The sequence below is a fragment of the Mycobacterium sp. NGS51 genome (assembly GCF_059812525.1).
Map to the genome: position 1 here is coordinate 279242 of NZ_JCALCV010000004.1, position 53590 is coordinate 332831.

The window sequence follows — 53590 nt, forward strand, 5'->3', positions numbered from 1 at the left end:
CCGGACGCACCGCGCGCTGGACGGCTGCAGCGATTTTTGCGGTGCGCGACGGGAAACTCTGCGAGTTCATCAAGGACTGGAACAAGCTGTCGATGTGGGAGCAGCTCGGCTGGCCGGTCAGTGAGTGCCTGACACAGCAGCAATAATCTCAAGCTCAGTTTGCGGCGTATGCCGTGGCAGAGACGATCGAGGACTTCGATGTCGACGGCGTGAACCGTCAACACGACGATGGGGAATTATCCGCCAGTACAGGTGGTTTCGCAGATGTGCTCGCCTTCAGGTTCGGACTCATCCTGCTCTCAACTCAGGTAGCAGGACAGCGAAACACTCTGCGTACAGTAGAACAGCGATAGCGACCAGTCACGGTGCAACGGCGATCTTGATGCAGCCAGAGCCCAGGCAGCCCAAGCGAAGTCAGCTCACAACGGCGACTCGTATAGAGCCAGGCTGACGAAGGCGAAGACAATACAACAGAGCGCGCTCAACGACCCGAGAGTCGCGCCGACAAATATGAGCCATCGGGTGGCGCGGCGTCGGCCTCGCTTGAACATCGCGAGACGCTCTTCCCGCATTACTTCAGTCGCGACGAGTGCGAAATTGACATTCACCAAGTCGTCAGACGCTAGAGACCTACCCGCGGCTATTTCCTGAAGGCGTGCTGCCGGGATTCCCACACCGACGACAGCGAAGCGCCGACTCATGCGCCGGGCCCGTCTGTCGCTGAGTACCTGATCTCGGGCATGCCGACGATGCGGCGGAGGCGGTCCCCATTCGTCGACAAATGGATGCGATGTGGCTGTCATGGCGTCGACCTTCACCATCGCACGTGCTGACCGGGCCAGCCAGAAGCCGCAACGCCCATCACTAAAGTGCCTACACCAACGAGCGCTCGACGGTGTCGGGACGCTGCGGCCATTATTTTCACCTGCTCTGTGCCGATGCCGTCTGTCGTATCACACGTCGGAGTGCTCCGGCGAGCTTGATGTGGTGTCGACACAAGCGCATTACCCGGGACGTGGATGGGCAAACATGCAATATCGGCGGTGCCTAGCCCTCCGCCGCACGCAGGCCAGACTTCTACTGGCGGCGGTCCGAAGCCGGTTTGGTGGGCTCACCGTCGGGTACCTGTTGCCTATGGCTTTCGCAGAGTACCAAAACGAGATTTACACGCAGGGACGAAAGGGCGAAAATCCCTCTTTGCCAATCACTTTCGCTGACTTGGAGGCGAAAGCCTCCGCTGCGCTGCCGCAGTCGGTATGGGGTTATGTAGTAGGCGGCGCCGGCGACGAGCACACCCAGCGCGCCAACTGTCGCGCCTTCGAACGCTGGGGTCTGATGCCGCGAATGCTGGTCGCCCCCACCGAACGTGATCTTTCGGTGGAGGTATTCGGGGTGAAGTTTCCCGCTCCGGCGTTCATGGCACCGATCGGCGTCATCGGCGTATGCGCCCAAGACGGCCATGGCGATCTGGCCTGCGCCCGTGCGGCGGCGCGCACCGGTATCCCGTTCATGGCCGGAACACTCTCGGCCGACCCACTTGAAGACGTAGCGGCTCAGCTAGGTGACACCGCCGGGTTTTTCCAGCTTTACACGCCACCAAGCCGCGAGATGGCCGCCAGCCTGGTGCATCGCGCCGAGGCAGTCGGCTATAAGGGCATCGTCGTCACCCTCGATACGTGGGTGACCGGCTGGCGGCCCCGTGACCTGAGCGCCGGCAATTACCCACAAGTGCCCAGTCGTTGTCTTGCCAACTACACCAGCGACCCCGTCTTCCTCGACAGCCTGCAACCCGGCGAAGATCCAACAGAGGCCGCGGTGCAGAAGCTTCCCATCTTCGGCGGGCCGTTCCGATGGGACGACCTGGACTGGCTACGTGCGGAGACCGATCTACCAGTAATCCCCAAGGGGATCTGCCACCCCGACGATGCGCGGCGAGCCAAAGACGCCGGCGTCGACGGCATCTACTGCTCGAACCACGGGGGCCGACAGGCCAACAGCGGTGTACCCGCCCTCGACTGCTTGCCAGGAGTCCTCGAAGCGGCTGACGGGTTACCCGTGCTGTTTGACTCGGGAGTCCGCAGCGGACCCGACATCATCAAGGCGCTCGCGATGGGGGCCGCCGCAGTCGGGATCGGCAGGCCCTACGCCTACGGTCTGGCTCTTGGCGGTGACGATGGCATCGTGCACGTGCTGCGCTCGCTGCTGGCCGAAGCCGACCTGCTGATGGCCGTCGATGGCTACCCGTCCCGCGAGGATCTCACGCCCGAGGCGTTGCGGCAGGTCAAGTGAGACCACTGGTATTACCAGTGGTCTCACGGGCGTAGGCTTAGTCCTCCTTTGCGGCCCGCGTCAACGCTCTTTGCAGCGTCGAGTGGATGGGCAGGAGCCAGCGCAGACCGCAGGCGGCTGCGGTCCGCGCGATTATCGGCTTTTGGCTGACCAATCGGAGTGTCACGCCGCGGCGTCTGCATCGTTCTGCCTCGCGTGCCAGAACCGCGAACGCGCAGCACCCCATGAAGTCGAGCTCGCGAACGTCGACCACGACGGGTCCCGGTGCGGCGGCGGTTGCCGCCATCTCGGCGAGCAGGTAGCGCCAGTCGCCTTCGTTGCTGGCATCTACTTCGCCACTGACGGCGATGATTACCGCCGTACCGACGTGGCGCGTGGCGGCCCGCAGCGCGCGCGGCGTGTCAGCGGGCTGTGTATTCGAAACAGCTTGAGAGCGACAAACTTTGATCGTCGCAGAGCTCATAAATGCACTCCGAATCGTGCGCCGTAATCGGCGCATCGGCGGATGCCGGCCCTACGCTTCTGAAGACAGGATGATTACCCATTAGTAGCCCTCGGCGGGTCGATCTGTCCAGCGTTTGATGGGAATTTCCTGCGAACAGCCGGTTCAAGCAGCGTTACCCGGGGGACGGTGGCCGCTGTCTTCAGCGAATCGGTCGGCCGCCGGTAACGGCCACCCGCGCACCGGAAATGTAGCTGGCGTCGTCGGAGGCCAGCAGCACATCGATCGATGCCGGCTTGGCGGGCTGGCCGGCGCGCCCCCGCGGCAATTCTCGCCGAACGCCTTCACCTTCTCCGCGGGCATGGTCGACGGGATGAGCGGTGTCCAAACGGGCCGGGAGCCACGCTGTTGACACGAATTCCCCTTTGTCGCCCAGCATTTGCGCCAGGCTAGCCGAGAAGTTGGCGATCGCTGCTTTGCTCGCCGCATACGGAGCCAAGGTGGGATTGGGTGTGCCGGAGTTGACCGACGAGCTACCGTCTCCGAAACTCATCAGGTGCTCCTGGAAGCATCGAATCGGCGAGTGGCGCAGCCGTTATCGCGTGGGTGGACCCGCGGCGGGGACATCGGGGTCGTCGTCGGGCGGAGGCTCCGGATCGCGCCATTCCTCAGCGCGGCTGGACCGGTTGCCCTGCAGGGTTCCGCGTAGCTCATGCTTCAGTTGATCGTCGTCACGAGGGCTGTGCTTGGCGCTTTCCCGTCCCATCAGTGCGGCTCCTTCAGCGGATCGTGGCCGATCAGTCGATGTCGTCAATTGTCTTGGCCCGGATAGGTCGTGATCAATCGCCGGGCTACCCGGCCCAACCAGCGGCTAACCATTGATTTGATGCGTTTACGGCGACGTAAATGATCGCTGTCACGCAACATCATTCGTTCGGACCACGTTTGGGTCGCTAGTGGATGGGTATGGGGGATTGGGTGCGGTGACCTGCTCGAGACCGGGGTATCACCGCTCGAACGGAAGGCTCGAACGACACGAATGAGAGGAGATAGCGTGAAGTTCACCGCCACTACTGTGAAAACGGGAATTGGAGCCGCTGCAATCGCGGCCGCCAGTGTTTTCGGCGCGCCGATGGCCTCTGCTGCTCCGCCGAGCATCCAGGGTTTCGGCACCAGCCAACAGCTCGTCGACGGTCCGTTGGTCACCGACTACACGGTGAGTAACTTGCAGCCCAGCGACATGGTGATCCCGGGGTACACCCCGAAGGGTCACTTGTACCAGGCGGATCTGACTGCGAAGTCGGACAGTGGGACTGTCACGCCGTTGGTTTCGGACTTCAACGCCCGGGCCGCCAACGGTGAAACTTACCGGGTGGTTGACACGTCCCCGGTGCCGAACGGCATTAGCCCGGCGCCGATCGTTCAGGGTCAACAGTCCAGCGGGAAGGTCTACTTCGACGTGACCGGTGCGCCGCCCAACGGCGTGGTCTACAACGACGGCGTGCAGGATGTCTTGGTCTGGACGAGCAACGCCTAAAGCTGCCATACCAGGCAACTTGCCCTCCCCGCGTCATTCAATGACGCGGGGAGGCGTCGTTCGGCAGACATTTTCGCCGCGGCCCGGATCGGGTACCCGAAGCGGTATGAGTGCAACCGATCGCAGACCGGGCAATGTGCGTCAGCAGGCCCGCCGGCAGGCCGAAGAAGCGCGCACGGCGATGGACGACCGGCGTGAAGGACAACAGGGCGGACTGAGCGGCTGGGTGGCCGGCCGGGCCGGCAGTTGGGACCTCAGCGGCCAGGACGAGGCGACGCTGCAGCGGCAGAAGTTCTTCTGGAACGTGTTGGTCGACTATTGGTTTCGAATGGAAATCGACGGCTGGGAAAACGTCCCGGAGACACCCGTGTTACTGGTGGGCATCCACTCTGGTGCCCCATTCGTGTGGGATGCCTGGACCGTCGGTTTGCAGTGGTGGCGGCGATTCGGTCCGGAGCGGACTTTGCATGGAACCGCCCACGATGCGTTGATGGCGATTCCGGGTTTCGGCCGGTACTTCCGTTCGATGGGTGTGCTGCCGGCCGCGCCGGACGCCATTGCGACGGCGCTGGCCGAAGGACGTGATGTCGCGCTCTGGCCCGGCGGCGAAGTGGACTCGTTGCGGCCGTGGAGTGAGCGGGACCGCGCCAACCTCGCCGGGCGAAAAGGCTTCGTCAAGATGGCGATTCGCGCCGGCGTGCCGATTGTGCCGATCGCCACGGTGGGGGGTGCCGACGCGATGCCGGTCCTGATCCGCGGCGACAAGCTGTCGCGGGTCTTGCGGTTGGACCGGCTGTTGCGGCTCAAGGTGTTCCCGGTGGCCGTCTCGTTGCCGTGGGGCATCGCGCCGGCCGCGCTGCCGCAGTTCCCACTTCCCGCCAAGATCCGGACGCGATTCATGCCCGCAGTCGAGCTTGACCAGGACGCTGAACGCGCTGACGACGACGAGTATGTGGACCGCAAATACCACGAAGTGCAGAACAGCATCCAGCGCGGTATGGATGCGCTGGCCCGCAAGCGCGCGCTGCCGCTATTCGGTTGATCCGTAGGCCTCACTCAAACGGCAGGCCCGGTCCTTGCGGACCGGGCCTGCCTATTGGATCAAGCTATTCCTGGTGAGACTCCTGGCGCTTTTCCGCCGTCTCAGCGCTGCCGCGAGCCGCGTCGGCTTCGGCTTCCCGCTTGGCCGCGTCGCGTTGAGCTTCGGCCTTGTCCTGCTGGGCCGCGCCCTCGCGGGCCATGTCGTCCTGGCCGAGAATGTTGCCCGCGGCTTCTTTGGCCTTGCCCTTCACGCCCTCGACAACACCACGAACGCCCTCTTCCGGCCCGCTGTTCTTGTCGTCCGCCATGGATTCCTCCTACTTGGCTAGTGTCACTGAGTTTTTGCTCAGTACCGGCCGATGTCTCGACCGGTTTCGGCGCGGCGCACAGACTCGTTGGTCTCTTGCTTTCCCCGCCGCGTCTCGCGGATTCCCGGGTCGGCGGGTACTCAAACCTTCACAGCCTCCTTGCCCGGCCGCCGGCCTGTTTCGCCGACTGACGGCCGGGTATGTGGGAGCGATGATGAGATCGCTGTGGCTGGCCGAGCGAAGCCGCCTCACTGCGCGAACAAGCCTGGGACCGCTGTCTGCCGACGTCGTGGTGATTGGCGCCGGCATCACCGGCCTGGTCACTGCGGTGCTGCTGGCCAGGGCAGGCAAGGACGTAGTGGTGCTGGAGGCGCGCAGCGCCGGCGCAGTGACGACTGGCAACACCACCGGGAAGGTCAGCCTGCTGCAGGCCACAATGTTGTCGCAGATCGTCGCCCGCCACGGGGCCGACCTGGCGCGTGATTACGTGCGCGGCAACCAGGAGGGCCAGGATTGGTTGCTGCGGTATTGCGAGGTCAACGGTGTTCCGGTGCAGCGTGAGGACGCCTACACCTATGCGCAATCGTCGGGAGAGGTGGCGTCGGCGCGCGCGGAGTTGGCTGCGTGCCGGCTGGCAGGCCTCGACGTCGACTGGGATGACGACGCCGATGTTCCGTTTCCTTATCACGGCGGGGTGCGGCTCGCCGACCAGGCGCAGTTCGATCCAATGCCATTGCTGGACAGTCTGATCGGCGAGTTGACCGCGCGGGGTGGCCGGCTCGTCGAGGGCGCGCGGGTGCATCGCCTCGCACACCGCGGCGGCCGTGTGCGGCTGGGCGTGCGTACCTCTGACGGTGAGGTCGACATCGACGCTGGGCAGTGTGTGCTCGCCACCGGTATGCCCATTCTGGATCGCGGCGGATTCTTCGCCAGACTGAAACCCAGTAGGTCGTACTGCATTGCCTTCGACGTTCCCGGCACCATCACCCGACCGATGTTCATCTCCGCGGGTTCGCCGACCAGGTCGATCCGATACGCGCCGGTCGCCGGCGGTGAGCGACTCATCGTCGGTGGTGCCAGCCACGTCGTCGGCCGCAAGAGCCCTACCGCCGAGCTGGACGAACTGTCGTCATGGGCGCGCAACTACTATCCCGATGCCGAAGTGACTCATCGGTGGTCGGCCCAGGATTACACGCCCGCGGACCACCTGCCCTATGTTGGTCCCATCCTGCCTGGAGACGAAAAAGTTTTTGTCGCAACGGGTTTCAATAAGTGGGGGCTGGCTGCCGGCGCGGCGGCGGCGCTTGCCCTCAGCGCGCGGATCCTCGATGGGCGGATGGATTGGGCGCGTGCCTTCGCAGCGTGGAGCCCGCATGAGCTCGCCGGCGTCCCCACCGCTGTGCAGGCCAATCTCGAGGTCGCTTTCCACATGGCCAAAGGGTGGGTGGCGCCGATGACCCGGCTGGGGCGCGCCACTCCGGCCGACGGCGGAGTGGTCAGCGGTCCACCCTGGAATTTGGAAGCGCGGTGCACGGTAGACGGTGTGCAGCACCGTGTTTCGCCGGTATGTCCGCATTTGGGCGGAATTGTGAATTGGAACGACGCCGACAAGTCGTGGGAGTGTCCGCTGCACGGATCGCGCTTCGCGCCGGACGGCACGTTGCTGGAAGGACCGGCCACCCGAGGGCTGACAGCGTCGTCGTAGCTCCCAGGCGGGCACTGACCTTCTGGTGCGCGGGTGCGCGAGGATCTCCGGGAGAAATCTCGCAGTGGCTGCACGGCCGGCGAGCCTCGACATTAAGCTTTCACCTCGGACATGCGGGGGTGGGCATGAGGCAGGATGGAAAGTGCCGTGTCCGGGCGCACCGGGATGGCGCTCTTACGCGAGGAGTCTGATGACAGAACCGGAGCCGACGAGCACCAGGGGCGTAGAGGCGTTTTTGCCGGACAATGGCTACTCGGCCGCTCAACCGGATAATCGGCCTAAGTATTCGCGGGTGTTACTCAAGCTCGGCGGCGAAATGTTCGGCGGCGGGCAGGTCGGTTTGGATCCCGATGTGGTGGCCCAGGTAGCCCGCCAGATCGCCGAAGTGGTTCGCAGTGGCGTGCAGGTCGCGGTCGTGATCGGCGGTGGAAACTTCTTTCGCGGCGCACAACTTCAACAACGCGGCATGGAGCGCAGCCGCTCGGACTATATGGGCATGCTCGGCACTGTCATGAATAGCCTTGCGCTGCAAGATTTCTTGGAGAAGGAAGGCATCGCGACCCGAGTTCAGACCGCGATCACGATGGGGCAGGTGGCGGAGCCGTACATTCCGCTGCGTGCGCGGCGGCACTTGGAGAAGGGCCGGGTGGTGATCTTCGGTGCCGGCATGGGGTTGCCATATTTCTCCACCGACACCACCGCGGCGCAGCGGGCGCTGGAGATCGGTGCCGAGGTGGTGCTGATGGCCAAGGCCGTCGACGGCGTGTTCGCCGACGACCCGCGGACCAACCCCGAAGCCGAACTGCTCACCGCGATCAGCCACCGTGAAGTGATCGACCGCGGGCTGCGGGTGGCCGATGCCACCGCGTTCAGCCTGTGTATGGACAATGGCATGCCGATCTTGGTGTTCAACCTGCTGACCGACGGCAATATCGCTCGCGCGGTCGCGGGTGAGAAGATCGGGACGCTGGTCACCACCTAAGGAGCGGCGAAACAATGATTGACGAGGCGCTCTTCGACGCCGAAGAGAAGATGGAAAAAGCCGTCTCGGTGGCGCGAGACGATCTGTCGACCATCCGGACCGGGCGGGCCAATCCGGGCATGTTCTCCCGGATCGTCATCGACTATTACGGCACCAATACCCCGATCACCCAGCTGGCCAGCATCAACGTCCCCGAAGCACGCCTCGTCGTCATCAAGCCGTACGAAAACAATCAGCTGCATGCCATCGAGACCGCGATCCGCAACTCCGACCTCGGGGTGAACCCCACCAACGATGGCAACGTCATCCGGGTGGCGGTGCCGCAGTTGACCGAGGAACGCCGCCGCGAGCTGGTCAAGCAGGCCAAGCACAAAGGTGAGGAAGGCCGCGTTTCCGTACGCAACATCCGCCGCAAGGCCATGGAGGAACTGCACCGCATCCGCAAAGACGGGGAGGCCGGCGAGGACGAGGTCGGCCGGGCCGAGAAGGACCTGGACAAGACCACCCACCAGTACGTCACTCAGATCGACGAGCTGGTCAAACATAAAGAAGGCGAGCTGCTGGAGGTCTAGCGGCCGCTCAGCAACGATGTCCGTGGCAGGCACTGATACCGGTACAGGCACCCCGGCCGAGGAATCGCTGCCGGAGCCGCCGCCGAAGAGGTCGCGGGCCGGCCGCAACCTGCCGGTGGCGATCCTGGTGGGCGCGGTCCTGGGCGGGGCCGTCATCGCCACCTTGTTGTACGCGCGCTACGCGTTCGTCGGGATACTCGCCGCCGGTGTGCTGCTCGGCACCCTCGAAGTGGTGCGGCGGCTCAGGGCCGCCGGCTACGTGATACCGGTCATCCCGCTCGTGCTCGGCGGTCAGGCCACCGTGTGGCTGACCTGGCCGTACGGTGCGCGCGGCGCCCTGGCCGGCTTCGGTGGCACCGTCGTGATCTGCATGATCTGGCGGCTGCTGAGCCGCCAGGGTCGGCGGGCAGCGCAAGGTTCCGATGCCGCGCCGGCGAATTACCTGCGCGACGTCTCGGCGACGGTTTTCCTGGCCGCCTGGGTCCCGCTGTTCGCCTCGTTTGCTGCGCTGCTGGTCTACCACCATGACGGACCCGCGAAGGCGTTCTCGCTGGCCGTCGGTGTGGTGTCCTCCGATGTCGGCGGTTACGCCGCGGGCGTGCTGTTCGGCAAGCACCCGATGGTCCCGGCGATCAGCCCCAAGAAATCCTGGGAGGGACTGACCGGCTCCCTGGTGCTGGGGACCACCGCGACCGCGCTCACCGTGGTCTATCTGGTCGGCAAACCGCCGTGGATCGGCGTGCTGCTGGGTTTGACCGTAGTGATCACCGCGACCCTCGGTGATCTGGTGGAATCACAGGTCAAGCGGGATCTGGGGATCAAGGACATGGGCAGTCTGCTGCCCGGCCACGGCGGGGTGCTGGACCGATTCGACGGATTCCTGCCGTCGGCGGTGGCAGCCTGGGTCGTGCTGACGCTGGTGCCCTGATACTGGACTCATCATGGTGCAACGACTGGTGTTCGAGGCATCGCGGCGCGCTGGGTTGACCAGCCGCGCGCCACTGCACTGGGCCGACCTCGACGAGGCGGGCCGCTCCGCCGCCGTCGCGGAGCTGGGTCTGCCGGCTTTTCGCGCCAAGCAGCTGGCGCACCAGTATTTCGGCCGGCTGATCGCCGACCCGCGGCAGATGAGCGACCTGCCGGCTGCGGCCCGCGACCCGGTCGCCGAGGCGCTGTTTCCCACGCTGCTGACCCCGGCCCGCGACATCGCCTGTGACGACGGCCAGACACGCAAGACGCTGTGGCGCGCCATCGACGGCACCACGTTTGAATCGGTGCTGATGCGCTACCCGCAGCGCAACACCGTGTGCATCTCGTCACAGGCCGGCTGCGGCATGGCATGTCCGTTCTGTGCGACCGGGCAGGGCGGGCTGACCAGGAACCTGTCGACCGCAGAGATCCTCGAGCAGGTGCGGGCCGCGGCCGTCGCACTGCGCGACGACTGGGGTGACCGGTTGTCCAACGTCGTGTTCATGGGCATGGGCGAACCGCTGGCCAACTACGCGCGGGTGGTGGCCGCGGTGCGTGGCATCACCTCCGGCTTCGGGATCTCGGCCCGCTCGGTGACGGTGTCGACGGTCGGTCTGGCCCCCGCCATCCGCAAGCTGGCCGACGAGCGGCTCGGGGTGACGCTGGCGCTGTCGCTGCACGCCCCCGACGACGAGCTGCGCGACACGCTGGTGCCGGTCAACAACCGGTGGAAGGTCGGCGAGGCGCTGGATGCCGCCCGCTACTACGCCGACGTGACGGGTCGACGGGTCTCGATCGAATACGCGCTGATCCGCGACGTTAACGATCAGCCTTGGCGGGCCGACCTATTGGGAAAGCTGCTGCACCGCGCGCTTGGACCGCTGGCACATGTGAATGTCATCCCGCTGAACCCGACGCCGGGTAGCGAGTGGGACGCCAGCCCCAAGCCGGCCCAACGCGAGTTCGTCCGGCGAATCCGTGCCAGGGGCGTCTCCTGCACCGTCCGCGACACCCGCGGCAGGGAGATCGCGGCCGCCTGCGGTCAGTTGGCGGCCGACCGCTAAGCGTCGGCGCTACCGGAGCCAGCCGCGCCGGCGACCCCACCAGTCGCGCACGATGACGAACAGCACCAGAGCCGCGAAGCTGATCAGAAACCAGTCTTCGATATGGCCGACGTGATTGCCCCGCAGCATCAGTAGCAGGAAGCCGACGATGCACAATCCGACGATGTGCCAGGTGCGGTTGTTGATCTTGCTCCAGCCCCAGGCTGCCGACGGCACATCGGCGGTGTACACCCCGGCGTCGCGCTGCTCCACCTCAGTACTGACCACGACGCCACCTCCGGTTGGGATTGCCAGTGCCCAGACATTCTGGCACACCCGAGTTGCCCGTTCTCGGCTATGCGGGTGGCATCAGCACGGTGTCAATCATGTACACCGTCGCGTTGGCGGTGCCGATACCACCGCAGGTGACGGCGGCGTCGTTGACCTTGAGGTCGTCGCTGGTACCGGTGACAGTCAGCGTCGCATTGTTGTCCAGCGTCTGATGTACGCCGTCGGCCTGCGCCGGTGTCAGCTGACCATTGACCAAGTGATAGGTCAGGATGCCGTTCAAAAACGCTGCGTCGGTCTTGAGCCGGTCCATGGTGGCAGCGTCGAGTTTCTCGAAGGCCTTGTCGGTCGGCGCGAACAAGGTGTACTCGCCCTTGTTCAGGGTGTCCACCAGGTTCACCTGTGGGTTGAGTTTGCCGGAGAAAGCTTGCGTCAGCGTGGTGAGCTGCGGGTTGTTCGAGGCGGCCACGGCGACGGTGTCTTTGGCCATCCCGGAAACCGAGCCGGGCCCGGTGGGCACCTGCTGCTCGTACTCTGCGCAGCCGGGACCGACCGGATTGCCTGCCGGGGCCGGACTTCCGGTCGTCGTGGGCGCCGATGTGGTGATGAGCACCGTCGTGGTCACGGTCGCCGGTGCGGACTGGTCCGGCTGGTGGACTTCGGTTGTGGTGCAGCCCGACAACCCCACCACTGCGATCGCCGCGAAGCCGGCCGCGGCAAGTGCTTTGTGCTGCATAGCGTCCATGGCTGCCATCTCCCGTTTGTGTGGCCATTAGATGTCGTCGCCCTTCCCGCTTTGAGCTCGGATTAAACGGTGTTCGCGTCTGCACGTGGAAACTCGGGCACCGCGCGGCACAATAAGTGGGTGACGAGCCGCCGCAAGATTCTGGTGCTGGGCAGTACCGGGTCCATCGGTACCCAGGCGCTGGACGTCATCGCGGCCAATCCGGATCGCTTCGAATTGGTCGGGCTGGCCGCCGGGGGCGCCAATCCGGATCTGCTTGGCCGGCAGCGCGCCGAGACCGGGGTCACCAACATCGCCGTCGCCGACGAGCGCGCGGCGCACGCCCTCGGTGAGGTCAGCTATTTCGGACCCGATGCGGCCACTCGGTTGGTCGAGGACACCGAGGCCGACGTCGTGCTCAACGCACTGGTAGGCGCGCTGGGATTACGGCCCACGCTGGCGGCGCTGGCCTGCGGTGCCCGCCTGGCCCTGGCCAACAAGGAGTCGCTGATCGCCGGCGGTCCGCTGGTGCTGCAGGCAGCGCAGCCGGGTCAGATTGTGCCCGTCGACTCCGAGCACTCCGCGCTGGCCCAGTGCCTGCGCGGCGGCACCCCAGATGAGGTCGCCAACCTGGTGCTCACCGCCTCCGGCGGGCCGTTCCGGGGCTGGTCGGCCGCCGACCTCGAGCACGTCACCCCCGAACAGGCCGGCGCCCATCCCACCTGGTCGATGGGGCCGATGAACACGCTGAATTCGGCGTCGCTGGTGAACAAGGGCCTGGAGCTGATCGAAACCCACCTGTTGTTCGGGGTGCCTTACGACCGCATCGAGGTGGTCGTGCACCCGCAGTCGATCGTGCATTCGATGGTCACCTTCAGCGATGGCTCGACGATCGCGCAGGCCAGCCCGCCGGATATGAAGCTGCCGATCGCGTTGGCGTTGAACTGGCCGGAGCGGGTGCCCGGCGCGGCCGCGGCCTGCGACTTCTCCACCGCGTCGAGCTGGGACTTCGAGCCGCTGGACAACCAGGTATTTCCCGCCGTTGAGCTCGCCCGGCAGGCCGGCCAAGCCGGTGGCTGCATGACGGCGGTCTACAACGCCGCCAATGAAGAAGCGGCGGGCGGCTTCCTGGCCGGCCGGATCGGTTTCCCGGCGATCGTGCGCACAATCGCCGACGTGTTGCACGCCGCAGGCCAATGGGCCGCATTACCCGCTACCGTGGATGACGTACTCGACGCGCAGCGCTGGGCCCGTGAGGAGGCCCGACGCGGGATTGAGCGAACCGCACAGGAGGTCATAGGCACCCGATGATGTTCGTTGTCGGCATCGTGCTGTTCGCGCTCGCCATCCTGATCTCGGTGGCGCTGCATGAGTGCGGGCATATGTGGGTCGCGCGCGGCACCGGCATGAAGGTGCGCCGCTATTTCGTCGGCTTCGGTACAACGCTGTGGTCGACGCGGCGCGGCGAGACCGAATACGGGATCAAGGCCGTCCCCGCAGGCGGATTCTGCGACATCGCCGGCATGACCTCGGTCGAAGAACTGCTGCCCGACGAGCACGACCGCGCCATGTACAAGCAGAAGACCTGGAAACGCACCGCGGTGTTGTTGGCCGGCCCAGGGATGAACTTCCTGATCGGCCTGGTGTTGATCTATGGGATCGCCGTCGCCTGGGGACTGCCGAACCTGCATCCCGACGATCGCGCGACTGTCGGTGAAACCGCCTGCGTCGCACCGGAACTCACTAAAGGCGAGCTGAGCAAGTGCAACGGTCCCGGGCCGGCGGCGATGGCCGGAATCAAGTCCGGCGACGTGATCACCACGGTGGGCGCCACCGACGTCCACAGCTTCGGCGAGCTGGTCGATGCGGTGCAGAAACTCACCGGTCCCACGCCATTCGTCATCGAGCGCGACGGCGCCAAGTTCACCGTCATGGTCGACGTCACCCGAACGCAGCGGTTCGCCAAGCCCGGCGACCAGCAGCCGAGCCCAGTGGGCGCCATCGGCATCAGCGCAGCCCAGTTCGGGCCGACGCACTACAACGCGCTGACGGCCATCCCCGGCACCGTCACCTTCACCGGCGATTTGGCTGTCGAGTTGGGTAAGTCGCTGGCGAAGATCCCGACCAAAGTCGGCGCGTTGGTGCACTCGATCGGCGGCGGTGAGCGGGACCCCGAGACGCCGATCAGTGTGGTCGGGGCGTCGATCATCGGCGGCGACACCGTCGACCATGGGTTGTGGGTGGCGTTCTGGTTCTTCCTGGCGCAGTTCAACTTCGTGCTCGGTGCCATCAACCTCGTGCCGCTGTTGCCGTTCGACGGTGGGCACGTCGCGATAGCGGTGTATGAAAAGCTGCGCAACCTGGTGCGGTCGGCCCGCGGGAAGGTCGCCGCCGCACCGGTCAATTATCTCAAGCTCATGCCCGCCACCTATGTCATCTTGGTGGTGGTGGTCGGCTACATGCTGCTGACCGTGACCGCCGACCTGGTCAACCCGATCAGGTTGTTCCAGTAGGAGATTCACCGATGGCCACCGGCCAAAACATTGGACTGGGCATGCCGGCACCGCCGGCGCCCACGTTGGCGCCGCGGCGCAAGACCCGTCAGCTCAAGGTGGGCGACGTCGGCATCGGCAGCGATCATCCGATCGCCGTGCAGTCGATGACCACGACGAAAACCCACGACGTCAACGCCACGTTGCAGCAGATCGCCGAGCTGACCACCAGCGGCTGCGACATCGTGCGGGTGGCCTGCCCGCGCCAGGAGGATGCCGACGCGCTTGCCGAAATCGCCCAGCACAGCCAGATCCCGGTAATCGCCGACATCCACTTCCAGCCCAAGTACATCTTCGCCGCGATCGACGCCGGTTGCGCGGCGGTGCGGGTCAATCCGGGCAACATCAAGGAATTCGACGGCCGGGTCGCCGAGGTCGCCAAGGCCGCCGGTAAGGCCGGAATACCCATCCGCATCGGCGTCAACGCGGGCTCGCTGGACAAGCGGTTCATGGACAAGTACGGCAAAGCCACCCCGGAGGCGCTGGTGGAATCGGCGTTGTGGGAGGCGTCGCTGTTCGAAGAACACGGCTTCGGCGACATCAAGATCAGCGTCAAGCACAACGACCCGGTCGTGATGGTGCGGGCCTACGAACAGCTGGCCGCCCAGTGCGACTACCCGTTGCACCTCGGGGTCACCGAGGCCGGCCCGGCGTTCCAGGGCACCATCAAATCCGCCGTCGCATTCGGCGCGCTGCTCTCACAGGGCATCGGTGACACCATTCGGGTGTCGCTGTCGGCGCCACCGGTTGAAGAGGTCAAGGTCGGCAACCAGATCCTGGAGTCGCTGAACCTGCGCCCGCGCTCGCTGGAGATCGTGTCGTGCCCGTCGTGCGGCCGCGCGCAGGTCGACGTCTACACCTTGGCCAACGAGGTCAGCGCCGGTCTCGACGGGCTCGACGTGCCGCTGCGAGTGGCCGTCATGGGTTGTGTCGTCAACGGCCCGGGGGAGGCCCGCGAGGCCGACCTCGGCGTGGCATCGGGCAACGGCAAGGGCCAGATCTTCGTTCGCGGCGAAGTGATCAAGACCGTGCCCGAAGCGCAGATCGTCGAGACGCTGATCGAAGAGGCCATGCGACTGGCCGCCGAAGGCGGCACGCCGTCGGGTCCGGACGCAACTGCGAGCGGTTCCCCGGTTGTGACCGTAAGCTGAGGGGGCCCGTTCGGGCTACCTGATCGCAGAAAGAGTCAGTATGTCGGCTCCGCCCATCCATCGCTTGGTCGACGAGCGGCGGGTGTCGGTGGTGCGGGATGCCGCCGCGGTGCGCCGCGTCCTCGACCACGACCCCGTCGGGTCGTGCATGGTCGCCGCACGGGTTGCCGACCACGGCATCGACCCGACCGCGATCGGCGGCGAACTGTGGACCCGACGGGGCGCCGACGAGTCGCTGTGTTACGCCGGACCCAATCTGATCCCGCTGCGGGGCGGGCCGACCGACTTGGCGGCGTTTGCCGACGAGGCCATGGGCGCCTCGCGACGGTGTTCGTCGCTGGTGGGCCGGGCTGAATTGGTGATGCCGATGTGGCAGCGGCTCGAGTCGGTTTGGGGCCCGGCCCGCGACGTACGTGCCCATCAGCCGTTGATGGCGTTGAACTCGATGCCAGCCTGCGCGATCGACCCCGGTGTGCGCCAGGTGAAGCTCCCCGAGCTCGACGCTTACCTGGCGGCGGCCATCGATATGTTCATCGGCGAGGTGGGCGTCGACCCGCGGTTGGGCGACGGCGGTCGTGGCTATCGCCGCCGGGTGGCCAGTCTGATCAGCCAGGGCCGGGCGTGGGCCCGCTTCGAGCACGGCGAGGTCGTCTTCAAGGCTGAAGTCGGGTCGCAGTCACCGCATGTCGGCCAGATCCAAGGGGTGTGGGTGCATCCCGATCGCCGCGGCCGGGGCTTGGGCACGGCCGGCACCGCGACGCTGGCCGCGGTGATCGTCGGCACCGGGCGAATCGCCAGCCTGTACGTCAACAACTTCAACACGGTGGCCCGCGCTGCCTACACCCGCGTCGGCTTCACCGAAGTCGGCGCCTTCGCGACCATCCTGCTGGACTGACTCGTCGCTTTCGCGACCGTCACGCCGCTGCGGGGATCGGTCGGTTTTTTCACCGTGGCGTTCCGCTCATCGTCCCGTTCTCGGTGAGCCTCCGACCGTCCAGGGACTCGATTTCATAACATTTGCCTCAATGGCAACAAAAACCACATTTGCATCGCAAGCCGTGTGTCTGCTGTTGGTCGCGGTCGCCGCCTTGCCCGCCTGCACGCCGCGCCCCGACGGGCCGGGTCCGGCCGCCGAGCGATTCTTCGCTGCCTTGTCGACCGGCGACACCGCCGCCGCCGCCGAGCTCAGCGATGACCCGAGCAATGCCCGCGAGGCGCTCAATGCGGCGTGGGCCGGTTTGCAGGCCACCCACCTGGACACCCAGCTCTTGGGCGCGCGCTACACCGAAGACACCGGCACGGTGGCTTACCGCTTCACGTGGCAGCTACCGAAGAACCGGGCCTGGACCTACGACGGGCAACTGAAGATGGCCCGTGACGAGGGCCGCTGGCTGGTCCGGTGGACCACCACCGGGCTGCACCCGCGGCTCGGCGAGCATCAGACGTTCGCGCTGCGGGCCGATCCGCCACGACGTGCCGGCGTCAACGAACTTGGCGGTACCGATGTGCTGGTGCCCGGCTACCTCTACCACTACACGCTGGACGCCGGCCGGGCCGGCGGCCAGCTCATCCAGACCGCCCGCGCGGTGATCGACGCCCTGCACCCCTTCGACGACGCGCTGAACGACCCGCAGTTACTCGCCGAACAGGCCAGCTCGTCGGCCAAGCCGCTGGATCTGATCACGCTGCGCGCCGACGACAACAACGCCGTCGCTCCGGCAATCGGAAACCTGCCCGGGGTGGTGATCACGCCACAGGCCGAGCTGCTGCCGACCGACGAGCACTTCGCACCCGCGTTGATCAGCCAGGTGAAGCAGGCCGTGACGGACCAACTCGACGGCCAGCCCGGCTGGCGGGTGGTCAGCGTCAACCAGAACGGAGTCGACGTCGCGGTGCTGCACGAGGTCGAACCCGCACCGGCGCCGTCGATCTCGATCAGCCTGGACCGCTCGGTGCAGAACGCAGCTCAGCATGCCGTCGACAACCAGAGCCGCCAGGCGATGATCGTGGCGATCAAACCCTCGACCGGCGAGATTCTGGCGGTTGCCCAGAACGCCGCCGCTGACGCCGACGGCCCGATCGCCACCAGCGGCCTGTATCCACCCGGGTCGACGTTCAAGATGGTCACCGCCGGTGCGGCGATCGAGCGCGATATGGCCAGCCCCAACACGCTGCTGGGCTGTCCGGGCACGATCGACATCGGGCACCGCACCGTGCCCAACTACGGCGGGTTCGACCTGGGTGTGGTGCCGATGTCACGGGCTTTCGCCAGTTCCTGCAACACCACGTTCGCGGAATTGGCCAGCCGGATGCCGCCTCGAGCGTTGACGCAAGCGGCGGCCAAGTACGGCGTCGGCCTCGATTACCAGGTGGACGGCATCACCACGGTGACCGGTTCAGTGCCCCCGACGGTGGATCTGGCCGAGCGCACGGAAGACGGCTTCGGCCAGGGCAAGGTGCTGGCCAGCCCGTTCGGCATGGCGCTGGTCGCGGCCACGGTGGCCGCCGGGAAGACGCCGGTGCCGCGGCTGATCGAGGGCCGGGAGACGACGGTGGCCGGCGATGGCACGCCGGTGAGCCCCAAGATGCTCGACGGCCTGCGGCCGATGATGCGGTTGGTGGTGACCAACGGCACCGCGACGGACATCTCCGAGTGCGGTGCGGTGTTCGGGAAGACGGGGGAGGCCGAATTCCCGGGCGGATCGCACTCGTGGTTCGCCGGGTACCGCGGTGATATGGCATTCGCGGCGCTGATCGTCGGGGGCGGCAGCTCGGAATACGCGGTGCGGATGACCAAGTTCATGCTGGGCCAGCTGCCCGGCGACTATCTGGCTTGACGGTCGACTAGCGGAGCGGTCCGCGGCACCCGCGGCGGCGGTACATTGAAACGGCTATGACCCAGCCTGACCAATTGACCGAGCTGCGGGTTTCGGATGCCGACCGCAACGGCACACTGCGCCGGCTGCACAACGCGGTCGCGCTGGGGCTGATCGATATCGGCGAGTTCGAGGAACGCTCGTCGCAGGTGTCCTACGCCCGGACTCGCACCGAGCTGGACAGCCTGGTCAGCGACCTGCCCGGCCCCGGGGCGATCGTCACCTCGGCAGCCGACCGGGTCGAACTGCGCGGCTGGCTCGGCTCTCTCAAGCGGCACGGCGGGTGGATGGTGCCGACCCGGCTGGCGCTGGTGCGCCGGGTGGGGTCATGCGAGTTGGACCTGGTGAACGCGCGTTTCGCCGGCCCGGTCGTCGTCATCGAACTCGATATGAAGTTCGGATCGGTCGAAATCCGCCTGCCCGAGGGCGCCAGCGCCTCGATCGACGACGTCGAGGTTTACGCCGGTAGTGCCAGCGACCGCCGCAAGGCCGCGCCCGCCGAAGGAACACCCCATGTGGTGTTGACCGGACGAGTGGTCTGCGGCTCGGTGGTGATCAAGGGACCGCGCCGGTTGTTGCTGCGGCGGCGTTAGCGCCGGAAAAGCGTCGCGCCGGCGCGCGCCAGCCGACCCCATCCGCGCGGCCGGCGGATCAGCGTGAGCGCCAGCGGAACCGCGTTGAAATAGGAGACTCGTTCGGCGATCAGTCCGTCGATGAATGCGAAGCGATCGACGGCGTCCCACGCGATCGGCTTACCGCCGTAGGTTCCGCTCAACGTGAACTCGATGAACACCTCCGCGTTGCCGTGGCCGACGGTGCGCACGTCGGCGTGCAAGTCGGGAATCAGTGCGAACAACCGCTGGAATGCTGACAGGCAGGCCCGTTTGCCGTGCAGGGTGCCCATCATCGGCTGGACCAGCACGATGTCGTCGCTCCACAGCGCCTCGTGCCTGGCCAGGTCCGGTGTGCGCCAGGTGTCGGCGAACCGCTCGGCGAACTGTGCGGTGAACTCTGCGTCAACGGTGTCGATCTCCATGGTCGTGCAATGTAGCCCGACCATCCGACTACCCTGGCGACATGCCTGTTCGCACCGCACTTTCCCCCGGCGTGCAGTCTCCGACACTGCCGGTGCCGGCGTCGGTTCCCCGCCCGGAATACGTCGGTAAAGCCACCGCGCGCGAGGGCAGCGAGCCGTGGTTACAAACTCCCGAGGTCATCGAGAAGATGCGCACTGCGGGCCGGATCGCGGCCGGCGCGCTGGCCGAGGCAGGCAAGGCGGTGGCACCCGGGATCACCACCGATGCGCTGGACCGGGTCGCGCACGACTACATGGTCGACCACGGCGCCTACCCGTCGACCCTGGGCTACAAGGGTTTCCCCAAGTCGTGCTGCACGTCGCTGAACGAGGTGATCTGCCACGGCATCCCCGACTCGACGGTGATCGAGGACGGCGACATCGTCAACATCGACGTCACCGCCTACATCGACGGCGTACACGGCGACACCAACGCGACGTTTCTGGCCGGCGACGTCTCCGAAGAACACCGGCTGCTGGTCGAGCGCACCCACGAGGCGACGATGCGCGCGATCAAAGCCGTCAAACCGGGCCGGGCATTGTCGGTGGTCGGGCGCGTCATCGAGTCGTATGCAAACCGGTTCGGCTACAACGTGGTTCGCGACTTCACCGGTCACGGCATCGGCACCACGTTCCACAACGGCCTGGTGGTGCTGCACTACGACCAGCCCGCGGTCACCACGATCCTCGAGCCGGGGATGACGTTCACCATCGAGCCGATGATCAACCTCGGGGCCCTCGACTACGAAATCTGGGACGACGGCTGGACGGTGGTCACCAAGGACCGCAAGTGGACCGCGCAGTTCGAGCACACCCTGCTGGTCACCGACAGCGGCGCCGAAATCCTGACGCTGCCGTGAGCGCGCGACCAGACGCAGAATCGCACGATCGCGGCACGAAAAATGCGATTCTGCGTCTGGTCGCGCAACCAACGTGAGCGGGGCGCTGCTGGTCGCGGGCACCAGCTCCGACGCCGGGAAATCGATGGTGGTGGCCGGGCTGTGCCGGCTGTTGGCCCGCAAGGGCATCCGGGTGGCGCCGTTCAAGGCGCAGAACATGTCCAACAACTCCGCCGTCACCGTCGAAAACGGCGAGATCGGTCGGGCGCAGGCCGTGCAGGCCCGCGCCGCCGGATTGCCGCCAAGCGTCCGGTTCAACCCCATCCTGCTCAAACCCGGCAGCGACCGCAGTTCACAGCTGGTGGTCCGTGGCCAGGTCGCCGGCTCGGTCAGCGGCACCGGGTACTGGACCCAGCGCAACGAGCTCGCGGCTGTGGTGGCCGACGAATTGGCAAGCCTGCGCGCCGAATTCGACGCCGTGATCTGCGAGGGCGCCGGATCGCCTGCAGAAATCAACCTGCGCGAAAACGATCTGGTCAACCTGGGACTGGCCCGGGCCGCGCATCTGCCGGTGATCCTGGTCGGCGACATCGATCGCGGCGGGTTGCTGGCCCATTTGTTCGGCACGGTGGCAGTACTCGACGCGCCAGACCAAGCGCTGATCGCCGGGTTCATCGTCAACAAATTCCGCGGCGACCACACGCTGTTGGCACCCGGTCTGCGGCAACTGGCCGACCTCACCGGCCGTCCGACCTACGGCGTCCTGCCCTACGCCGAGGAACTATGGATGGATTCGGAGGATTCCGTCTCGGTGATGGATCACCGCGTGATGGGCACACCACAACCGCCGCGCGGGCAGGGCCGGCTTCGCGTCGGCGCGCTGCGGCTGCCGCGAATCTCCAACTCCACCGACGTCGAGGCGCTGGCCTGCGAGCCCGGGGCGGTGGTGCGCTGGGTCAGTGAACCTGCCGACCTGACCGACGTCGACGTGATCGTGGTGCCGGGTAGCAAGGCCACGGTCGACGATCTGCGCTGGTTGCGCGCGCGTGGCCTGGACCAGGCGATCACAGCGCAGGCAGAATCCGGTCGGCCGGTACTGGGTATCTGCGGCGGTTTCCAGATGTTGTGCCGCTCGATCGACGACCGGGTGGAGACCCGGGCCGGGCGTGTCGACGGGCTGAGTCTGCTCGACGCCGACATCGTGTTCGATGCCAAGAAGGTGTTGCGCCGGTGGCAGGGTCCGCTGAACGGCTACGAGATCCACCACGGCCGGGTCGCTCGCTGCGCCGAAGCGGCCTGGTTCGACGCGGACGGATCACCGCAGGGCTATCGACGCGACCATGTGTACGGCACCCACTGGCATGGCCTGTTCGACAACGACGAGTTTCGGCGAAAGTGGTTGACTGCGGCCGCGGCCGCGGCGGGCCAGAATGGTTTCGTTGTGGCTGACGATGTGGATGTGGCGGCGCGCCGTGACGGTCAGCTGGACCTGATGGCCGATTTGTTGGCGGCGCACGTCGACATCGACGCAATCATCGGTCTACTCGACAACGGCCCGCCGCCGCGCCCGACTGTCGTTGCGGGTCTGCACGATTAGCGAACCGTTGTCAAAACTGCGCTAGCGCAAGTGTTCTGAGACACCGCGACCGCCGGGGCAGCTATTAGACATCAGTTCACCTGATATCCATCTGAGAGACAGTGCAGAAACGCCACGCGCCGAGGGCAATGGCTGTAGCTTGCGAAAGTGCCCTCGACGATGATGACCACCATCGACGGATTCCCGATCGAGGTCAATATCGCGGGCCCGGAACGGGGCTCGGTCGTCGTGGTGCTCGGCGCGGCCCAGCGGCCACTGGCTGCCTACGACCCGCTCTGTGAACGCCTGCACACCGCGTCGCTGCGGACGCTTGTCATCGGCCCGGACCAACGGCTGACCGCCAAGTCCGTAGTCGGCATTCTCGACGTGCTCGATATCGACTGGGGGGTGCTGGTAGGCGATCGCATCGGCGGCGAACTGGCCTGGGAGCTCGCGGCGACCAGGTTGGACCGCTTCACCGGTCTGATTGTCGTCGATCGCGGGCATCCGCGGGCGCCCGACGTCGCCGGGGTCATCCGCGACCAAGACTGCCCACCGGTGGAAATCAACACCACCGCGCTGGTCAGCTCGCCTGCAGCGCAGGCGGTGGCCCGCGCCAGCCAGCGGTTCGTCTACGGGGATTACCGCGTGGTGGAGTTGCTGGGGCGCCGCAACGTGCAAGATTCCACAGCGCAGCTGGCCGCCGAAATCGTCCTGCGTACCAGCACCTGGTGACCGGCCGCGGCCGCGGCGTCGGCCTACGGTGGTGACGTGCAAACCTCGCGGCCCCCGATGATCGGGATGACCACCTATCTGGATCAGGCCCAGACCGGCATTTGGGATGTGATGGCCAGTTTTTTGCCGGCCGTCTATTTTGAGGGCGTCGCGCGAGCCGGCGGCGTGGCGACGCTGCTGCCGCCCCAGCCGGTGGACGCCGACATCGCCGAGCGGGTACTCGACGGCCTCGACGCCCTGGTGATCACCGGCGGCAAGGACGTCGATCCCGCCGCCTACGGCCAGCAACCGCATCCGGCCACCGACGAGCCCGGCCGGCAACGCGACGCCTGGGAATTCACCCTGCTGCGTGGAGCGCTGCGGCGCGCGCTGCCGGTGCTGGGCATCTGCCGGGGCGCGCAGGTGCTCAACGTCGCGCTCGGCGGAACGCTGCATCAGCACCTGCCCGACGTCATCGGGCACAGCGGCCACCGGGCCGGCAACGCGGTGTTCACCACGCTGAAGGTGTGCACCGTGGCCGGCACCCGGTTGGCGGGATTGCTGGGGGAGTCGGCCGACGTGCGCTGCTATCACCACCAGGCCATCGGCGACATCGGCGACGGACTGATCGTCAGCGCCTGGGACGTCGACGGCGTGATCGAGGCCCTGGAGTTGCCCGGTGATGCTTTTGTGCTCGCCGTGCAATGGCATCCCGAGGAAAGCCTCGATGACCTGCGGCTGTTCACGGCGATCGTCGATGCGGCCCGCGCGTATGCGAGCGTGAACAGATGAGCCGCGCCGGCGACGATGCAGAGCGCAGCGATGAGAAGGAGCGGCGCAGATGAGCACGGATCTGAACCGGCGGCTGGCCGGCAAAATCGCCGTGGTCACCGGCGCCGCCGGCGGCATCGGTCTGGCCACCGCGCAGCGGCTGCACGCCGAAGGGGCCACGATCGTCGTCGGCGACATCGATCGGCGGGCCGGCGCACAGGCCGCCGACGACTTGGCCGGTTTGTTTGTGCCGGTGGACGTTTCCGACGAAGCCGCCGTCAACGCACTGTTCGACACTGCGGCGGCAACCTACGGCTCGGTCGACATCGCGGTCAACAACGCCGGCATCTCACCGCCCGAGGACGAGCTGATCGAGAACACCGAGCTGCCGGCCTGGCAGCGGGTGCAAGACGTCAACCTGACATCGGTCTACCTGTGTTGCCGGGCCGCGTTGCGCCACATGGTGCCCGCAGGAAGCGGCTCGATTGTCAATGTCGCCTCGTTCGTCGCAGTGATGGGCTCGGCGACGTCGCAGATCTCCTACACCGCCTCCAAGGGCGGAGTGGTGGCGATGTCACGTGAGCTCGGGGTGCAGTTCGCCCGGCAGGGTATCCGGGTCAACGCGCTGTGCCCGGGCCCGGTGAACACTCCGCTGCTGCAGGAGCTTTTCGCCAAGGACCCCGAGCGCGCCGCCCGCCGGTTGGTGCACGTGCCGATGGGCCGCTTCGCTGAAGCACCCGAAATCGCCGCCGCCGCTGCATTCCTGGCCAGCGACGACGCCTCATTCATCACGGCCTCGGCGTTTCTGGTCGACGGCGGCATCAGCGCCGCCTACGTCACCCCGGTGTAGTCGGCTCGGTCAGCCGTTCGCGGTGTCGAACGAAAAACACCACCGCCGCAGCCGCGCAGAGCACACCGACGACACTGCCTATTGCACAAGCCGGCCCGTGCAGGGCATCGGCAACCTGCTGCCAGTCGCGGCCGAGCGCATAGCCGGCCCCGGCAAGCGCCGCGGTCCAGGGGATGCAGCCGGCAACGGTATAGATGCCGAACCGCAGCGGCGGCATGGCCGAGATCCCCGCCGGCAGTGAAATGAATGTGCGCACCGCGGGCAGCAGCCGCCCAATGAAAACCGCGGCGCCGCCGTAACGTGCGAACCAGCGCTCGGCGCGTTGCAGATCGTGACCGCGCAGCCACACGCGGCTGCCCCAGCGATGCCAAACGGCTTGGCCGCCATAGCGTCCGAGCGACCACGCCAGATAGCTGCCGGCCGCGTTGCCCGCGACGCCGGCCGCCACGATGAGGACGAGGCTGGGGCCGGCGCCGGGTAACGCCTGGGCGGCCAACGCCCCGCCGAAGAGCATGACCAGCTCCGACGGAATGGGGATGCAAGCCGATTCGGCTGTCATGAGCACAAACACGGCGACATAGCTGTAGCTGGCGATGAAATCTTGCATTGAGATCGTCTCCTGAAAGGTTGGTTTCATCCGGCTGAAGGCGAGCGCGGAATCACGGTGGGACGCAGGTCGTATTGCGGCGTTGCACCGCCAGCTGAGCGTCCGGCCATATGCGTTATCGGCATCAACGGCATGCCGGACAATCCGCTCGTCCCGGGCATCCCGACGCCGGCGCCCGGCAATGTCGCGGCCGCCGGGCTTGTCGTCGGACCTGCCCAGAGCTGCGGCACAGACAGCGGGCCGATGGCGGTGGCCCTGCCCAGGCTCGCCGAGACGCTAGACCCGCTGCTGCCCAGTGCCGTGGTGGCCGAGCCAATCGCGCTTGGGGCCGAACCGGCCCAGCCGCCCAGAGCCGAGTTGGCGGCGGTGACGGCCGCTGGGGCGGCGATAGCCGACGCGGTGCCTGTTTTCGCGAACCCGAGACCTCGCATCAAAAACGTCAAGGGATAGGTCGCGAGTCTGGCGGGCACGGTAAGTGAGTTCAGCAGCGACAGCGAATGCAGCGACGACGACGTCGCCGGCGACGAGGGCGATGCCAGTCCCGCGAGCGCATGCGGCGTTGCGGCTTGAATAGCGGCCGGGCCATGGGTGGTCGGTGGCGGCTCGGTGAACGGACTCAACTGCGAGGCCGCCGCTGACGAGCCGGCGTAGCCGTACATGGCGGCAGCATCCTGAGCCCACATCGCGTCGTACTGAGCCTCAGTCGCGGCGATCGCCGGCGCATTTTGTCCCAGGACATTGGTGGCAAGCAGCGTCATCAGCTGAGCGCGGTTGGCGGCGATGAGCGGCGGCGGCACTGTCATCGCGAACGCGGTTTCATAGGCACCGACGGCCAATCGCGCTTGGTTGGCGGTTTCTTCGGCCTGGGCAGCGGTGGCTTGTAGCCACCCCACGTAAGGTGCGGCCGCGGCTGCCATCGCCCCCGACGATGGGCCCGACCACGATGCCGCGGTCAGCCCGGAGATCACCGAGGAGTAGGCGAGCGACGCCGAGCCGAGCTCGGTGGCCAGTTCGTCCCAGGCCGATGCTGCGGCCAGCATCGGACCGGCGCCGGCCCCGGAATACATCCGGGCGGAGTTGATTTCGGGCGGCAACATTCCATAGTCCATCGCTATGCACCTCCGTGAAGCGCCGCGATTGGATCGGCGGGAATGCCTGATTTGCTGATGATTAAAGACAGTGCAGACATGGACTTCTCCTGAAGAAGAACGGACATTGTGACGGAGACAGACCCATCGGCCACTGCGGTGCTCGTACCGCGGACGCTGCTACGCGATTCAGAACTGAGTCGCGGGCTACGTCGCCGAGGTCAGCGTCGAAAGCTGATACACCGCGGATGGCGTGGGTCGGCGCTCATCGGCCGCCATGGCATGGCCCGACGGCTCGGCGCCGAATCGGTCACTGCCGAGCGATGCAGAACTGAGTTAAGAGATCTTGTCCGGAATGATCCGATGCCGGCGCACGGGCGCACGTGCCGCCCGGCCACGACCACACGATCGGCGTTGACACCGGCGAAGTTTGCGACGCGGGTATCACCCGCAATTGGGCCGGTGGACGATCGCGGTGCAGTCCCGCGGCCTTGAATGCCGTATGACTTGCCGGTGCGGAGGCCTGTCCCAGCTGCGCGTGGTCAACATGGGCAGCGCTCGACGCGGTGGCCGACGGCGGGGTGTCCGGCACGGCGCGTTCTAACCGCAGCAACCAGCACCCGAGGACAGCGGCCAGCACGCATACCACCGCGGCGATGGCGATGGCCGACTGCGACCGTGAAGGTCGGCGTGCGACGCTGAATTTCACAGTGTCTCAACTGTAACAGCGCGCAGCGGGGTTCAGCAGCGCTGCGACGTGGTGCGCTATCCGGCGGCCGGCGGGTGGGCCATCACACTCGGGCGGAACCCGTATCGGGGCGCGGAGCCATTCAGCCCGTGGCCATTCGCACCTGCCAGCGGCATCCCGCCCAGTAGGCTCCCCGGACCGCCTGCCACGCCGCCCGGCGGGATGCCCTGGGCGATGCTCGGCAATGCGGTGGCCCCGGAGGCAATCGGCGACATGGCCGTCCAACTCGACGGCACCGACAATGGTCCGATCGAGCCTGCCTGACCCAAACCGGCCGCTACTCCGCCAAGTCCGCCGAGTCCACCGAGCGGGCCTGCCAATGCGCCGCCGAGCCCTTCGGCGGCAGCCGCGCCTCCAGCCGCCGCCCCCTCGGCTGCCTCCGCAGCGCCACCGACGCCCGCCATCGCGGCGAAATCGGTCATGGTGCCCAAGAAGTTCCCTGGCATGTAGAACCCCGACGAGAAGATGGTGTTCCAGAAATTGTCATTCAGCCCCAGGCCCTCCGAACCAAACAGGCCATCCGGGAACAAGGAGCCCAGGAAACCGGAGCCCAACGTCGACGACGCCGGGGAGGAGAGGCCCTGCAGTGTCTGCGGGATGGTAGTCGTCAACTGCGAAAGAGCCGTCTGAGTGCCTGCGACGGTTGCCGTTCCGGTGGCTTGGGTAACCGCCGCGGCCTGCAAAACCGGACCAGCCGTCGTCGTGGTCACCGGTGGTTCGGTGAACGGCGCCAACGCCGATGCGGCCGCCGACAAGCCGGCATAGCCGTACATCGCCGCGGCGTCCTGTGCCCACATCTCGGCGTAGTGCGCTTCGGTGGCCGCGATCGCCGGCGTGTTCTGGCCAAGGAAGTTGGTCGCGACCAACGACGCCAGCAGCGCACGATTGGCGGCGATCACCGGCGGGGGCACCGTCATGGCGAACGCGACTTCGTAAGCGCCCGCAGCGGCCTTGGCTTGGATGGCCGTCAGTTGCGCCTGGGCCGCGGCGCTGCCCATCCACGCCACATACGGAGCGGCGGCCGCGGCCATCGACGCCGATGCCGGACCGCGCCATGGTCCGGTGGCCAGATTGGTGACCGCCGACCCGTAATCTGCGGTTGCAGAGGCCAATTCGGCGGATAGGTTGTCCCACGTCGTGGCAGCTGCCAATAATGGTCCGGCACCAGCCCCGACGTACATGCGGGCGGAGTTGATTTCTGGTGGTAGGGCTGCGAAATCCATTGCATCGCTCCTCAACTCGTGGCGACAGCGTTAGCTGTCTCGGTGGCCGCGTAAGACCCCGAGCTGGTCGCCAGCATCGTCACGAACGCGTGGTGGATGGCGTTGGCTTGCGCGCTGACCAGTTGGTACATCTGCGCGTGTGCGGCGAATTGTGCTGCAGTCAGCGCTGATACCTCGTCGGCGGCCGCGGGAATGAGTGCCGTGGTCGGTGCCGCCGCTGCGGCATTCTGGGCGCTCACCGCCGAGCCGACAGATTGTAGATTAATCGCCGCCGCGGACAGCGCTTCGGGTACGATGTTGACGAATGACATGGACTGCTCCTTCGAATACCAGATCGCCCCGGTGGACTAGTCCATCCCTGGGCGCATGCAGGCAACGCACACCCGTATTTGCACAGGCGTGCCTGAAAATTGGCCCAATGCATGCGTTAGACAGCAGGCACCGTGCCTGGACCGAATCGAGATCGTTACGGTCGTCGAATGTTGCGGACTCGGACGGTCATGTCCGAGCTGAAAATCACAGTTCGACCCATCGCGCGGGCCAAGCTGCACTGATCGTGGGTAGCATTGGCTACCCGCTTCTGGCACGGCGGTGAACGCGGCCTGATATCAACCCAAGCCGACCTCTCGACGCGTTTTAGCCGACGCGTTCGGCCTGCACGGCCCACTTCTCCTCGATACGGCCATAACGCCAGACCATCAGAGCGACAACCCATGTCGCCACGAACAGCCCGACAATGACAAAGCCGACGGCGTTGAGGTTCAGCCCGCCGACCCAATCCCAAAATGGGCCGCCCCAGCCGAATTGATCGACGAATAGGCCAAGCAGTTCGACGCTGCCGATCAGCAGGGCAACCGCCACGGACAGCCCGGTGATGGTGATGTTGTAGTACACCTTGCGCACCGGATTCGAAAAGGCCCAGCCATAGGCGAAGTTCATGAACGAACCATCGATGGTGTCCAACAAGCACATTCCGGCGGTGAACAGCACCGGCAGACACAGAATTGCGTACCAGGGCAGGCCGGCCGCGGCGCTGGTGCCGGCCAGCACCAGCAGCGCGACCTCGGTGGCGGTGTCGAAGCCTAGCCCGAACAACAGGCCGACCGGATACATATGCCAGGACTCGGTAATCGACTTGGTGAAGCGACCAAGGAAACGATTGAGCAATCCGCGGTTGTTCAGCTGTTCTTCCAGCTCGTCCTCGTCGTAGACGCTGCGGCGCATCTGGGCGAACACCCGCAGGATCCCAACCAGGATGACCACGTTGATGGCGGCGATCAGGTACAAGAACACGCCCGAGACCGTCGTGCCGATCAGGCCGGTGTAGTGGTGCAGCGCCGACGAATCCTGCCTGACCGGCCCAACGATCGCTTTGATGCCGAATGCCAGCAGCAGTGCCAGCCCGAAGACGACAGAGGAGTGGCCCAGCGAGAAGAAGAAGCCGACGGCCAACGGGCGCTGCCCGTCGTTCATCAGCTTGCGGGTGGTGTTGTCGATCGCCGCGATGTGGTCGGCGTCAAAGGCGTGCCGCAGTCCCAGGGTGTAGGCCGTCAACCCGATGCCGATACCGAAGGCCTTGTCTCCGACCGAAAAGTGCGCCGGTTCGACGACGAGCACCAGCGTGCACCAACCGATCAGATGCAGCGCGACGATCACTGCGAACATGGCGCACAGACGTAGCCACTCGTCTGGCGTCAAGGCGTTTCGCAACCTCGACCACGACGATTGCTGCTGACCGAATGCAGCGCCGGCCATGTCGTGTCCTCTCCGCGCGAGAAGAAAACCCCGGCCGTTGACGACGTTAATCCTTCAGCAAGCGTCATGCAGACGATTTGCAGTAATAATGCAAATCATTTGCAAGTGGAATATCGTGGAATTTAGTGGAATTCCGTAGCAACGCTGGAATTGCGTCCTCGCTCAACGCCGGTAGGTGATCAGCGGGATCGCCAGTTCGGCCGCCGTGGCAGCGCCGTGGAATCCGACCAGCTGTGCCACTTCCGGCGGCTCAAGACCGGTGGCCAGCACCGCCGTATCGCCGGTGCAGGTGACGACGACATCGCCGATCCTGTTGAGGTGATCGCCGTCCACTGGCCCGAACACGCCTGCCGCAACGGCATTTTCGCGGCTGCGCACCTCGGCGCGCCCGGCCAGTATCTCGCTCCACGCCGCGATGACGTCGGGCGCCGCGCCGGCGACGGTATGGAGGTAGCGCACCCGCGGATCGCCGGCCGCCACCCGTACTCCGGCGGCCAGCTGTGCGTCGGTCCCGAGGTCGATTCGCGCGCCCGCCGGGATGTTCAGTCCGCCGTGGTCGGCCGTGACCAGCAGCGCCGCATCTGCCGGCAGCGCCTCGACCAGCCGCGTGAGCAGCGCGTCGATGTAACGGGCGGCGCTATGCCATTCCGGTGAACCGATCCCGAACACGTGCGCGGCGGTGTCGAGGGCGGCGGTGTAGCCATAGACCAGCCCCGGTCCTGCCGCCAGCTCGTCGGCCACCCGCTGCGCGTAGTCATCGCCCGGGTTCGCCGGACGGAAGTCCGCGCCGCGGTAGGCCGCTTCGGTGAGGCCGCTGCCGATGAACGCGGCCGGCAGCACCGCCCGCGCGCTGATACCCGCCGCGGCGAGCCGTTCGAACCATGTCGGGACGGGCTGCCACTGGGCGGGCGGTGGGTCGTCGCGCCAAAAGATATGGTGCAGCACTCGGTCGGTGGCGGGCAGCTTGACGGTGAAGCCCAAAACGCCGTGCCGGCCCGGCGGGACTCCGGTGCCCAACGAGACCAGGCTGGTCGGTGTCGTCGACGGGAACGTGCACGTCAGTTCCTGGAGCCGTCCGACCTCGCCGGCCAGGATCGACGCGAGCAGCGGAGCGCTGCCCGCCAGCTCCGGCAGCAGATGCCAGCCCATCCCGTCGACGAGAATGACGGCGATGCGGCGCACGTCGCCCACCGTTTCGGTGATCCCCACTGCGTCGACCGCTTCCGGCGCTGACAGCAGCGCAGCCGCGGCGGGCAACACGTCGCAGATGGAACCGACCACGGACGTCAGTCTGGCAGCTTCCCGGGCCCTCGATCCGGTGCATTGGCGCGATTCGGCCATCAGGTGCGCGCATACTGGAGAAGTGACCAAGCCATCCGCGTTGGATCCGACGGTCACCGAGCGGATCGGCGAGTTGCTGCGCGCACATGGGCTGCGGCGGATGGCGTCCCGGATTGCGGTGTTGGCCGTGTTGGAGCCGGTTCACGGTCATTTGTCGGTGGCCGAGATCGACCAACAGCTGCGCCAACGTTTGCCGGCCGGTGAACAGCCGCCGGACCTGGCGACGATCTATCGGACGGTGACCACCTTGGTCGAGCAGGGTGTGCTGCACGCTTTGACCCTCGAGGGCGGGGTCACCACCTATGGGCTGGCCGAAGATCCGCACCATCACGCGGTGTGCACCCGGTGCGGCTCGATCATCGAGGTGCCCGCCCAACAGCTGAGTTCGGCGCTCGAGCATGCGATGGAAGGCAGTTCGTTCACCCTGTCCGAGCGGGCCGGTCTGACCTTGCACGGCCTGTGCCCGGCATGCCAGTCGAACGACCGGCCGCCGTCAGCTCAGTCCGAGTAGCGCGTTCTCCACCACCTCGGGCAGCGCCGGGTGAATCCAGTATTGGCCGCGGGCCATCTGATCGGCCCTCAGCCCGCAACTCATTGCCTGGATCAGCGGCTGGATGATCGAGGATGCCTGGTGGCCCATGATGTGGGCCCCGAGTAGCCGCCCGCTACCGCATTCGGCGACGAGCTTGACAATGCCGGTGGTGTCCTCCATCGCCCAGCCGTAGGCGACGTCGCCGTAGTCCTGCACCTTGATCGACACGTCGAAACCCTTTGCGACGGCCTGGTTCTCGGTCAGGCCGACACTGGCGATCTGCGGATCGGTGAACACCGCCGAGGGCACGTAGCGGTGGTCGGTGGCCATCATCGCCTCGGTGTCGTCCCAGTCGCACAGCAGATTGTGCTGCACGACGCGCGCCTCGTGATTGGCCACATGCTTGAGCTCATACGGGGAGGAGACATCACCGAGCGCGAAAACATTACGGGCGGAGGTCCGTTGGTACTCGTCGACCACGATGCGGCTGTGCAAGACGTCGATCCCGACCTGCTCGGCGTCGAGCAGATCACCATTGGGTATCCGCCCGGTGGCCACCAGCACCGCGTCGGCGCTCAGCGTGGAGCCGTCGTCGAGTTCGAGCACGATGCGCGAGCCGTCATGACTGGCGTCGACGACGTTGCGATGGGTGCGTAGTTCCCATTTGGTCGAGGCGATGCGGGTGAAGCGTTCGCACAGCGTGTCGTCCAAGTGCCGCAGCAGCGTGCCGCCCCGGACCACCAGCGTGATCCGAACGCCGAGCGCCGAGAAAATGTGCGCGAATTCGGCTGCCACGAAACCGCCGCCGATGATCACGAGGTGCTCGGGCAACTCGGCGATACGCATGATCGTGTCGCTGGTGTGGTATTCGACGCCGCACTCGAGGACGGCCGGCGGAGCAACCGGCCGTGATCCTGCGGCGATCACCACCTGGTCGGCGGTGAACTCGTCGCCGTCATCGGTGCGCAGCAGGTAACGACCGTCGGGCGCAACCGGGCCGAAACGGGTGTGGCGTCCATACACGTCGACATTGGGGGAGGCCCGTCGATAATCCTCTCCGCTGATCCCGATCGGGTCGATGCGTCCGAAGATGCGCGAAACGATGTCATCCCAACGCACACCATCGATATGCGCATCGATACCGTAACGCGCTGCGCCGCGGATGGTTTGGGCAACCTCGGCCGCGTAAACGAACATCTTGGTCGGGATGCATCCGACGTTGAGGCAAGTGCCACCGAAGACACCCTGTTCGCAGATCGCGACTCGTTTGCCGGCATAGCGTTCATCGAGAACGCTGTTGCCCGAACCGGTTCCGATGATTGCGAGGTCGTAGGTTTCCATGTCGTCATCCGTTCTGTGACGGTATCGGTTCGGCGGCGCCGAGGTAGTGGTCGAGCCAGGTGTCCAGCTGACGATAGGCCTCCTGGCGGGGCCGCGGCATGGACAGGAACACATCGTGTTTGGCGTCGGTAATCGGGACGATCGTGCTGCGGTTGCCGATGCAGCCGGCCCACCGGGCGATGTGGCTGACGTCGAGCACCGCGTCGCCGCATTGCAGGGCAACCGAGTCTGCGGTTTCGGACACACTGTGGTCTGAGCGCAGGATCAGGTTGGGCACCCCGACATCGAGCCCGCGGTGCAGCCGGGCCTGTCCTCGCCGGATCGCGTGTAGCCAGCCGAAGGTGATCGGGAAACCGCCCAGCGGCTTCCACTGCAGGTCGTAGTCGAATTCGCCGTGATAGCTGTTGTGCAGGCTGGCGCCGTAGCCGCCCGCACCGGGCGCCCGGGCCACCCGTGTTTTGCTGACCCGCGCGATCGCTGCGATCAGCGCAGAGGTCACCACCCAGCGCAGCACCGCCGCACCGGGCAAGTCGAGCAGGGGACTGTTGAGCACCAGGCCACCGATGCCGGCCCGGGCGGTGGCGTCCCGGCTCCGCAGCCGATCCAGCCACAGCGACCCGATGAGCCCGCCGGCGGAATGTCCGCACACCAGCACACGAGCGGCATCGGCGTCCTCGCGGATGACGGCCAGGGCGTGGTCGAGTTCGGTGTCGTAACACTTCAGGTCGGTGGTGAAGTGCGGGGTTTGACCCGGCCGCCACGAACGTCCGCATTTACGTAGGTCAACTGCGTAGAACGCGAAGCCGCGATCGGCGAAGTGGTCAGCCAGCGCGGTATTGAAGAAGTAGTCGGTATAGCCGTGCATGGCCAGGACAGCGTGTGGTGCGGCGGCGGCTTCGCCGCGACGGATCACGGTCGCGACGACGTCTCCTTCGTCGTCAGGATCGCGACCCAGCGGGATCGTGCGCTGCCAGTAACCGGGCAGGACATCGCGCTCCCAGCCAGTCACGTTCGCCAGCTTAAAGCGTGCTGGATTGCATTGACTGCTGCCGGGATAGCCTGAGGACCGGTACAGCCGATCCACGACGAAGGACAAACCTCCGGTGTCCGACTCCGCTACAACCGCGAAGGCCGACGTCGTGCTGGTGGGGGCGGGCATTATGAGCGCCACCCTGGGGGCGTTGCTGCGACGGCTGGAACCCGGCTGGTCGATCACTGTGGTCGAACGGCTGGACGGCGCCGCCGCCGAAAGCAGCGGCTCGTGGAACAACGCCGGCACCGGCCACTCCGGGCTTTGCGAGCTGTTCTACACCCCTGATCGCGGCGGCTCGATCGACATCAGCAAAGCGGTGCGCGTCAACGAGCAGTTCCAGGTCACCCGCCAATTCCTGGCCTATTCCGTGGAAAACGGCATCCTCACCGACGTGCGCGGCTTCCTCAACTCGGTCCCGCACGTCAGCTTTGTGCAGGGCGTCGACGAAGTCGACTACCTGCGACGGCGCCGGCAAGCGCTGTCGGCCAACCCGCTGTTCGCGCGCACCGAGTTGATCGAAGATTCCCACGAGTTCGCCCGCCGGTTGCCGCTGATGGCCGCCGGACGTGACTTCAGCCGGCCCGTGGGGCTGAGCTGGGCCGCCGACGGCGCTGACATCGACTTCGGTGTACTGGCACGACAGCTCATCGGTTACGGCGTACAGGGGGGCACCACCGCGTTGTTCGGGCATGAGGTGCGCAATCTGTCCCGTCGACGCCAGGGTGGTTGGTCGCTGAGGATCCGCAACCGCCGCACCGGCCAAAGCCGCGACCTCCACGCGAAATTCGTGTTCGTCGGGGCCGGCGGCGAGGCGCTGCGGCTGTTGCAGCGCTCCGGGATCAAGGAGGTGAAGGGTTTCGGGGGCTTTCCCATCGGCGGGCGGTTTTTGCGCAGCGCCAATCCTGCCCTGGTCGGGGCGCACCGCGCCAAGGTGTACGGCATGCCCGCGTCCGGCGCGCCCGGTGTGACGGCGCCGCATCTGGACGTGCGGATCGTCAACGGCAAACCGTGGCTGTTATTCGGGCCGTTCGCGGATTGGTCGACGAAGTTCCTCAAGCACGGCCGTGTCTCCGATCTGGCGCGGTCGGTCAAGCCGAACAACGTGTTGTCGATGCTCGGCGCCGGGTTCGGCCACCGGAAGCTGGTCAACTACCTACTCGGCCAGGTGCAGCTCACCCACCCTGCGCGGGTCGATGCGCTGCGTCAGTTCGCGCCCAGTGCAGTCGATTCCGACTGGCAGACGGTGGCGGCCGGCCAGCGGGTGCAGGTGATCCGGCGCGGAAAACTCGAGTTCGACACCACGGTGCTGACTGCCGCCGACGGCAGCATCGCCGGCCTGCTGGGCGCCTCGCCGGGCGCCTCGACAGCCGTATCGGCGATGCTCGATGTGCTCCAGTGCTGCTTTCCCGATCGCTATCGGTCGTGGCTGCCGACCCTCAAAGAGATGGTGCCCTCGCTGGGAACCGCGTTGTCGCGGGAGCCGGCGCTGTTCGACGAGGTGTGGTCATGGGGCACAAAGGTGTTGGAGCTATGACCGCCGCATTGCGCCGAGCGTGGGCCAAAGACCTTGACGCGCCGACCCTCTATGAGCTGCTCAAACTGCGGGTGGAGGTCTTCGTCGTCGAGCAGGCCTGCCCTTATCCCGAACTGGACGGGCGAGACCTGCGTTCGGAAACCCGACATTTCTGGCTGGAAGAGCCCGATGGTGCGGTGATCTGTACGCTGCGGCTGATGGAAGAGCACGCCGGCGGGCACAAGGCATTCCGGATCGGCCGGTTGTGCACCAAACGCACTGCGCGCGGGCAGGGTCACACCACCCGACTGCTGCAAGCCGCATTGGCGGAGGTGGGCGACTACCCGTGCCGTATCGACGCCCAGGCCTACCTCGCCGAGATGTACGCCCAGCACGGCTTCGTCCGTGACGGCGAGGACTTCGTCGAAGATGGTATTCCGCATGTGCCGATGCTGAGGCCGGGCGGGCCGTGAAGCCCTACCCGTTCAGTGCGATCGTCGGCCATGAGCAGCTGCGGCTGGCGTTGATCCTGTGCGCGGTGCGCCCCGAGATCGGCGGGGTGCTGATCCGCGGCGAGAAGGGCACCGCGAAGTCCACCGCCGTGCGGGGCCTCGCCGCGCTGCTGTCGGCCGCCGCGTCGGAGGGCACCGACGCCCGGTTGGTGGAACTGCCGATCGGCGCCACCGAGGACCGGGTGATCGGCTCACTGGATCTGCAGCGGGTGCTGCGCGACGGTGAGCACGCGTTCTCGCCCGGGCTGCTGGCCCGCGCCCATGGTGGTGTGCTTTACGTCGACGAGGTCAACCTGCTGCACGACCACCTGGTCGATCTGCTGCTCGACGCCGCCGCGATGGGCCGGGTGCACATCGAACGTGACGGGATCTCACATTCCCACGAGGCCCGGTTCGTGCTGATCGGCACGATGAACCCGGAAGAGGGCGAGTTGCGCCCACAGCTGCTGGACCGCTTCGGGCTGACGGTCGACGTGCATGCTTCGCGTGAGGTCGACGTGCGGGTGCAGGTCATCCAGCAGCGGATGGCTTACGAGGCCGACCCGGACGGATTCGCCGACCGGTATGCCGCCGCCGATGCCGAGCTGGCCCGCCGGATCGCCACTGCCCGCCGACTGCTCGACGACGTCGTACTGCCGGAGAACGAGTTGCGCCGCATCGCGGCGCTGTGCGCGGCGTTCGACGTCGACGGGATGCGTGCTGATCTGGTGGTGGCCCGCACCGCCGTCGCTCATGCCGCCTGGCGGGGCAGCGGCGACGTCGAGGAGCAGGACATCCGGGTGGCCGCCGAGTTGGCGTTGCCGCACCGGCGCCGCCGCGACCCGTTCGATGATCCCGGCATCGACCGTGACCAGCTCGACGAGGCGCTGGCACAAGCCGCACAGGACAATCCACCCGAGGACCCGGAGCCCGACCCGGATCCGCCGGGCGGCGGGGAAAGCGCCAATGACGAAGCACCACAACAGAATTCGCCGAGCCAACCGCCTACTGTGCGGTCCAGCGCGCCGCCGTCGTCGACCTTCCGGACCCGCGCCCTGACCGTGCCGGGCGTCGGTGCGGGCGCGCCGGGCCGCCGATCGCGCGGCCGCAACACCTCCGGCGCAGTGGTGGCCGCCACCGACGACGTCACCGCCGGCCATGGCCTGCACCTGTTCGCCACCGTGTTGGCCGCTGCCGAGCATGCGGACGGCGGGAACCGGCTTCGGCTCCAGCCCGGCGATGTGCGCCGCGCGGTCCGGGAGGGCCGCGAAGGCAACCTGGTGATCTTCGTCGTCGACGCCTCGGGTTCGATGGCCGCCCGCGACCGGTTGGCGGCGGTCAGCGGTGCGACCTTGTCGCTGCTGCGCGACGCGTATCAACGGCGCGACAAGGTCGCCGTCATCACTTTCCGTCACCAGGGTGCGCAGCTGTTGTTGCCGCCGACGACGTCGGCGCACATCGCCGCTCACCGGCTGTCCCGCTTTGACACCGGCGGCAAGACGCCGCTGGCCGAAGGGCTGCTGGCCGCCCGCGAGCTGGTGCTGCGCGAGAAGGTTCGCGACCGCGCGCGCCGTCCGCTGGTGGTGGTGCTCACCGACGGGCGGGCGACGTCGGGTGCAGATCCGTTGGGCCGCAGCAGCACTGCGGCCGGCCTGCTGGTCGCCGAAGGCGCCGCCGCGGTGGTGGTGGATTGCGAGACGTCGTTCGTGCGGCTGGGGCTGGCCGAACAGCTGGCGACCCAGTTGGGCGCGCCGACACTGCGGTTGGAGCAGTTGCGGGCCGACTATCTGACCCAGGCCGTGCGCGGCGCAGCCTGACTTCGGGGGGTGAATCAGTCATGCCACAGGGCCGCCCGCTTCAGGTTCCCGACGACGGCTTGACCACTCGGGCCCGGCGCAACTCTCCGGTGCTGGCCGTGCACACCGGGCCGGGTAAGGGAAAGTCGACCGCCGCATTCGGAATGGCGCTGCGGGCCTGGAATTCCGGGCTGAACGTCGCGGTGTTCCAATTCGTCAAGAGCGCCAAGTGGAAGGTCGGCGAGGAGGCGGCGTTTCGCGAGCTGGGCCGGCTGCACGACGAACACGGTGTCGGCGCAGCGGTCGAGTGGCACAAAATGGGTGCCGGCTGGTCGTGGTCGCGGAAGGCCGGCAGCGACGACGATCACGCCGCGACGGCCGCCGACGGCTGGGCCGAGATCACCCGCCGACTGGCGGAGCAGCGACACGACTTTTACGTGCTCGACGAGTTCACTTATCCGCTGAAGTGGGGCTGGGTCGACGTCGATGAGGTGGTGGACGCCCTGCTGTCGCGTCCGGGCCACCAACATGTGGTGATCACCGGCCGCGACGCCCCGCCGCGGCTGGTCGACGCGGCCGACCTGGTCACCGAGATGACCAAGATCAAGCACCCGATGGATGCCGGGCGCAAAGGTCAGAAGGGCATCGAGTGGTAGAGGCGCCCCCTCTTTTGCGCGAGCGTGCGTGTCGCCGGTCGACACGCCGCACTCAAACCCGTTTTTGCGCACGCTCGCGCCAATGGAGGATGCGGCGATGGCGACCAGCGTGAGCACGCCTGCCGTCGTCATCGCAGCTCCGGCATCGGGAAGCGGAAAGACCACCGTCGCAACGGGTCTGATCGGTGCACTGCGGCAGGCGGGCCACCTCGTCGCACCGTTCAAAGTGGGCCCGGACTTCATCGATCCCGGCTACCACGCCGTGGCAGCCGGGCGCCCTGGCCGCAACCTCGACCCGGTTCTGGTGGGCGAGCAGCTCCTCGGCCCGCTTTACGGACATGGCGCCGCCGGCGCCGACATCGCGGTAATCGAAGGCGTGATGGGGCTTTTCGACGGGCGCATCGAGGACGCCGCAGCCGTCCCGGCACGAGGATCGACGGCGCAGGTCGCCGGCCTCCTGGGCGCCCCGGTCGTCCTGGTGGTCGACGCCCGCGGGCAAAGTCACAGCATCGCAGCTCTGCTGCACGGCTTTTCGACGTTCGACACCGGTATCCGCATCGCCGGTGTCGTGCTGAACCGGGTCGGCTCGCCCAGACATGAGCAGGTGCTGCGACAGGCCTGCGAACATGCCGGCATCCCGGTGCTCGGGGCGATTCCGCGTCGTGACGAAATCGAAGTGCCGTCACGGTATCTGGGCCTGGTCACCGCAGCGGAATACGGTCGGCGCGCCTGGGCCGCGGTCGAGGCGATGACAGCGTTGATCGCCCGCTACGTCGATATCGGTGCCGTCGTCGCAGCCGCCGCAACTGCGGTCACCGATCCGCCGTGGGATCCGGCGGCCGCCGTGGGTGAAGTGGTCACCGAACCGGTCACGGTCGCGTTGGCCAGCGGCAAGGCATTCAGCTTCGGCTACGCCGAACATGCCGAACTGGTCCGGGCGGCCGGTGCTGTCGTCGTCGAATTCGATCCGCTGGTCGATGTGTTGCCCGAGAACACCGACGCGGTGCTGTTGCCCGGCGGCTTCCCCGAACAGTTCGCCGCCGAACTGTCGGCCAACGATCCCGCGCGCCGGCAGATCAACGCGCTGGCCGCTGCCGGTGCGCCAGTGCATGCCGAATGTGCCGGGTTGGTGTACCTGGTTTCCGAACTCGACGGCTACCCGATGTGCGGGGTCCTGGCCGGGTCGGCGCGGTTCACCGAGCGACTGACCTTGGGATATCGCGACGCCGTCGCCGTTGCAGATTCGCCACTCTATGGCACCGGCCAGCGGGTGACAGGGCACGAATTCCACCGCAGCGCAGTCACATTCGCCGACACGTATGAACCGGCATGGTTGTATCAGGGACACGCCGCGGGCACTGTGCGCGACGGCGCCGTCCACCGCGGCGTGCATGCGGCCTACCTGCACACCCATCCTGCTGCGGTTCCAGCGGCCGTGGCACGCTTCGTGGCCCACGCTGCCGGCATCGCCTCTAGGCTTACCCGGTGACCGAGAACGCCTACCTGGTCGGCTTGCGGCTGTCCGGCAAGAAGGTCGTCGTGGTCGGCGGCGGCACGGTCGCGCAACGCCGGCTTCCGCTGCTGGTCGCCAGCGGCGCGGACGTGCATGTCATCACCCGCAGCGCCACCCGCGCCGTCGAGGCGATGCCGCGAATCACCTTGTCGCTGCGCGAGTATCGCGATGGCGACCTCGACGGGGCCTGGTATGCGATTGCGGCCACCGACGACCCCGCCGTCAACGCCGCAGTGGTCGACGAAGCAGATCGCCGACAAATCTTCTGCGTCCGCGCCGATATCGCCGTCGAGGGCAGCGCGGTCACCCCGGCGACGTTCGACTACGCCGGGCTGGCGGTGGGCGTGCTGGCCGGCGGCGAGCACCGTCGCTCGGCAGCGATCCGCTCGGCCATCCGGGAGGCGCTGCAGCGCGGGATCGTCACCGCCGAGAGCGACGACGTCGTGCACGGCGGGGTGGCGCTGGTCGGCGGCGGCCCCGGCGACCCGGAGCTGATCACCGTCCGCGGCCGCCGGTTACTCGCCCAGGCCGACGTGGTGGTCGCCGATCGCCTGGCCCCACCGGAGTTGCTTGCCGAGCTGCCCCCGCAGGTCGAGGTGATCGACGCCGCCAAGATCCCGTACGGCCGTGCCATGGCGCAGGACGCCATCAACGCAGTGATGATCGAGCGCGCGAAGGCCGGGCAGTTCGTGGTGCGCCTCAAAGGCGGCGACCCGTTCGTGTTCGCCCGGGGCTACGAGGAAGTGCTGGCGTGCACCGACGCCGGAATTCCGGTCACCGTGGTGCCGGGTGTGACGAGTGCCATAGCGGTACCTGCCTTGGCCGGCGTTCCGGTCACCCACCGCGCCATCAACCACGAATTTGTGGTGGTCAGCGGCCATATAGCGCCGGGGCATCCCGAATCGTTAGTGAATTGGGACGCATTGGCGGCAATGTCGGGCACCATCGTTTTGCTGATGGCCGTGGAACGTATCGAACTATTCACCGAAGCGTTGTTGAAAGGCGGTCGACCAGCGGATACGGCAGTCCTGGTGGTTCAGCACGGGACGACGGCCGCCGAGCGCACGTTGCGGGCTACCCTCGCTGACGCTCCCGAAGCGATCCGCGCCGAGGGTATCCGGCCGCCGGCGATCATCGTGATCGGCGCCGTCGCGGCTTTCGGCACTTAAGCGCTTCTTAAGATTACTGTAGGGTAGCTCCTTATGACTGCTCTCAACGACGCAGAGCGGGCAGTCGGTAGCTGGACTACTGACCACCCGGCATCCGCCGTTCCGACGCCCGTCGAAGAGGCTTCCGTGGACCGTACGAGCAGGTATTCCCCGGCGTGGCTGCCGTCAGGCCGGTTCATTGCCGCGGTGATCGCGATCGCCGGCATGCAGCTGATGGCGACCATGGACGGCACCATCGCGATCGTGGCGCTGCCCCGGATCCAAAACGAGCTCAGCCTGTCCGACGCCGGCCGTAGTTGGGTGATCACCGCTTACGTGCTGACCTTCGGCGGGCTGATGCTGCTCGGCGGCCGACTCGGCGACACCATCGGCCGCAAACGTACTTTCATCGTGGGCGTCGCGCTGTTCACGATCGCCTCGGCGCTGTGCGGCATCGCCTGGGACGAATCAACCTTGGTCACTGCCCGGCTGCTGCAGGGGGTGGGCGCCGCGATCGCCTCCCCGACCGGTTTGGCGCTGGTCGCGACCACCTTCCCGAAGGGGCCCGCGCGCAACGCCGCAACGGCGGTGTTCGGCGCGATGACCGGCGTCGGCTCGGTGATGGGCCTGGTTGTCGGCGGGGCGCTCACCGAGGTGTCGTGGCGGCTGGCGTTTTTGGTGAACCTGCCGATCGGGCTGGTGATGATCTACCTGGCCCGCACCACGCTGCGGGAAACCGTCAAGGAGCGGATGAAGCTCGACGCCACCGGGGCCTTTCTTGCCACGTTGATCTGTACCGCCGCGGTGTTCGCGTTCTCGATGGGCCCGGAGCAGGGCTGGATCTCCGTCACGACGATCGGTTCGGGACTGGTGGCCCTGGGTGCTTTCATCGCGTTCGCCATCATCGAGCGCACGGCCGAGAACCCCATCGTGCCGTTCGACCTTTTCCTGGACCGAAACCGGCTGGCCACGTTTGCGGCCATCTTCATGGGCGGTGGCGTGTTGTTCACCCTGACCGTGCTGATCGCGCTGTACGTGCAGGACATCATGGGCTACAGCGCGCTGCGCGCCGGGGTCGGCTTCATCCCGTTCGCCATCGCCATGGGCATCGGCATGGGCGCGTCGTCGCAGCTGGTGTCGTGGTTTCCGCCGCGGGTCGTGGTGATCAGTGGCGGTGCCCTGTTGGTGGGCGCGATGTTGTACGGCTCGACGCTCAACGCCGGCATCCCCTACTTCCCGAACTTGGTGATCCCGATCGTGGTCGGCGGCATCGGCATCGGCATGATCATTGTCCCGCTGGCGCTCTCGGCGATCGCGGGCGTCGGGTTCGACAAGATCGGACCCACCTCGGCGATCGTGCTGATGCTGCAGAACCTCGGTGGTCCGGTGGTGCTGGCCGTGATCCAGGCCGTGATCACGTCGCGCACGCTGTATCTGGGCGGCACCAACGGCCCCGTGAAAGACATGAACCCAGCGCAACTGCACGCGCTCGACCAGGGCTACACCTATGGCCTGCTGTGGGTGGCCGGGGTGGCCGTCGTGGTCGGCGGGGTTGCGCTGCTGATCGGCTACACCGCCAAGCAGGTTGCCCACGCGCAGGAAGTCCAGCACGCCCTCGACGTCGGCGAGCTGTAGCGAGCACGGTTCACCGGCGCTGAGACGCGCCTGCATTAGGCTGGCGTCTCATGTCTACGCCGGGCGGTCCTGCACCGACGGCCCGGCAGTTGTCCTCCAGCGTGCTCGGTATCGCCATCGTCGCGATCACCGGCATGCAGCTGATGTCGACGCTGGACGGCACCATTGTCGTCGTGGCGCTGCCGCGCATGCAGGCCGAACTCGACCTTTCCGACGCCGGGAAGAGCTGGGTGATCACCGCTTACGTGTTGACCTTCGGCGGGCTGCTGCTGCTGGGCGGCCGGGTAGGCGACGCCATCGGCCGCAAGCGGGCTTTCATCTCCGGGGTTGGTGTGTTCACCCTGGCGTCGTTGGCATGCGGGTTGGCCACCGAGGAGTCGTTCCTGGTGGTGGCTCGTGCTGTCCAGGGCATGGGCGCCGCGGTGGCCGCGCCGACCGGTTTGGCGTTGATCGCGACGACCTACGCCGTCGGTCCGGCCCGTAACCAGGCGATGGCCATCTCGGCGGCCATGCAGGGCGCCGGTTCGGTGCTGGGCCTGGTTCTCGGCGGCGCGCTGACCGTGGTGTCGTGGCGGCTGGCGTTTTTGATCAACATTCCGATCGGGATTGTCATCGTCGCCATCGCGGTCACGCAGCTGGCCGAGACCCGCCACGAGCGGTTGAAACTCGACATCGCCGGCGCGGCGCTGGCCACGCTGGGCTGCATGTCCGCGGTGCTGATCTTCACCCAGGGGCCGCAACGGGGCTGGACGGATCCGTGGGTGGTCGGGGCGGCGGTCGCCACTGTGCTGCTGGCGCTCGGATTCCTGGTTGTCGAGCGCACCGCCGAGCATCCGTTGGTGCCGCTGTCGCTGTTCAGCGAGCGCAACCGGGTGATGACCTTCTTTTCCCTCTTCATGGCCGGCGGGGTTCTGCTGACCCTCACGGTGATGATCGGGCTGTATGTGCAGGACGTGATGGGATATTCGGCGCTGCGCGCCGGGCTGAGTTTCATCCCGTTCGCGGTGGCGCTCGGCGCGGGAAACGTGGTGGCGGCGCGGTTAGCGCCGCAATTCGCGCCGCGCTGGCTGATCATCTGCGGCGGAGTCGGGGTGTGGGGCGCCATGCTGTACGGCTCCACGTTGACGCGTAACATCCCGTATTTCCCAAACTTGTTGGTGCCCATCGTGATTGGCGGGTTCGGGATCGGCGTTATCTCGGTCGTCTTGCCGCTGTGCGCGGTCGCCGACGTGCGGCCCCGCGACATCGGGCCGGTGTCGGCGATCACGCTGATGGTCCAGGACCTCGGCGGTCCGTTGGTGTTGGTGGTGATCCAGGCGGTGCAGGTATCGCGCACCCTCTATCTCGGTGGCACCACCGGGCGAGTTGCCGACATGACGCCGGCCCAGATCAACGCGCTCGACCACGGCTACACCTACTCGCTGCTGTGGGTGGCCGCGGTCGCGGTGCTGGTGGGCGCCGGTGCGCTGGGTATCGGCTTTTCGGCGCGCCAGATCGCCCGCGCACAACACAACCGCGAAGCCGTGGAGGCCGGTCAGCTGTAGCGTCACGAAAAAGAAGCCAGGGTTGTGATGAGCCACGGATCACAGCCCTGGCTGCGGTTTGGCGGTTCGATGCGCGCCACCAGCGTTGTGCGGCGACCTGTCCCCCGCAAGCGGGCGGTACCCCCTGCGCCCGGCTTCGCCGCGCTGGCAATCGCCGCATAGGCTTGCCCGCTGTGATCACCCGGATGTCCGAGCTGTTCTTGCGCACGCTGCGCGACGACCCCGCCGATGCCGAGGTTCCCAGCCACAAGCTGCTGATCCGGGCCGGCTACATCCGGCCGATCGCGCCCGGCCTATACAGCTGGCTGCCGCTTGGGTTGCGGGTGCTGCGCAAGGTCGAACAGGTCGTTCGCGACGAAATGAACGCCATTGGCGGGCAGGAGATCCTGTTTCCCGCGCTGCTCCCGCGTGCCCCATACGAAACGACCAACCGCTGGACCGAATACGGCGACACCATCTTTCGGCTGCAGGACCGTCGCCGCAACGACTACCTGTTGGCGCCGACGCACGAGGAGCTGTTCACGCTGACAGTGAAGGGTGAATACAGCTCCTACAAAGACTTCCCGCTGGTGCTCTACCAAATCCAGACCAAATACCGCGACGAGGCGCGGCCGCGGGCCGGCATCCTGCGCGGCCGGGAGTTCGTTATGAAGGACTCGTATTCCTTCGATGTCGACGATGCCGGACTCAAAGCCGCCTACCACGCGCACCGCGAGGCCTATCAGCGCATGTTCGACCGGCTGCAAGTGCGCTACGTCATCGTGTCGGCGGTGTCCGGTGCAATGGGCGGCAGCGCCTCGGAGGAGTTCTTGGCCGAGAGCCCGATTGGTGAGGACACCTTCGTGCGCTGCCCGGAGTCGGGTTACGCCGCCAATGTCGAGGCGGTCGTCACCGCGCGCCCCGAAAGCCGGCCCGTCGACGGGCTGCCCGAGCCGGTGGTGCACGACACCGGCGACACTCCCACGATCGCCACGCTGGTGGAGTGGGCCAACGGCGCGGAACTGGGCCGCAGCATCACCGCCGCCGACACGCTCAAGAATGTACTGGTCAAGGTCCGCGTACCCGGCGGCGAGTGGGAATTGCTGGGCATCGGGGTACCGGGTGATCGCGAGGTCGACGACAAGCGCCTGGCCGCCGCCCTCGACCCGGCCGACTACCAGCTGCTCGGCGACGACGATTTCGCCAAGTACCCATTTCTGGTCAAGGGATATATCGGCCCGAAAGCTTTGCACGACAACGATGTTCGTTATCTCGTCGACCCGCGGGTGGTGGACGGCACCAGCTGGATCACCGGCGCCGATCAGCCCGGCCGCCACGTCGTCGGGCTAGTGGCCGGGCGCGACTTCACCGCCGACGGCACCATCGAGGCCGCCGAGATTCGTGACGGCGACCCGTCACCCGACGGTGCCGGGATGTTGGTCAGCGCCCGCGGCATCGAGATCGGTCACATCTTTCAGCTCGGCCGCAAATACACCGACGCCTTCACCGCCGACGTGCTCGGTGAGGACGGCAAGCCGGTCCGGCTGACCATGGGCTCCTACGGCGTCGGGGTGTCGCGGCTGGTAGCCGTCATCGCCGAACAACACCATGACGAGCTGGGCCTGCGCTGGCCGTCCAGTGTCTCGCCCTTCGACGTGCATCTAGTGATCGCCAACAAAGACGCCGAAGCGCGCGCCGGAGCGATCGCGCTGGCCGCCGATTTGGACCGGTTGGGTATCGAAGTGCTGCTCGACGACCGTCAGGCATCGCCTGGGGTGAAGTTCAAAGACGCCGAGCTGCTCGGTGTGCCGTGGATCGTGGTGGTGGGTCGCGGCTGGGCCGACGGGGTCGTCGAGCTGCGCGACCGGTTCAGCGGTCAGGTCCGTGAGCTGACCACCGGCGCCGCCCTGGCCACCGACATCACCTCGGCCATCACCTAACGCGAGCAGACGCCCTTAGTCGCTGCCGCCCGGGAACGCGGTGGTGATCGGCCAAACGCCCGCAACCCGATTCCAACGGGCGGCCAGCACGGCGCTCTGGGTCAGGGCTGTCACCCCGAACCTGCGGTCCGGGTCGGCCTGGGCCTGCTCGACCACCGCCCGCCAGGCCACCTCGGTGTCCTTCTCCATCCGGGCCGCCAGCCGGGCCGCGTCGGTCTCGTTGTTCACCGGCATGGGCAGCTGGTAGCCGGCTGCCGCTACCGGGGCGGTGATGTCGTGGTCGGTTAACATCGCGATGACCTGGTCGCGGCGCTCGCGGTGTTGCGTCATCGACGCCGCCACCAGCTTGTTGACGTCCGGCGTACAGCGGGCGGAGACGATGCCATAGCCGTAGATGACCGCGTGCTCGGTGGTGAGCGCAGCGCTCAGCGCATTGGTGTAGGACGCGGGCTCGGCGGACGTCACGGCGCGGTGCCGCCGAACACCAGCGCGACCGTGTATGCCGCGGTGCAGGCCGCAGCAATCGAACCGAGCAACCCCGCCCGATAACCCGTCGACACGGTCGCCAGCTTTTCCGCGCTGGCGGCCGACGCGCGCAACGAACCAATGACTTCGGAGAGCGTGGGCGGCGGTCCCGGCGGAGCACTGGTGGACATCGGGGCCGTCGTCGATTGGCTGGAGGTGCTTGTGGTTATCCCGGCAACCCGGTCGATTTCGGTGGCCAACGACTGCGCGTGTTGGGAACGTTCGGCGGCGACCTGCTGCAACGCGGCTGCGACCGCCGCCGGCTGAGCGGCAGCGGCAGCAGCGGCCAGTTCACTGTCGTGGCGGGCCAGCGTCAGCTCTGCTTCCAGTTCGTCGACCGGAGGCGGCTGTTCCGGTTGCGTACTGCAGGCCGACGCAGCGATCCCCAGTACCGCGAGAGCGGCCCCGCCGGCCAGCACACGTCGCCGCGTGACGACGGGCGCTGTCGGTGGCACAGCAACATCCTGCCATTGCCTTTTCGTGCCCTCGCGGTGACCGGCTGAGACCGGATTCCTGGCGTATCGTTGATGACTGGTTCTCCGGGACCGGCGATAGCCGTGCGCTCGGGAGAGCAGCCGGAGCCGCCCCGCCGGCGACATCAGTCGCCGAGCGGACAACTCAAGATGAGGAGCTCGCCGTGGCCACCGGGCTACCGTCGCACACGCAGGTGATCGAGCTGCTCGATGGTGAGTTCGCGCGCGCAGGCTTTGAGATCGAAGACGTGGTGATCGACACCCGGGCGCGGCCGCCGCGGATCACGGTGATCGCCGACGGCGACACCGCGCTGGATTTGGACACTATCGCCGCCCTGTCTCGCGGCGCCTCGACCTTGCTGGACGGTGTCGAAGGCATCCATGGCAACTACGTGCTGGAAGTCAGCTCGCCCGGGGTGGACCGGCCGTTGACCACCGCGAAGCATTTCCGTCGCGCCCGCGGCCGCAAGGTCGAACTGGCTCTCTCCGACGGATCGCAGTTGATCGGACGGGTCGGTGAAACCACCGGGGACGCGGTGACACTCGTTGTCCGCGATGACCAGCGGCGCGACTGGACTGTCCGGATGATCTCGCTCGACGAAATCGTGAAAGCGGTTGTCCAAGTGGAGTTTTCGTCGCCAAGTAAACGTGAGTTGGAGCTGGCGGCACTTGGTCGGGGCGATGAGGAGGAGCGGCGCAGATGAATATCGACATGGCCGCGCTGCATGCGATCGAAGCGGACAAGGGCATTTCGGTGGATGTGGTGGTCGAGACCATCAAATCCGCGCTGCTCACCGCCTACCGGCACACCGAAGGTCATCAGCAAGAGGCGCATATCGACATCGACCGCAAAACCGGTGTTGTCCGGGTGATCGCCCGCGAGGTCGACGAAGACGGCAACGTGTTGTCCGAATGGGACGACACACCAGAGGGTTTCGGCCGGATCGCGGCTACCACCGCGCGGCAGGTGATCCTGCAACGGCTGCGCGACGCAGAGAACGAGCGCAATTACGGTGAGTTCTCCACCCGGGAAGGCGAGATCGTCGGTGGGGTGATCCAGCGCGACAGCCGGGCCAACGCCCGCGGTCTAGTCGTGGTCCGAATGGGCAGTGAAACCAAGGGGTCCGAGGGGGTGATCCCTGCGGCCGAACAGGTCCCGGGGGAGACCTACGAGCACGGCGACCGCTTGCGCTGCTACGTAGTGGGCGTGAGCCGCGGCGCTCGCGAACCGCTGATCACGTTGTCGCGCACTCATCCCAACCTGGTGCGCAAACTGTTCTCGCTGGAAGTGCCCGAGATCGCCGACGGCTCCGTGGAGATCATCGCAGTCGCCCGGGAAGCCGGTCACCGCTCGAAGATCGCGGTCGCATCCCGGGTTCCCGGCCTCAACGCCAAAGGCGCCTGCATCGGCCCGATGGGTCAACGGGTCCGCAATGTCATGAGCGAGTTGTCCGGCGAGAAAATCGACATCATCGACTACGACGAAGACCCGTCGCGTTTCGTCGCCAACGCGCTGTCGCCGGCGAAGGTGGTTTCGGTCGCGGTGATCGATCAGACGGCCCGCGCCGCTCGAGTGGTGGTGCCCGATTTCCAGTTGTCGCTGGCCATCGGCAAGGAGGGACAGAACGCGCGGTTGGCCGCCCGGCTCACCGGCTGGCGTATCGACATCCGCGGCGATTCGCCGGGGTCGTCGGCGGACCAGCCCGACCATGCCGCCGGCCACGGGATGGCGCACGGCCGCTAGCCGGCAACGCGGCCAGCCCGCGCAATTCTTACCGGTCCGGTGAAGGTAAACTAAGCCGTGATCCAGCGCGAGACTTCGGCCTCGGCGCATCGACGTATCGATGGACCGGTGCGGACGTGTGTCGGTTGCCGAAAGCGAGAGTTGGCTGTCGAACTGCTTCGAGTGGTGGCTGTGTCGAGCGGGAACGGTAAATTCGCCGTGATCGTTGATGCAGCAGGTAACCTGCCGGGGCGGGGTGCGTGGCTGCATCCCGTACCGCAGTGCACTAACCAAGCGATCCGGCGGCGAGCTTTCAGTCGAGCGCTGCGCATCGCCGGTTCACCGGACACCTCCGCGGTGGTCGAGCATGTCAACACGCTCGGCTCACCCGGCAACAGAACAGGTAGCAAAGAACATGAGCACACCGTGAAGTCCCGATGACCATGCGTCATAGCTAACCCGAGGCGCGGCCTACCACCGCTGTCGCCTCATGGACAGGAGATGTAGTGGCAGGCAAGGCCCGCGTACACGAGTTAGCCAAGGAACTCGGTGTTACCAGCAAGGAAGTTCTCGCCCGGCTGAGCGAACAGGGCGAATTCGTCAAATCGGCATCGTCGACGGTGGAAGCGCCGGTCGCGCGCCGGCTGCGGGAGTCGTTCGGCGGCGGCAAACCCGCTCCCGACAAGACCGCTGAGAAAGCGGCAGGCAACGGCGCGGCGGCAAAGGCCCCCGCGAAGGCCGACACCGCCGCTGAGAAAGTCGACGGCCGCAAACCGTCCGCACCGGCGGCCGCCGAGCCGCCCGCGCCACCGGCCCAACCGGCCGCCCAGGCCCCGGCCGCCGGCCAACCGCAAGCTGCCCCGCCGCCGACGCGGCCCGGCCCCACGCCCGGCCCGCGACCGAGCCCGGCCCCGAAGCCGGCTGCGCGTACCCCGCGCGTCGGCAACAACCCGTTCTCGTCGGCCCAGCCCGTCGACCGGCCCATTCCTCGTCCGCCGGCGCCTCGTCCCGGCGGACCCCGGCCCGGCGCACCGCGCCCGGGCGCATCGCCCGGCAGCATGCCGCCCCGGCCGGGTGGAGCTCAAGGCCGCCCACCGCGTCCCGGCGCGCCGCGGCCCGGTCCCGGCGGTCGGCCCGGCGCTCCCGCGGGCGGCCGCCCCGGCGGCGGTGGCGGCAACTATCGAGGCGGCGGCGGTGGCGTCGGTGCCCCACCCGGCGGCGGCTACCGTGGCCGCCCCGGGGGCGGCGGCGGTCGCCCCGGCCAGCGCGGTGGCGCGGCCGGCGCGTTCGGCCGGCCCGGTGGTGCGCCCCGGCGCGGCCGGAAGTCCAAGCGGGCCAAACGCGCCGAATACGAAAACATGCAGGCACCGGTGGTCGGTGGTGTGCGGTTGCCGCACGGCAACGGCGAAACCATCCGGCTGGCCCGCGGCGCGTCGCTGAGCGACTTCGCCGAGAAGATCGACGCCAACCCGGCCGCGCTGGTCCAGGCGCTGTTCAACCTCGGCGAGATGGTCACCGCCACCCAGTCGGTCGGCGACGAGACGCTCGAGTTGCTGGGCAGCGAGATGAACTACGTCGTGCAGGTCGTTTCCCCCGAGGACGAGGACCGCGAGCTGCTGGAGTCGTTCGACCTCTCCTACGGGGAGGACGAGGGGACCGAGGAAGACCTGCAGGTGCGCCCGCCGGTGGTCACCGTGATGGGTCACGTCGACCACGGGAAGACCCGCCTGCTGGACACCATCCGTCAGGCCAACGTCCGCGAGGCCGAGGCCGGCGGCATCACCCAGCACATCGGCGCCTACCAGGTCTCCGTCGACCTCGACGGCACCGAACGGCCGATCACCTTCATCGACACCCCGGGTCACGAGGCGTTCACCGCCATGCGTGCCCGCGGTGCCAAGGCCACCGACATCGCGATTCTGGTGGTGGCCGCCGACGACGGCGTGATGCCGCAGACCGTGGAGGCCATCAACCACGCCCAGGCCGCTGACGTGCCGATCGTGGTGGCGGTCAACAAGATCGACAAGGAGGGTGCCGACCCGGCCAAGATCCGCGGACAGCTCACCGAATACGGTTTGGTGTCAGAGGATTTCGGTGGCGACACGATGTTCGTCGACATCTCGGCCAAGCAGGGCACCAACATCGAGGCGCTGGAGGAGGCGGTGCTGTTGACCGCCGACGCGGCGCTGGACCTGCGGGCCAACCCCGACATGGAAGCCCAGGGCGTGGCGATCGAGGCGCACCTGGACCGCGGCCGCGGCCCGGTGGCCACCGTGCTGGTGCAGCGCGGCACGCTGCGGGTCGGCGACTCGATCGTCGCCGGCGACGCTTACGGGCGGGTCCGCCGCATGGTCGACGAACACGGCGACGACGTCGAGGAGGCGCTGCCGTCGCGGCCGGTGCAGGTCATCGGCTTCACGTCGGTGCCCGGCGCCGGTGACAACCTGCTGGTCGTCGATGAGGACCGCATCGCCCGCCAGATCGCCGACCGGCGCAACGCGCGCAAGCGCAACGCCATGGCGGCGCGTTCGCGCAAGCGGATCAGCCTGGAGGATCTGGACTCGGCGCTCAAGGAAACCAGCCAGCTCAACCTGATCCTCAAGGGCGACAACGCCGGTACCGTCGAAGCGCTGGAAGAGGCCCTGTTGGGCATCCAGATCGACGACGAGGTGGCGCTGCGGGTCATCGACCGCGGTGTCGGTGGTATCACCGAAACCAACGTCAACCTGGCATCGGCCTCCGACGCGGTCATCATCGGGTTCAATGTGCGCGCCGAGGGCAAGGCCACCGAGCTGGCCAACCGCGAAGGCGTGGACATCCGCTACTACTCGGTGATTTACCAGGCCATCGACGAGATCGAGAGCGCGCTGAAGGGCATGCTCAAGCCGGTCTACGAAGAGGTGGAACTGGGCCGCGCGGAGATCCGGGCGCTGTTCCGCAGCTCGAAGGTCGGCCTGATCGCCGGCTGTCTGGTCACCTCCGGCGTGGTGCGCCGCAACGCCAAGGCCCGGCTGTTGCGGGACAACATCGTGGTCGCCGAGAACGCGACCGTGCAGTCGCTGCGCCGCGAGAAGGACGACGTGACCGAGGTGCGCGACGGCTACGAATGTGGTCTGACGCTGAGCTACAACGACATCAAGGAAGGCGACGTCATCGAGACCTACGAGTTGGTTGAGAAGGCCCGCGCCTGATGGCCGATCCGGCCCGAGCGCGACGATTGGCCAAGCGGATCTCGACGATCGTCGCCTCGGCGATCGAGTACGAGATCAAAGATCCGCGGTTGGCCGGGGTGACCATTACCGACGCCAAGGTGACCGCCGATCTGCATGATGCGACCCTGTTCTACACAGTGATGGGACGCACCCTGGAGGACGAGCCGGACTACGGCGGTGCCGCCGCGGCGCTGGAAAGCGCCAAGGGTGTGTTGCGAACCAAAGTGGGCGCCGGTACCGGCGTGCGGTTCACCCCTACGCTGACGTTCAGCCGCGACACCGTGCCCGACGCGGCGCACCGGATGGAAGAGTTGCTCGCCCGTGCCCGTGCGGCCGACGCGGACTTGGCGCGGGTTCGCTCGGGTGCCAAGCCGGCAGGGGAGGCCGATCCGTATCGGGCAAGGAGCGGGGACTCGGACGCTGGAGACGCCGGTGACGACGACCAACGCGACGACTGAGGCGGCCGTGGCCGGCCGCGTCGACGCCGCCGCAGCCGCGGAGTTGCTGTCCGCTGCCGCCACGATCGGCGTGGTCTGCCATGTCTATCCCGACGCCGACACCATCGGTGCCGGGTTGGCGCTGGGGATAGTGCTGGACCAATCCGGCAAATCGGTCCAGGTCGGTTTCGCCGCGCCGGCAGCGCTGCCGCAGTCCCTGCAGTCACTGCCCGGCGGTCGGCTGCTGGTCAGTCCCGAGGAGATGCGCCGCGACGTCGACCTCGTCGTGACCGTGGATATTCCGAGCATCAACCGGCTCGGCGGGCTGCGCGATATGGCCGGCGCGGACCGGGAGCTGCTGGTGATCGACCACCATGCATCCAATCAACTGTTCGGCACCGCCAATTTCGTTGATCCATCGGCGGATTCCACCACGATGCTGGTCGCCGAGCTGCTCGACGCGTGGTCCAAGCCGATCGACATCGAGGTTGCGCACTGCCTTTATGCGGGGCTGACGACCGACACCGGGTCGTTCCGCTGGGCCGGCGCCCGGGCACACCGGTTGGCGGCACGGCTGATAGAGCTCGGCGTGGACAACGCCGCGATCAGCCGAGCGCTGCTGGACACGCATCCGTTCAGCTGGCTGACGATGCTGTCCCGGGTGCTGGGTTCGGCCCAGCTGCTGCCCGACGCCGTCGGGGGCAGTGGGCTGGTGTATGCGTCGGTCGGACACCAGGAGTGGATCGGCGCACGCGCAGAGGAAGTCGAAAGCATCGTCGACATCGTGCGCACCACGTCGCAGGCCGAGGTGGCGGCGGTCTTCAAAGAGGTTGAGCCGCAGCAGTGGTCGGTGTCGATGCGAGCCAAAAAGGCGGTGGATCTGGCCGTCGTCGCGTCGACGTTCGGCGGGGGCGGACACAAGCTGGCCGCGGGGTACTCGACTACCGGCGCGATCGACGATGTGGTGGCCGCGCTGGTCGCCGCGCTCGCCTAACCCGGCTAACCGCGCCTACCCGCGCGAGCGTGCGTGTCG

Annotated in this window: 54 protein-coding genes (1 of these 54 only partly in view); 36 read left to right on the top strand and 18 right to left on the bottom strand. The window is 67.0% G+C overall.

From position 1 onward, the window contains the following. Nucleotides 1-146 carry the end of an ester cyclase gene (locus AC5Y5W_RS07520; RefSeq protein ID WP_500009199.1) on the top strand. It extends 319 nt beyond the left edge of the window, so only the last 146 of its 465 coding nucleotides appear in the window; its start codon lies off the left edge, out of view; the stop codon is at nt 144-146. Nucleotides 147-1134: 988 nt separating this feature from the next. Further along, nucleotides 1135-2289: an alpha-hydroxy-acid oxidizing protein gene (locus AC5Y5W_RS07525; RefSeq protein WP_500009200.1), complete on the top strand. Its 1155-nt coding sequence runs from the start codon at nt 1135-1137 to the stop codon at nt 2287-2289. 37 nt (nt 2290-2326) lie between these two features. Here AC5Y5W_RS07525 and AC5Y5W_RS07530 read toward each other — a convergent pair whose 3' ends face one another. The 3 genes from AC5Y5W_RS07530 to AC5Y5W_RS07540 form a co-directional block, all read right to left on the bottom strand. After that, nucleotides 2327-2752, bottom strand: a complete 426-nt coding sequence (locus tag AC5Y5W_RS07530; RefSeq protein WP_500009201.1) for an anti-sigma factor antagonist — start codon at nt 2750-2752, stop codon at nt 2327-2329. Nucleotides 2753-2933: 181 nt separating this feature from the next. Next, nucleotides 2934-3284: an SDR family oxidoreductase gene (locus tag AC5Y5W_RS07535; protein ID WP_500009202.1), complete on the bottom strand. Its 351-nt coding sequence runs from the start codon at nt 3282-3284 to the stop codon at nt 2934-2936. Nucleotides 3285-3326: 42 nt separating this feature from the next. Continuing rightward, nucleotides 3327-3497, bottom strand: a complete 171-nt coding sequence (locus AC5Y5W_RS07540) for a hypothetical protein (RefSeq protein ID WP_500009203.1) — start codon at nt 3495-3497, stop codon at nt 3327-3329. 288 nt (nt 3498-3785) lie between these two features. Here AC5Y5W_RS07540 and AC5Y5W_RS07545 point away from each other — a divergent pair, with 288 nt between their 5' ends. Then, nucleotides 3786-4268 carry an MPT63 family protein gene (locus AC5Y5W_RS07545; RefSeq protein WP_500009204.1) on the top strand — a complete coding sequence of 161 codons (483 nt, stop codon included), beginning with the start codon at nt 3786-3788 and terminating at the stop codon, nt 4266-4268. A gap of 106 nt (nt 4269-4374) precedes the next feature. Continuing rightward, complete coding sequence (locus AC5Y5W_RS07550) at nt 4375-5310, top strand: lysophospholipid acyltransferase family protein (protein ID WP_500009205.1); 936 nt, start codon at nt 4375-4377, stop codon at nt 5308-5310. Between the two features lie 64 nt (nt 5311-5374). Here AC5Y5W_RS07550 and mbp1 read toward each other — a convergent pair whose 3' ends face one another. Continuing rightward, a complete protein-coding gene (gene mbp1 / locus AC5Y5W_RS07555; RefSeq protein ID WP_500009206.1) occupies nt 5375-5617 on the bottom strand; it encodes a microaggregate-binding protein 1 in 243 nt (80 codons plus the stop codon). 214 nt (nt 5618-5831) lie between these two features. Here mbp1 and AC5Y5W_RS07560 point away from each other — a divergent pair, with 214 nt between their 5' ends. From AC5Y5W_RS07560 to rlmN, 5 genes are all read left to right on the top strand, one after another. Continuing rightward, complete coding sequence (locus AC5Y5W_RS07560; protein WP_500009350.1) at nt 5832-7322, top strand: FAD-dependent oxidoreductase; 1491 nt, start codon at nt 5832-5834, stop codon at nt 7320-7322. Between the two features lie 190 nt (nt 7323-7512). Further along, nucleotides 7513-8304 carry a UMP kinase gene (pyrH, locus tag AC5Y5W_RS07565; RefSeq protein ID WP_499885590.1) on the top strand — a complete coding sequence of 264 codons (792 nt, stop codon included), beginning with the start codon at nt 7513-7515 and terminating at the stop codon, nt 8302-8304. A gap of 14 nt (nt 8305-8318) precedes the next feature. Beyond that, nucleotides 8319-8876 (top strand): ribosome recycling factor, encoded by a 558-nt coding sequence (gene frr / locus AC5Y5W_RS07570; protein WP_065015808.1) that lies wholly within the window; start codon nt 8319-8321, stop codon nt 8874-8876. A 22-nt stretch (nt 8877-8898) separates the two neighbouring features. Beyond that, complete coding sequence (locus tag AC5Y5W_RS07575; protein WP_500009207.1) at nt 8899-9804, top strand: phosphatidate cytidylyltransferase; 906 nt, start codon at nt 8899-8901, stop codon at nt 9802-9804. Nucleotides 9805-9817: 13 nt separating this feature from the next. Beyond that, a complete protein-coding gene (rlmN, locus tag AC5Y5W_RS07580) occupies nt 9818-10909 on the top strand; it encodes a dual-specificity RNA methyltransferase RlmN (RefSeq protein WP_500009208.1) in 1092 nt (363 codons plus the stop codon). Between the two features lie 9 nt (nt 10910-10918). Here the strand turns inward: rlmN and AC5Y5W_RS07585 are convergent, their stop codons facing one another. Both AC5Y5W_RS07585 and AC5Y5W_RS07590 read right to left on the bottom strand, forming a co-directional pair. Continuing rightward, nucleotides 10919-11176, bottom strand: coding sequence for a DUF2631 domain-containing protein (locus AC5Y5W_RS07585; protein ID WP_500009209.1), 258 nt, complete (start codon nt 11174-11176; stop codon nt 10919-10921). Nucleotides 11177-11243: 67 nt separating this feature from the next. Continuing rightward, nucleotides 11244-11921, bottom strand: coding sequence for a fasciclin domain-containing protein (locus AC5Y5W_RS07590; RefSeq protein WP_500009351.1), 678 nt, complete (start codon nt 11919-11921; stop codon nt 11244-11246). A gap of 120 nt (nt 11922-12041) precedes the next feature. Between AC5Y5W_RS07590 and dxr the strand changes: the two genes are divergently transcribed. From dxr to AC5Y5W_RS07620, 6 genes are all read left to right on the top strand, one after another. Next, nucleotides 12042-13211: a 1-deoxy-D-xylulose-5-phosphate reductoisomerase gene (gene dxr / locus AC5Y5W_RS07595; protein ID WP_500009210.1), complete on the top strand. Its 1170-nt coding sequence runs from the start codon at nt 12042-12044 to the stop codon at nt 13209-13211. Next, complete coding sequence (locus AC5Y5W_RS07600) at nt 13208-14413, top strand: M50 family metallopeptidase (RefSeq protein WP_500009211.1); 1206 nt, start codon at nt 13208-13210, stop codon at nt 14411-14413. Before dxr ends, AC5Y5W_RS07600 begins: the two co-directional genes overlap by 4 nt. 11 nt (nt 14414-14424) lie before the next feature. Next, nucleotides 14425-15603 (top strand): flavodoxin-dependent (E)-4-hydroxy-3-methylbut-2-enyl-diphosphate synthase, encoded by a 1179-nt coding sequence (gene ispG, locus AC5Y5W_RS07605; protein WP_500009212.1) that lies wholly within the window; start codon nt 14425-14427, stop codon nt 15601-15603. A gap of 40 nt (nt 15604-15643) precedes the next feature. Next, nucleotides 15644-16498, top strand: coding sequence for a GNAT family N-acetyltransferase (locus AC5Y5W_RS07610; protein ID WP_500009213.1), 855 nt, complete (start codon nt 15644-15646; stop codon nt 16496-16498). A 130-nt stretch (nt 16499-16628) separates the two neighbouring features. Further along, complete coding sequence (locus AC5Y5W_RS07615) at nt 16629-18440, top strand: penicillin-binding transpeptidase domain-containing protein (RefSeq protein ID WP_500009215.1); 1812 nt, start codon at nt 16629-16631, stop codon at nt 18438-18440. Between the two features lie 56 nt (nt 18441-18496). Continuing rightward, on the top strand, nt 18497-19072 hold the full coding sequence (locus AC5Y5W_RS07620) for a DUF1707 SHOCT-like domain-containing protein (protein WP_500009216.1): 576 nt from the start codon (nt 18497-18499) through the stop codon (nt 19070-19072). Here the strand turns inward: AC5Y5W_RS07620 and AC5Y5W_RS07625 are convergent. After that, entirely contained in the window at nt 19069-19515 is a 447-nt protein-coding gene (locus AC5Y5W_RS07625; RefSeq protein WP_500009217.1) for a nuclear transport factor 2 family protein, read from the bottom strand. The genes AC5Y5W_RS07620 and AC5Y5W_RS07625 overlap by 4 nt on opposite strands. Before the next feature lie 41 nt (nt 19516-19556). On the opposite strand from AC5Y5W_RS07625, the gene map reads away from it, so the two are divergent. The 5 genes from map to AC5Y5W_RS07650 all read left to right on the top strand — a co-directional run bounded on the left by map (nt 19557) and on the right by AC5Y5W_RS07650 (nt 24304). Then, nucleotides 19557-20414 (top strand): type I methionyl aminopeptidase, encoded by an 858-nt coding sequence (gene map, locus AC5Y5W_RS07630; protein WP_500009218.1) that lies wholly within the window; start codon nt 19557-19559, stop codon nt 20412-20414. A 73-nt stretch (nt 20415-20487) separates the two neighbouring features. Continuing rightward, the gene (locus tag AC5Y5W_RS07635; RefSeq protein WP_500009220.1) at nt 20488-21990 is read left to right on the top strand and encodes a cobyric acid synthase; all 1503 of its coding nucleotides are present in this window, start codon (nt 20488-20490) and stop codon (nt 21988-21990) included. Between the two features lie 162 nt (nt 21991-22152). After that, nucleotides 22153-22704 (top strand): alpha/beta fold hydrolase, encoded by a 552-nt coding sequence (locus AC5Y5W_RS07640; protein WP_500009352.1) that lies wholly within the window; start codon nt 22153-22155, stop codon nt 22702-22704. Between the two features lie 57 nt (nt 22705-22761). After that, on the top strand, nt 22762-23475 hold the full coding sequence (locus AC5Y5W_RS07645) for a gamma-glutamyl-gamma-aminobutyrate hydrolase family protein (RefSeq protein WP_500009353.1): 714 nt from the start codon (nt 22762-22764) through the stop codon (nt 23473-23475). A gap of 49 nt (nt 23476-23524) precedes the next feature. Then, a complete protein-coding gene (locus AC5Y5W_RS07650) occupies nt 23525-24304 on the top strand; it encodes a 3-oxoacyl-ACP reductase (protein WP_500009221.1) in 780 nt (259 codons plus the stop codon). Here the strand turns inward: AC5Y5W_RS07650 and AC5Y5W_RS07655 are convergent. The 7 genes from AC5Y5W_RS07655 to AC5Y5W_RS07685 all read right to left on the bottom strand — a co-directional run bounded on the left by AC5Y5W_RS07655 (nt 24291) and on the right by AC5Y5W_RS07685 (nt 31006). Beyond that, the gene (locus tag AC5Y5W_RS07655) at nt 24291-24911 is read right to left on the bottom strand and encodes a DedA family protein (RefSeq protein ID WP_500009223.1); all 621 of its coding nucleotides are present in this window, start codon (nt 24909-24911) and stop codon (nt 24291-24293) included. The two genes, AC5Y5W_RS07650 and AC5Y5W_RS07655, sit on opposite strands and share 14 nt — an antisense overlap. Nucleotides 24912-24937: 26 nt before the next feature. Continuing rightward, complete coding sequence (locus tag AC5Y5W_RS07660) at nt 24938-26020, bottom strand: PPE family protein (RefSeq protein ID WP_500022239.1); 1083 nt, start codon at nt 26018-26020, stop codon at nt 24938-24940. 289 nt (nt 26021-26309) lie between these two features. After that, the gene (gene lpqS, locus AC5Y5W_RS07665; RefSeq protein ID WP_500022240.1) at nt 26310-26708 is read right to left on the bottom strand and encodes a putative copper homeostasis (lipo)protein LpqS; all 399 of its coding nucleotides are present in this window, start codon (nt 26706-26708) and stop codon (nt 26310-26312) included. Nucleotides 26709-26764: 56 nt separating this feature from the next. Then, a complete protein-coding gene (locus tag AC5Y5W_RS07670) occupies nt 26765-27970 on the bottom strand; it encodes a PPE family protein (RefSeq protein WP_500022241.1) in 1206 nt (401 codons plus the stop codon). Nucleotides 27971-27981: 11 nt separating this feature from the next. Continuing rightward, nucleotides 27982-28281: a PE family protein gene (locus AC5Y5W_RS07675; protein ID WP_500022242.1), complete on the bottom strand. Its 300-nt coding sequence runs from the start codon at nt 28279-28281 to the stop codon at nt 27982-27984. A gap of 325 nt (nt 28282-28606) precedes the next feature. Next, nucleotides 28607-29725 (bottom strand): Nickel transporter NicT, encoded by a 1119-nt coding sequence (nicT, locus tag AC5Y5W_RS07680; RefSeq protein ID WP_500022243.1) that lies wholly within the window; start codon nt 29723-29725, stop codon nt 28607-28609. Between the two features lie 162 nt (nt 29726-29887). Next, nucleotides 29888-31006 carry an alkaline phosphatase family protein gene (locus AC5Y5W_RS07685; RefSeq protein WP_500022244.1) on the bottom strand — a complete coding sequence of 373 codons (1119 nt, stop codon included), beginning with the start codon at nt 31004-31006 and terminating at the stop codon, nt 29888-29890. An 82-nt stretch (nt 31007-31088) separates the two neighbouring features. Between AC5Y5W_RS07685 and AC5Y5W_RS07690 the strand changes: the two genes are divergently transcribed. Then, nucleotides 31089-31577 carry a Fur family transcriptional regulator gene (locus AC5Y5W_RS07690; protein WP_500022245.1) on the top strand — a complete coding sequence of 163 codons (489 nt, stop codon included), beginning with the start codon at nt 31089-31091 and terminating at the stop codon, nt 31575-31577. Here the strand turns inward: AC5Y5W_RS07690 and mtr are convergent. Beyond that, nucleotides 31560-32939, bottom strand: a complete 1380-nt coding sequence (gene mtr / locus AC5Y5W_RS07695; RefSeq protein WP_500022246.1) for a mycothione reductase — start codon at nt 32937-32939, stop codon at nt 31560-31562. The two genes, AC5Y5W_RS07690 and mtr, sit on opposite strands and share 18 nt — an antisense overlap. 4 nt (nt 32940-32943) lie before the next feature. Beyond that, entirely contained in the window at nt 32944-33948 is a 1005-nt protein-coding gene (locus tag AC5Y5W_RS07700; RefSeq protein WP_500022247.1) for an alpha/beta hydrolase, read from the bottom strand. A gap of 94 nt (nt 33949-34042) precedes the next feature. On the opposite strand from AC5Y5W_RS07700, the gene mqo reads away from it, so the two are divergent. The 9 genes from mqo (at nt 34043) to AC5Y5W_RS07745 (ending at nt 46187) form a co-directional block, all read left to right on the top strand. Then, on the top strand, nt 34043-35506 hold the full coding sequence (gene mqo, locus AC5Y5W_RS07705) for a malate dehydrogenase (quinone) (RefSeq protein ID WP_500022248.1): 1464 nt from the start codon (nt 34043-34045) through the stop codon (nt 35504-35506). Then, entirely contained in the window at nt 35503-35958 is a 456-nt protein-coding gene (locus AC5Y5W_RS07710) for a GNAT family N-acetyltransferase (RefSeq protein WP_500022249.1), read from the top strand. The genes mqo and AC5Y5W_RS07710 overlap by 4 nt, the downstream gene beginning before the upstream one ends. After that, nucleotides 35955-37793 (top strand): magnesium chelatase subunit D family protein, encoded by a 1839-nt coding sequence (locus tag AC5Y5W_RS07715; RefSeq protein ID WP_500022250.1) that lies wholly within the window; start codon nt 35955-35957, stop codon nt 37791-37793. Before AC5Y5W_RS07710 ends, AC5Y5W_RS07715 begins: the two co-directional genes overlap by 4 nt. Nucleotides 37794-37813: 20 nt before the next feature. Continuing rightward, nucleotides 37814-38428, top strand: coding sequence for a cob(I)yrinic acid a,c-diamide adenosyltransferase (cobO, locus tag AC5Y5W_RS07720; protein ID WP_500022251.1), 615 nt, complete (start codon nt 37814-37816; stop codon nt 38426-38428). Nucleotides 38429-38525: 97 nt separating this feature from the next. Continuing rightward, the gene (locus AC5Y5W_RS07725; protein ID WP_500009230.1) at nt 38526-39917 is read left to right on the top strand and encodes a cobyrinic acid a,c-diamide synthase CobB; all 1392 of its coding nucleotides are present in this window, start codon (nt 38526-38528) and stop codon (nt 39915-39917) included. Continuing rightward, a complete protein-coding gene (gene cobA / locus AC5Y5W_RS07730; protein WP_500009231.1) occupies nt 39914-41110 on the top strand; it encodes a uroporphyrinogen-III C-methyltransferase in 1197 nt (398 codons plus the stop codon). Before AC5Y5W_RS07725 ends, cobA begins: the two co-directional genes overlap by 4 nt. Before the next feature lie 33 nt (nt 41111-41143). Continuing rightward, the gene (locus AC5Y5W_RS07735) at nt 41144-42724 is read left to right on the top strand and encodes an MFS transporter (protein WP_500009232.1); all 1581 of its coding nucleotides are present in this window, start codon (nt 41144-41146) and stop codon (nt 42722-42724) included. A 50-nt stretch (nt 42725-42774) separates the two neighbouring features. Further along, entirely contained in the window at nt 42775-44268 is a 1494-nt protein-coding gene (locus AC5Y5W_RS07740; RefSeq protein WP_500009233.1) for an MFS transporter, read from the top strand. Between the two features lie 173 nt (nt 44269-44441). Then, nucleotides 44442-46187, top strand: a complete 1746-nt coding sequence (locus AC5Y5W_RS07745; protein ID WP_500022252.1) for a proline--tRNA ligase — start codon at nt 44442-44444, stop codon at nt 46185-46187. Between the two features lie 15 nt (nt 46188-46202). Here AC5Y5W_RS07745 and AC5Y5W_RS07750 read toward each other — a convergent pair whose 3' ends face one another. Next, on the bottom strand, nt 46203-46652 hold the full coding sequence (locus tag AC5Y5W_RS07750; protein WP_500022253.1) for a ferritin-like domain-containing protein: 450 nt from the start codon (nt 46650-46652) through the stop codon (nt 46203-46205). Beyond that, nucleotides 46649-47167: a hypothetical protein gene (locus tag AC5Y5W_RS07755; RefSeq protein WP_500022254.1), complete on the bottom strand. Its 519-nt coding sequence runs from the start codon at nt 47165-47167 to the stop codon at nt 46649-46651. Before AC5Y5W_RS07755 ends, AC5Y5W_RS07750 begins: the two co-directional genes overlap by 4 nt. A gap of 182 nt (nt 47168-47349) precedes the next feature. Here AC5Y5W_RS07755 and rimP point away from each other — a divergent pair, with 182 nt between their 5' ends. The 6 genes from rimP (at nt 47350) to AC5Y5W_RS07785 (ending at nt 53551) form a co-directional block, all read left to right on the top strand. Next, a complete protein-coding gene (gene rimP / locus AC5Y5W_RS07760) occupies nt 47350-47889 on the top strand; it encodes a ribosome maturation factor RimP (RefSeq protein ID WP_500022255.1) in 540 nt (179 codons plus the stop codon). Further along, on the top strand, nt 47886-48929 hold the full coding sequence (gene nusA / locus AC5Y5W_RS07765) for a transcription termination factor NusA (RefSeq protein ID WP_500022256.1): 1044 nt from the start codon (nt 47886-47888) through the stop codon (nt 48927-48929). Before rimP ends, nusA begins: the two co-directional genes overlap by 4 nt. Nucleotides 48930-48986: 57 nt before the next feature. Further along, the gene (locus AC5Y5W_RS07770) at nt 48987-49349 is read left to right on the top strand and encodes a YlxR family protein (protein ID WP_500022257.1); all 363 of its coding nucleotides are present in this window, start codon (nt 48987-48989) and stop codon (nt 49347-49349) included. A gap of 65 nt (nt 49350-49414) precedes the next feature. Continuing rightward, complete coding sequence (gene infB, locus AC5Y5W_RS07775; protein WP_500022258.1) at nt 49415-52099, top strand: translation initiation factor IF-2; 2685 nt, start codon at nt 49415-49417, stop codon at nt 52097-52099. Next, nucleotides 52099-52578 (top strand): 30S ribosome-binding factor RbfA, encoded by a 480-nt coding sequence (rbfA, locus tag AC5Y5W_RS07780; protein ID WP_500022259.1) that lies wholly within the window; start codon nt 52099-52101, stop codon nt 52576-52578. Before infB ends, rbfA begins: the two co-directional genes overlap by 1 nt. After that, nucleotides 52553-53551 (top strand): DHH family phosphoesterase, encoded by a 999-nt coding sequence (locus tag AC5Y5W_RS07785; RefSeq protein WP_500022260.1) that lies wholly within the window; start codon nt 52553-52555, stop codon nt 53549-53551. Before rbfA ends, AC5Y5W_RS07785 begins: the two co-directional genes overlap by 26 nt. Nucleotides 53552-53590 lie beyond the last annotated feature (39 nt).

What these genes read in the sequence shown, in the direction of transcription:
- AC5Y5W_RS07525 (WP_500009200.1), top strand. Translation starts at nt 1,135, where the DNA reads ATGGCTTTCGCAGAGTACCAAAACGAGATTTACACGCAGGGACGAAAG.
- AC5Y5W_RS07530 (WP_500009201.1), bottom strand. Translation starts at nt 2,752, where the DNA reads ATGAGCTCTGCGACGATCAAAGTTTGTCGCTCTCAAGCTGTTTCGAAT.
- AC5Y5W_RS07535 (WP_500009202.1), bottom strand. Translation starts at nt 3,284, where the DNA reads ATGAGTTTCGGAGACGGTAGCTCGTCGGTCAACTCCGGCACACCCAAT.
- AC5Y5W_RS07540 (WP_500009203.1), bottom strand. Translation starts at nt 3,497, where the DNA reads ATGGGACGGGAAAGCGCCAAGCACAGCCCTCGTGACGACGATCAACTG.
- AC5Y5W_RS07550 (WP_500009205.1), top strand. Translation starts at nt 4,375, where the DNA reads ATGAGTGCAACCGATCGCAGACCGGGCAATGTGCGTCAGCAGGCCCGC.
- mbp1 (WP_500009206.1), bottom strand. Translation starts at nt 5,617, where the DNA reads ATGGCGGACGACAAGAACAGCGGGCCGGAAGAGGGCGTTCGTGGTGTT.
- AC5Y5W_RS07560 (WP_500009350.1), top strand. Translation starts at nt 5,832, where the DNA reads ATGAGATCGCTGTGGCTGGCCGAGCGAAGCCGCCTCACTGCGCGAACA.
- pyrH (WP_499885590.1), top strand. Translation starts at nt 7,513, where the DNA reads ATGACAGAACCGGAGCCGACGAGCACCAGGGGCGTAGAGGCGTTTTTG.
- frr (WP_065015808.1), top strand. Translation starts at nt 8,319, where the DNA reads ATGATTGACGAGGCGCTCTTCGACGCCGAAGAGAAGATGGAAAAAGCC.
- rlmN (WP_500009208.1), top strand. Translation starts at nt 9,818, where the DNA reads ATGGTGCAACGACTGGTGTTCGAGGCATCGCGGCGCGCTGGGTTGACC.
- AC5Y5W_RS07590 (WP_500009351.1), bottom strand. Translation starts at nt 11,921, where the DNA reads ATGGACGCTATGCAGCACAAAGCACTTGCCGCGGCCGGCTTCGCGGCG.
- AC5Y5W_RS07600 (WP_500009211.1), top strand. Translation starts at nt 13,208, where the DNA reads ATGATGTTCGTTGTCGGCATCGTGCTGTTCGCGCTCGCCATCCTGATC.
- ispG (WP_500009212.1), top strand. Translation starts at nt 14,425, where the DNA reads ATGGCCACCGGCCAAAACATTGGACTGGGCATGCCGGCACCGCCGGCG.
- AC5Y5W_RS07610 (WP_500009213.1), top strand. Translation starts at nt 15,644, where the DNA reads ATGTCGGCTCCGCCCATCCATCGCTTGGTCGACGAGCGGCGGGTGTCG.
- AC5Y5W_RS07615 (WP_500009215.1), top strand. Translation starts at nt 16,629, where the DNA reads ATGGCAACAAAAACCACATTTGCATCGCAAGCCGTGTGTCTGCTGTTG.
- AC5Y5W_RS07620 (WP_500009216.1), top strand. Translation starts at nt 18,497, where the DNA reads ATGACCCAGCCTGACCAATTGACCGAGCTGCGGGTTTCGGATGCCGAC.
- AC5Y5W_RS07625 (WP_500009217.1), bottom strand. Translation starts at nt 19,515, where the DNA reads ATGGAGATCGACACCGTTGACGCAGAGTTCACCGCACAGTTCGCCGAG.
- map (WP_500009218.1), top strand. Translation starts at nt 19,557, where the DNA reads ATGCCTGTTCGCACCGCACTTTCCCCCGGCGTGCAGTCTCCGACACTG.
- AC5Y5W_RS07640 (WP_500009352.1), top strand. Translation starts at nt 22,153, where the DNA reads ATGACCACCATCGACGGATTCCCGATCGAGGTCAATATCGCGGGCCCG.
- AC5Y5W_RS07645 (WP_500009353.1), top strand. Translation starts at nt 22,762, where the DNA reads ATGATCGGGATGACCACCTATCTGGATCAGGCCCAGACCGGCATTTGG.
- AC5Y5W_RS07650 (WP_500009221.1), top strand. Translation starts at nt 23,525, where the DNA reads ATGAGCACGGATCTGAACCGGCGGCTGGCCGGCAAAATCGCCGTGGTC.
- AC5Y5W_RS07655 (WP_500009223.1), bottom strand. Translation starts at nt 24,911, where the DNA reads ATGCAAGATTTCATCGCCAGCTACAGCTATGTCGCCGTGTTTGTGCTC.
- AC5Y5W_RS07660 (WP_500022239.1), bottom strand. Translation starts at nt 26,020, where the DNA reads ATGGACTATGGAATGTTGCCGCCCGAAATCAACTCCGCCCGGATGTAT.
- AC5Y5W_RS07670 (WP_500022241.1), bottom strand. Translation starts at nt 27,970, where the DNA reads ATGGATTTCGCAGCCCTACCACCAGAAATCAACTCCGCCCGCATGTAC.
- AC5Y5W_RS07675 (WP_500022242.1), bottom strand. Translation starts at nt 28,281, where the DNA reads ATGTCATTCGTCAACATCGTACCCGAAGCGCTGTCCGCGGCGGCGATT.
- nicT (WP_500022243.1), bottom strand. Translation starts at nt 29,725, where the DNA reads ATGGCCGGCGCTGCATTCGGTCAGCAGCAATCGTCGTGGTCGAGGTTG.
- mtr (WP_500022246.1), bottom strand. Translation starts at nt 32,939, where the DNA reads ATGGAAACCTACGACCTCGCAATCATCGGAACCGGTTCGGGCAACAGC.
- AC5Y5W_RS07710 (WP_500022249.1), top strand. Translation starts at nt 35,503, where the DNA reads ATGACCGCCGCATTGCGCCGAGCGTGGGCCAAAGACCTTGACGCGCCG.
- cobO (WP_500022251.1), top strand. Translation starts at nt 37,814, where the DNA reads ATGCCACAGGGCCGCCCGCTTCAGGTTCCCGACGACGGCTTGACCACT.
- AC5Y5W_RS07725 (WP_500009230.1), top strand. Translation starts at nt 38,526, where the DNA reads ATGGCGACCAGCGTGAGCACGCCTGCCGTCGTCATCGCAGCTCCGGCA.
- AC5Y5W_RS07735 (WP_500009232.1), top strand. Translation starts at nt 41,144, where the DNA reads ATGACTGCTCTCAACGACGCAGAGCGGGCAGTCGGTAGCTGGACTACT.
- AC5Y5W_RS07740 (WP_500009233.1), top strand. Translation starts at nt 42,775, where the DNA reads ATGTCTACGCCGGGCGGTCCTGCACCGACGGCCCGGCAGTTGTCCTCC.
- nusA (WP_500022256.1), top strand. Translation starts at nt 47,886, where the DNA reads ATGAATATCGACATGGCCGCGCTGCATGCGATCGAAGCGGACAAGGGC.
- rbfA (WP_500022259.1), top strand. Translation starts at nt 52,099, where the DNA reads ATGGCCGATCCGGCCCGAGCGCGACGATTGGCCAAGCGGATCTCGACG.